Origin of the sequence: Elioraea sp. (assembly GCF_022842375.1) — a bacterium.
GTDB lineage: Bacteria > Pseudomonadota > Alphaproteobacteria > Acetobacterales > Acetobacteraceae > Elioraea_A.
The window spans coordinates 1-56,365 of sequence record NZ_JALHPR010000012.1; the positions used below are offsets into that span (position 1 = coordinate 1).

Genomic DNA, 56,365 nt, shown 5'->3' on the forward strand with positions numbered 1-56,365 from the left:
GCCGCCGCGAGGCCGCACCCGCCGCCGCGGCAGTTGCCGAGGCGGATCTCGGTGCCGCGCCCGTCGCCGTGCCCGTCGCCGCGGATTCGGTGTCAGAGGGTGCATCGGCACCTGCACCGGCACCTGCACCTGCACCTGCACCGGCACTGGCACCGGCACGCGCGCCCCGCCCACCGCGCCGCGCCCCCCAGCGCGCCGAGGTCGTGCCAGCCGAACCGCGTTCCGAACCGGCGCGTTCCGAACCGGCGCGTTCCGAACCGGCGCGAGGCGATCGCCGCCCGCGCCGCGAGCCGGCCGAGGAGAATGACCGCACCGTCGGGTTCGGCGAGTTCATGCCCGACTTCATGCGCCTGCCGCGGCGGGCAACCCGCGCCACCCTGTCGGAGACCGAGGACGCGGCAGCATAGCAGCGCTGCCGCTCCCGCCTCACCGTCCCCGCCCACCACCAGTTCCCAGGGCTCGTTCGAAGGAGACCGTCATGGCCGAATGGACAACCCATGCCCGTTTCGCGGGCCCGATCATCATGATCGGCTTCGGCTCGATCGGCCGCGGCACGCTGCCGCTGATCCTCCGCCACATCGATGCGCCGCGCGACCGGATGCTGATCATCGACCCCGATGACAGCGCGCGCGCGATCGCGGAGCAGGAGGGCATCGCCTTCCGCAAGCTCGCGCTCACCCGCGACAATCTCCGTTCCGAGCTCGAGCCGTTGCTGAAGGGTGGCGGGTTCCTGGTGAACCTCTCGGTCGAGGTGTCCTCGATCGCGCTGGTCGAGCTCTGCCGCGAGTGGGGCGCCCTCTACATCGACACCTGCATCGAGCCCTGGCCCGGCGGCTACACCGACCCCTCGCTCAGCATGAGCCAGCGGACCAACTACGCGCTGCGCGAGAGTGCGCGCGCGATCGCCCGGCCTGGCGCGAATGATCCCACGGCGCTGGTCGCGCATGGCGCGAACCCAGGCATGGTGAGCCACTTCGTCAAGCAGGCGCTGGTCAACCTCGCGGCCGATCTCGGGCAAGGCGGTGCAGCACCCGCGACGCGCGAAGGCTGGGCGGCGCTCGCGCACCGCCTCGGCGTGAAGGGCATCCATATCGCCGAGCGTGACACCCAGCGCGCGAACCGCCCGAAGGAGCAGGACGAGTTCGTCAACACCTGGTCGATCGAGGGGTTCCTGTCCGAGGGCATGCAGCCGGCGGAGCTCGGCTTCGGCACGCACGAGAAGGCGCTGCCGCCCGAGGGCCGGCGGCACGAGTTCGGCTGCGACGCCGCGATCTACCTCACCCGCCCCGGCTGTGCCACGCGTGTGCGCAGCTGGGTGCCGACGGCGGGGCCGCAGATCGGCTGGCTGATCACGCACAACGAGGCGATCTCGATCGCCGACTACCTGACGCTGCGCGAGAACGGCCAGGTCGTGTACCGGCCCACCTGCCACTACGCCTACCACCCGTCGGATGACACGGTGCTGTCGCTGCACGAGTTCGAGGGGCGTGCGTACGAACGCCAGAGCCGCATCCGCCTGATGAACGACGAGATCACAGACGGCATCGACGAGCTTGGCGTGCTGCTCTACGGCCACGCGAAGAACGCCTACTGGTTCGGCAGCCAGCTTTCGGTGGACGAGGCGCGCAGGCTTGCGCCGTACCAGAACGCGACGGGGCTGCAGGTGACCTCGGCCGTTCTCGCCGGCATGGTCTGGGCGATCGAGAACCCCCGCGCCGGGGTGGTGGACGCCGACGAAATCGACTGGCAGCGCTGCCTCGAGGTGCAGATGCCCTATCTCGGCCCGGTGGTGGGCGCCTACACCGACTGGACGCCGCTGACGGGCAGGCCGGGGCTGTTTGCGGAGGACATCGATGCCGAGGATTCGTGGCAGTTCCGGAATGTGATTGTGCGGTGAGACTGCCCGCGTCATTGCACGCGCGCAGGTAGCAACCACAGCGGCAAGACACGCAGCCGCAGGAAAATCGCCAGTTGATTCCGGCGTTAACGCTACATTAGGTTTCGTTCTCCCGTCCGAGGGTGAGCGCCCCCCAGGGCCGACGCGGCACGGGTCGACGGGGAACATTTCGTGGCACTGATCATCGGCACGCCGGATGATGACATCGTCCGCACTGCTGCGTTGGGCGGCAGCATCAACGGCCTGCCCGACGCGACCGATGACGGCGACGAGTTGAGGGGCGAGGCCGGCGACGATACCCTCGTCGCAGGTGCCAGCGACGACGTCGTCATCGGTGGCGACGGCAACGACACGCTGATCGGCAATGACGGCAGTGACACGCTGATCGGCGATGACTTCGACATCGCCCCCCTCTACGGACCCACGATCACCGGCGACGACGTGCTGGTCGGCGGCGGCGGCGATGATGTCCTGAGCGGCGGTCCCGGCGACGACATCCTGGACCCTGGCCCCGCATCCCCCTTCGGCGTGGACCTTGTGGCCGGAGGGCCGGGCACCGACACGCTCACCCTGCCTGGCGTCCCGTCGGACTACCTGTTCGACAACGCCATCGGTACGACGGTGACCGGCCCGGGCGGCGTGAACGCCTCGGTGTACGACGTCGAGCTGGTCGCATTCGGCGTGACGGGGGAGCAGTTTGCCAGCGGCGCCGTGCCGCTGACCGTTGCCGACTTCGCCGCGCTTTTCCACGGCTCTTCCGCCGATGGCGTCGGCCGCAAGCCGATCGCGCTCAGCGATACCGTAGGTGCGGCGCAGGGCACATTGCAGGTGCTCATCGACCTGCGCGACCTCCTGCGAAATGACTATGACCCGGACGGCGGCGCGCAGGACCTCACCGGCATCACGGTCACCTTCGACGCCGCTGCCGGCAATGCCACGGCGCTGCTCGATGCCGTGGCGATCAGCGATGCCGGCTTCGACCCCACGCTCTATTCCTTTGGGCTGCTGGTGGTCGATCTTGCCACCCCGCTGACCGGCGATGTCATGTTCCGCTACCGCACCGAGATGACGCTCTCGGGCACATCATTCACTGACCAGAGCAGTAAGGCGACCGTCACCATCTCCCCGGTCGCTGCGGTGGATGACCGAATCATCGGGTCATTCGGCGGCCAAACGTTCATCCCCTATGCCAGCCTGCTGGCCAATGACGGCGCTGGCGCGGTGTTCGCCGGTATCTCCAACGCGTATCTCTTCGGCGGCACCATCGTGGACGACCCGGGCCGCGGGGGCGTTGTGATCGACTTCCCGGCGTTCTACCGCGACTTCGCCTATTTCGAGTACGCGATCGCCGGCTCGCCTGACCGCGCGTCGGTCGAGGTCGAGCTCAGCAACAGCCCGCCCGTCACATCGGCGATCGCGCGCGTCGTCGCGCCGGGCAGCAGCTTCACGATCAGCTTCGACGAGATCAGGGGACATTTCGGCAATTTCGACTACGACAATGGGGGGCTTCCCGTCATCGTCGCGGTCAGCGGCCCCGCCAATCCGGGCGGCGTGACGTTCCAGACCTTCGCTGACAGGGTCGAGCTCGATTTCCCCGCAGGCTACGCCGGCGACTTCGTGCTCACCTACACGCTCGCCGACCAGCCCTTCGAAGCCCGCAGCCTGCCGAGCACGATCAGCTTCCTCACCGCGGCACCGCCCGCGCCGGTGGCGGTCAACGAAACGCTGAACTGGGGCATCAACAGCGACGGCAGGACCATCTTCGAGGGCGGCGTCCCCGGCTTCGGCGAGATCTACTCACGCGAATTGCTGGCCAATGACCTGGTGATGCCCGGCACCGTCGTCGTGGCGAGTTCCCCGCGGGATACCACCCCGCAGGTCGAAAACCTGGCAATTCGTTCGATCCAATTTGAGGGCGGGACCTCGCGCTCAGACACCCGCTTCGGCTTCGAATTCAAGGACAACTTCACCGGCTCCGACACCTACGCCTACATCGTGGTCGACCCGCTGGGGCGGACCGCGACCGGGCTCATCACGCTCAACGTCATCATCCCGCAGCCGGTGCTGGCGGATACCGTCATCACCATCCCGGTTGGTGCGACCAGCGTCACCGTCACCGCCGCGGAAATCCTCGGCGACGATACGTTCGCCGGCACCGGTGCGATCGCGCAGATCAACGCGAATGCGCTGATCCAGGTGGACGACAGCGGCGTTGACATCGGCAACGGCAGGACCAGGCTGGACGGCTTCACCTTCGATCTCGATCCGAACCGGACGTTGGACAGCTACCAGTTCAACGTCCTCGCCTTCGACACGACCGCGGCCGGCGGCAGCGCCAGCGGATGGCAGGTCGTGACCTTCCAGCAGGGAGGACCACCGCCGCCACCCCCACCGCAGCCGCTCTTCCGCCTGTCAGTGATCGAGAACGTCGAGCCCGAGGGTGGGCCCATCGCCTTCGCGATCACCCGTGTCAGCGGCGCCTCCAGCGCGGCGACGATCCAATACGCGGTCGGGCCGGGCACGACCAACCCGGCGACCGCTGACGATCTCCTTGGCGGCTTCGGCACCTTCACGATCGCCATTCCGGAGGGGCAGGATTTCGCCAGGTTCTCGCTGTTCGGTGCGCCGGATACGGTGTTCGAGCCTGACGAGACGATCTCTGTCTCCCTGGTCGCGGTGAACGTCGGCACGGTCGATCCGACGCCCGTCACCGCGATCATCTTCAATGATGACCTGCCGCCGCCCGTCTTCACGCTGCGGCTGGCCGAGAACGTGATGCCCGAGGGCACGGGCGCCGGGAATGGCGGCTTCATCGCCTTCAGGGTCCAGCGTGACCCGGCCAGCGATCTCGCCGCCGCCACCGTGCTTGTTGGCGTGACGGAAACCGGCGCAAACCCGATTGACGGCTATGACCTGGTCACGGCCTTCAACGGCATCCCGGTCACCTTCGCCGCGGGGCAGGTCTTCGCCGCGTTCTCCCTCGCGATCGTGCCCGATGCGGAGTTCGAGCCTGACGAGACACTCTCGGTCTTCCTCGCCGTGACCAGCCTCGGCACGGTCGATGCCACGCCCATCACGGCGATCATCTTCAATGACGACCTGCCGCCGCCTGCCTTCACCCTGCGGGTGACCGAGAATGTCGAGCTTGAGGGCGGGGGCATCGCCTTCGGGATCGAGCGTGTGAGCGGTGCCGCGGGTGCGGCGATGATCACCTACGCGGTCGGCCCCGGCACGGTCGGGACGCCCGCCTCGGCGGGCGACATGGCCGGCGGTTTCGGCACCTTCACGATCACCATCCCCGAGGGGGTGGATTTCGTCCCGTTCTCGCTGTCCTCCGTCGAGGATGCGCTGTTCGAGAACGACGAGACGATCTCGGTCGCGCTGGTCTCGGCGAGCTTCGGCACGGTCGACGCAACACCTGTCACCGCGATCATCTTCAATGACGACGTGTCCACCGCACCCGTGGCCAGCGACTTCACCATCAACCAGGTCGAGGACTTCCTGGGCCTGCTGTTCAGCCTGGCCTCCCTGACCACCGACCCGGATGACAACGTCACCGGCTGGTCGATCACCACCGTCGTCGGCGGCACCATCGGCGGCTTCGATCCGATCAGCGGCTTCGGCTCGTTCCTCCCCACCCCCGACTTCAACGGCGAGGCGCGGATCGACTGGACGGTGACCGACGCCGACGGACAGTCCGACAGTGCGACGTACATCATCGACATCGCACCGGTGAACGACGCGCCGGTGGCGCTGCCCGACAGCTTCAGCGTGCAGGAAGGCCGGGTGCTCAGCGTGGCTGGCCCCGGCGTACTCGGCAATGACAGCGATCCTGACGGCGAAGCGATCATCGCGGCGCAATTCGACGCGGTGAGTGTCGAAGGCGGGGCGGTCACGATGGTGACCGACGGCAGCTTCACCTACACCCCGCCCGCTGGCTTCTCGGGCACTGACACGTTCACCTATCGCATCTTCGACGGCGTCGCCTTCAGCGCACTCGCCACCGTGACGGTGGAGGTGGCCGAAGGCTCTCCCATTGCCGTCGCCGATGCGTTCTCGGTGCGGCCGAACCAGACCCTGGTGGTGAGTGGCCCAGGCCTGCTCGCGAATGACAGCGACCCGAACGGCGATGCGATCATTGCCGCGCAGTTCGATCCGGTCAGCGCCGCCGGCGGCACGGTCGCGATGGTGACCGATGGCAGCTTCACCTACACCCCGCCGGCCGACTTCGTCGGCACCGATACCTTCACTTACCGCATCTTCGACGGCGTGCTGTTCAGCGATCTCGCGACCGTCACGGTCGCGGTGGTCAACGCCGCACCCGTCGCCGTGGCCGACAGCTTCGGCGTGCAGGAAGGCCGCGTGCTCACGGTCGCCGGCCCCGGGCTTCTCGCCAACGACACCGACGCGGATGGCGATGCGATCATCGCCGCCCAGTTTGACCCCGTGAGCGCCGCCGGCGGCGTCGTCACGATGGTGACCGACGGCAGCTTCACTTACACCCCGCCCGCTGGCTTCTCGGGCACTGACACGTTCACCTGCCGCATCTTCGACGGTGTCGCTTTCAGCGAACTCGCCACCGTGACGGTGGAGGTGATCGAGGGCTCGCCGATCGCCATCGCCGACGTGTTCACTACCGCGGTGAACGAGACGCTCACGGTCGCCGGCCCAGGCCTGCTCGCGAATGACAGCGACCCGAACGGCGATGCGATCATCGCCGCGCAGTTCGATCCGGTCAGCGCCGCCGGCGGCACGGTCGCGATGGTGACCGATGGCAGCTTCACCTACACCCCGCCGGCCGACTTCGTCGGCACCGATACGTTCAGCTACCGCATCTTCGACGGCGTGCTGTTCAGCGATCTCGCCACCGTGACGGTCACCGTGGGCCCTCCCGCGAACACCGCACCCGTCGCCGGCGACCTTGCGCGGACGGAGACCGAGGATTTTCCCAGCCTGCTGTTCAGCCTCGCCAGCCTGACAGCCGATGCCGAGGACAACGTGGTGTCCTATGCGGTCACCAGCGTGGTCGGCGGTACCCTCGGTGGCTTCGACCCCGTCAGCGGCTTCGGCAGCTTCCTGCCGATGGCGGACTTCAACGGCGAGGCGCGGATCGCATGGACAGCGACCGACGCGGGGGGCCTGTCAGACAGCGGCGCCATCGTGGTCACCATCACGCCGGTCAACGACGCACCCACCGGCCTCTCCCTGTCGGCGGCATCGATCGCGGAGAACAGCGCGGTGGGAACCGTGATCGGCGCGCTGTCGGCGGCCGATGTCGATGGCGACGTGCTGGCCTTCAGCCTGGTCGGCACGCCAGGCCCCTTCGCCATCCTTGGCAACGAACTTCGCGTCAACGGCCCGATCGACTTCGAGGCGACGCCAACGCTGCCCGTGACCGTGCGCGTGAGCGATGGCCAGGGCGGCGTGCTGGACCGTGCCTTCACCATCACCGTGACGGACATGGTCGAGACAGGTCCCGTGCCGATCCCGCCCGGGTTCAGCTTCAGCAACGGCAGCCAGGGCCTGGGCCAGGGCCCGGCCGGCCCGGCCACCACGCAGGGCATCGCCACCAGCCTGGCCAACGGCGCCTTCCTGATCGAGGCGACGGGCGTCTGGAACAGCGTCAAGAACGCCTTCACCATGCTCGATGCCTGGAGCGCCGCGCTGGGGCAGACCATCACGGCGGCGAACTTCGTCGATGTGCGGCTCGACCTCGACAATGCCGGCACGACCGACCTGATCGTCACCGCAATCGGCGCCAAGCGCGGCGAGATCCTGACGGCTGGCGGGGACGACACGATCAGCGTCATCTTCCACAGCAACGAGGGCCTCTGGAACAACACGCTGCGTGTTGGCAGCGGCACCGGTGACGACGTGGTGACGGCGACCACGGTCGCACGCTCGACGCTGGACGAGGCGCTGCTGGCCGACAATGCGAGCCCCGCGAACGGGCCGTTGTGGAACCGGAATTACGACGGCCGGTTCTCGGTGCTGGATGTCGACCTCGGCGAGGGTGAGGACACCGTGATCGCGACCGATGTTCGGCTGGTGGCCGATGGTGGCGCGGGGAACGACGCCCTGGTCGGTGGCATCCGCAACGACAGCCTGACCGGCGGTGATGGCGATGACGTGCTGACGGGCGGTCTCGGCGCTGACCGCTTCCTGTTCGATTCCGACGATGGAACCGACATCATCACCGACTTCTCGACCATCCAGGGTGACAAGGTGGTGCTGGAGGGCGGCGGCGGGCCAGTGATCGCCGGGGCGAGCTTCACCTTCGGAACGACGACCGTGACGGCCGCCAACGGCCACTTCTGGACGGCGGCGGATTTCCTGCTGGCCTGAGGCGCGCCCCCCACCCTTGCTCATGGCCCCCTCGCGGCGATATCACACCGGAGGAACGGGAGACCCGCCATGAACGTCGTGCAGCCGATCAGCCAGGCAACGCCCACCAAGAAGCGCGGCTGGGGCAAGTTCACCTGGGATGACGCCCTCCTCCTCGAGGACCAGCTCTCCGAGGACGAGCGGATGATCCGCGACGCCGCGCACCAGTACTGCCAGGAGAAACTCTTCCCCCGCATCCTCGAGGCCAACCGCCATGAGCGGTTCGACCGCGAGATCATGAACGAGTTCGGCGAGATGGGCTTCCTCGGCGCCACGCTCGACAGCCATGGCTGCGCCGGGGTCTCCTACGTCGCCTACGGGCTCATCTCGCGCGAGGTCGAGCGGGTGGACAGCGGCTACCGCAGCGCCTTCTCCGTCCAGTCATCCCTCGTGATGTACCCGATCTACGCCTTCGGTTCCGAAGCGCAGAAGGACAAGTTCCTGCCGAAGCTGCGCACGGGCGAATGGGTCGGCTGCTTCGGCCTGACCGAGCCCGACGCCGGCTCCGACCCGGCCGGCATGCGCACGCGGGCCAAGGCTGTCGATGGCGGGTTCGTGCTGAACGGGTCGAAGACCTGGATCAGCAACTCGCCGATCGCGGACGTGTTCATCATCTGGGCGAAGGACGATGCGGGCGAGATCCGCGGCTACATCCTCGAGAAGGGCATGGCGGGCCTGACGGCGCCCAAGATCGAGGGCAAGTTCTCCTTAAGGGCCTCCGTCACCGGCATGATCATGATGCAGGACGTGTTCGTGCCGGCCGAGAACATGCTGCCGAACGTGAAGGGGCTGAAGGGCCCGTTCTCGTGCCTGAACAACGCCCGCTACGGCATCTCCTGGGGCGTGCTGGGTGCGGCGGAGTTCTGCTGGCACCAGGCACGGTCCTACACGCTGGAGCGGAAGATGTTCGGCCGGCCGCTCGCGGCAACGCAGCTGGTCCAGAAGAAGCTCGCCGACATGCAGACCGAGATCACCCTCGGCCTGCAGAGCGTGCTGCGCCTCGGCCGGCTGATGGACGAGGGGCGTGCGGCACCCGAGATGATCTCGCTGCTCAAGCGCAACAACTGTGGCAAGTCGCTCGACATCGCCCGGATGAGCCGCGACATGCATGGCGGCAACGGCATCGTCGACGAGTACCACGTGATCCGCCACGTGATGAACCTAGAGACGGTGAACACCTACGAAGGAACGCACGACATCCACGCGCTGATCCTCGGCCGCGCCCAGACCGGGATCGCCGCGTTCGGCGCGGCAGATTAGCGCGCCCCGGGGATTGCCGCGCGCGCCGCGGCGGAACAGCCGCCCCGCCGCCCAGCCCGCCGCCGCCGATGCCGTGACGCTCGCCCTCACGCGCCTCGGCGCTGGCGGTGACGGGATCGGCACGCTGCCGGACGGGCGCATGGCCTACGTCGCCGGCGCGCTGGCGGGCGAGACGGTGACGGCCATCCCAGGCATCCGCCGTGGCGATGGCGTCGCGGCCAGGCTGGTCACCGTCACCTCCCCCTCGCCCGATCGCGTCGCTCCGCCCTGCCCGCACGCGGCTGGATGCGGCGGCTGTTCGGTGCAGCACATGGGCGATGCCCTTTATGCCACCTGGAAACGCGGACTTGCCGAAGCCGCGCTGTCCCGCGCCGGCTACCCTGACGCAGCGGTCGGCCCCCTCGTTCGCAGCCCGCCCGGCACGCGGCGGCGGGCCGACCTGGCACTTCGCCGCGAGGGCGGGCGCGTCACCGTCGGGTTCCACGGCCGCGGATCGGGTGCCGTCGTGGACATCCCCGGCTGCCTGGTGCTGCACCCTGCCCTGCTCGCCGCCGCCGAGGCGCTGCGTGGCCTTGCCGCGCGCGTGCCGATGCTGTCGCGCGAAGGCTCCGCCATCCTCACCCTCGCACCTGAGGGCGTCGATCTCTGGCTGGTGACGGACCGTGAGCCCGATGGCCCAGCCCGCACCGCTCTCGCCGCCTTCGCGCGCGAGGCGGGGCTCTCGCGCCTCTCCTGGTCCCGCGCCGGCGAAACGGCGGAACCAATCGCCGTGCTGGCGCAGCCGACGATCCGCTTCGGTGCTGCCACCGTTCCGCTTCCCCCCGGCGCGTTCCTGCAGGCGACGGAGGCGGGCGAGGCGGCCATCGTCGCCGCCGTGATGGCAGCGCTCGCGGGGCTTCGCGACGGCGCCCGCGTGGCCGATCTCTATGCCGGCTGCGGCACGCTCACCTTCCCCCTCGCCGCCCGCTTTCGCATGCTGGCGGCGGAAGGTGATGCAGCGGCCGTCGCGGCGCTGGGGAAGGGGGCGAACGGCGCCGGCCTCTCCGGCCGCGTGGTGGCGGAGGCACGTGACCTCGTGATGCGGCCGCTCCAGCCTGCCGAACAGAAGGGCCTCGATGCCGTGGTGCTTGACCCGCCGCGCGAGGGCGCGGCGGCGCAGGTGGCCCTTCTCGCGGCCGGACCGGTGAAGCGCATCGTCTATGTATCGTGCAACCCCAATGCCTTGGCGCGCGATGCGAAGATCCTGCACGAGGCAGGCTTCGCGCTCGACAGTGCCGTGCCGGTCGACCAGTTCCTGTGGTCGGCGCATCTCGAATGCGTCGCCTCCTTCTCGCGCTGAGCCTGCTCGCCGGCTGCGGCGGCGAGGCGGGCCGGCTGCTCACCGACATCGAGGCAGGCCCCGGCCCGAGCGCGCTGAAGGCGGAGACGCCCCCGCCCGTGCTGCACACCGCCCACGTGCCAGGGACGGAGGCCGATCTCTGGGTGCCGGGCCAGGCGCCGCTCGCCCGCCTCGTGCTGCTGCCTGGCCTGTCCGAGGATGGGCGGCGCGATCCGCGCCTGGTGCCGCTCGCGCAAAGCCTCGCCCGGGCGCGGTTCCTGGTTCTCGTGCCCGATCTGCCGGCAGCACGGCGGCTTCGGGCGGATGCGTCCGATGCCGCGATCGTTGCCGCCGCGATCGATGCGCTGCCCGAGGGGCCAGGGCCTGCCGGGTTGGCCGCGATCAGCTACGCCGCGGGCCCTGCGCTGCTGGCCGCAGCCCGCCCAGAGGTCGGTGCGCGCCTCTCATTCGTCGCCACCCTCGGTGCCTACCAGGACACCGAGGCGGTCATCACCTGGCTTGCGACCAATGCCTACCGCCTGCCGGGAGAGGCCTGGCGGCAGGGCAGCGCGTCACCCGCCGCGCTCTGGGGCTTCCTGCTCGCGGTGGCGGCAACCCTGCCCGATGGCGGTGACCGCGCGCTGCTGGCCGCGATCGCCCGCGACCGCTTGACCGGGCGGGACCGCCCGTCACTCGCGGCACGGCTGAGCCCGCCAGGCCGCGCCGTGCTCACCCTCGCCGAGACGCGCGACCCGGACATGATCCAAAGCCGGATCAACGCTTTGCCCAACGACATGCAGGCGACGCTCGAAACCCTGACGCTCACCCCCGCCCGCCTCGCAGGCTTCCGCCCCTGCGCCATCCTCGTCCACGGCGAGGCCGATCCCGTGATCCCATGGAGCGAGAGCGCACGCCTTGCCGCGCTGTTGGGCGAGCGCGCGGTACTGCACGTGGTGCCTGGCCTCGACCATATCGACCCGCGCGGCCTCGACCTCCGTGGCCGCCTCGCGCTGCTCGAGGCCGGCCGCGACCTGCTCGCCGCCCGCGACGGCAACGACCCTTGCGTCAGGAGACCGCGTTCTGCACCCAGCGTGCCCAGGCGAGCACGGCGCGGTCATCGCCCATCCGGCCCACGATCTGGATACCCAAGGGCAGCCCCTTCGGCCCCGTCCCTGCCGGAACAGTCACGCAGGGCACGCGCAGCGTCGTCCAGATGTAGTTGAAGGCCGCATCGCCGGTCCAGCCGATGCCCTCGGGCGCCTCGCCGGGGCCCGAGGGCGTGACGAGGATGTCGAGCCCCTCCATCGCTGCTGGAAACGCCTCGATGCAGCCCTTTGCGACGGCGAGCGCCCCATCGAGCAGCTCGCCGGGCTCCTCCAGCAACGGCTCGAGCTTCTCGCGCAAGCCGGCAGATACGAGGTGGCGTTGCGTCGTGAGCTCCCAGCCGATCGAGCGGGCACTTTCCATGTTCATGATGACCGGATGCGCCTGTTCCAGCGCGGCGAAGCGATCGGGCAGCTCACGGTCGCTCACCTTCGCCCCCGCCTTGGCCAGCAAGCCAGCCACACGCTCCATCAGCGCCACCGTCTCGGGTGCCGCCGTCTTCCAGGACGGCGAACGGCAGAGGCCGATGCGCGGCGCGGCTTCCGTGCCGCGATCAGGGTCGCCGAGGTCACGGCCCGATAGCGTGCCCGCGAACAGTGCGACATCGGCAACCGAGCGCGCCATGCATCCCATGGTATCAAGGCTGTCGGCCATGATCTTCATGCCCATGCGGCTGATCGTGCCGTAGGTCGGCTTGTAGCCGACGACACCGCAATAGGCGGCCGGGCGGATGATGCTGCCCGCCGTCTGCGTGCCGAAGGCGAGTGGGGCGAACCCCGCCGCGACCGCCGCCGCCGAGCCCGAGGAGGATCCTCCAGGCGTGTGGGCGATGTTGGCGGGGTTGCGGGTCAGCCCGGGCTGGCGCGTGGCGAACTCGGTCGTCACCGTCTTGCCGATCACCACCGCCCCGCCCGCCTTCGCCCAGGCGACACAGGCGGCATCGCCCCGCGGCCGGAAGCCGGCCCAGATGGGGCTGCCATGGCCTGTCGGCTGGTCGGCGGTCTCGATCACGTCCTTCACCGCGACGGGAATGCCCCCCAGCGGCTTCGACGCATCGGCCAGGCGGGCATGGGCAAGGGCCTGGGGCGCGTCATGCCAGGCGAAGGCATGCACGTCGGGCTCGCGCTCGGCGATGCGGGCGAGGCAGCTTTCCATGAGCGCCACCGGAGTGAGCCTGCCCGCGGCGATCGCCGCGCGCGCTTCGGTTGCCGTCATCCGCCAGGCATCGGTCATCGCTGGGTCCCATCATGTTTCTGGTCAAGCTTCTGTGGGCGAGAGCCTGCTGTGCGCCGGCCTGCTCCGCAAGATGTGGCGAACCGATCGGCCACGGGCCATGCTGCGACCATGGATGATGGCTTTCACACCTCCGGACGCGGCAGCACGGCATCGGGCGCGCTGCGCTACGAGGTTCAGCTGCCGCCCGAGAGCCTTCCCGCCGTCTCCCGCCGCGACCTTCTCGCCGCCTGGGATGCCGCGCGCGAGAGGGCTTCGGCCGAGGCCTGGGGCGAGGCGCGCGCTGTGCTGTTCCAGCGCGGCGACGGCGGGGTGACCGAACTCCTGATTGCCGATGACGACGCCCGCTGCTGGGCTGCGGCCGTCGATGGCACGGTCGGGCTCGACAGCCTCTATGGGCTGGCGGTGTGCTTCCGGCTTCTGGCGCTGATCGACCTGATGGCGACGGCGGCCTGGGCGCGCGGCCTGTTCGCCATCACCGCCGATGGCACCGACATCCACCCTTCCCTGCTCGGTGCCGCGGCGCGGTTTCCGCTTGCGGCGGATGCGCGTTTCGATCATGCCGCGCTGAGGGCGACCATCGCCGCAGCACTCCCCCCACCTTCCACCCGGTGAACATCACGATGCGCCTCGCCGCCACGCTCGCCCTTCTCGCCCTCATCCCCGCCTGCGCCCAGCGGCAGGACAACCGGAGTGCTGCCGAGATCTCGTGCAGCCAGCAGGCAGAGAGCCTGGTGCTCGACCGCAACCGGTCCCAGAACGTGCGGCTCGACACGATGGGCTCCGGCGCGCGGACGATCATGGAGGAGACCAACACCACCGCCGGCTGGTCGCGCGACGCCGAGTTCGCCGAGCGCCAGCGGCTGACGCGCGAGTGCCTGCGCCGTGTCGACGAGGAGGCGGCGCAGCGACGCCCGCAACAGGGCAGCACCGCGGCGCCGGCGGCGGTGCCCCCGGCCACCGGCCCGCTGCGCCAGTAGCGGTCCGGGATCCATGCTGGGCCACCTCTCCTTCGGGGTGGCCGACCTTGCCCGTGCGATCGCCTTCTATGATGCCGCCCTCGCCCCGCTCGGCGCCGTCAGGGTGTGGACGTCGGAGACCGGCGCTGGCTACGGCCCGCCAGGCGGCAATGACCGCCTCGCGCTGAAGCGCCAGGAGGGGCCCGTGACGCCGCCAGGCCCAGGCTTCCACCTTGCCTTCGATGCGCCGGATCGTGCGGCGGTCGATGCCTTCCACCGCGCGGCGCTGGCCACCGGCGGGCGCTGCAACGGCCCGCCCGGCCTCCGCCCCCATTACGGCCCGACCTACTACGCCGCGTTCGTGATCGACCCTGACGGCCACAGGCTCGAGGCGGTGCACCAGCAAGCCACCTACCTGAGCCCGACGCCCATCGGTTCGAGCACGAATGCGTAGACCAGCATCACGGCGGCTGCCGCGGCAACCCAGAGGGCAGCCCAGCGCAGCATCGGCGTGCCTGACGCCCCGAGGCGCCGCGCGGCCGGCCAGAGCAGCACCAGCATCATCGCCCCCGCCACCAGCCCGAAGATCTGCCCAGCCTCCATCGCCAACCCCTCGCCTATTCGCCTAAGCTCACGTGATGGACCCGACACTCATCTTCCACGGCGCCGCCGGAACGGTCACGGGAAGCTGCCTCCGGATTCTCGCCAACGGTGCGGAGATCCTGATCGATTGTGGCCTGTTCCAGGGGCCGAAGACGATCAAGGCGCTGAACTGGCGCCCCTTCCCGTTCGAGGCGAAGCGGATCGACGCCGTCATCCTCACCCACGCCCATATCGACCATGCCGGGCTGATCCCCCGCCTCGCCCGCGAGGGATACAAGGGCCGCGTCCACGCCACGGCGGCGACGGCCGATCTCGCCGCCGTCATGCTGCCCGACAGCGGCTACATCCAGGAAACCGAGGTCGAGCGGCTGAATCGCCGCAACGCCGCGCGCGGCAAGCCGCCCGTCGCGCCGATCTACACCCGCGCCGATGCCGAGGCCTGCCTGTCGCTGTTCGCCCGACAGCCCTACGGGCGGTGGATCGATCTTCCCGGCGGGGTGCGCGCACGGTTCTGGAATGCCGGCCACCTGCTCGGCTCCGCCTCGGTCGAGCTCACCATCCCGCGCGAGGGTGGCGAGGCAGCGACCTTGCTGGTCTCGGGCGATCTCGGGCCAGGCGACAAGGCGTTCGTGGATGACGCCGAGGCGCCGCATGGAATCGACTGGCTGGTCGTCGAGAGCACCTACGGCAATCGCGAGCGTGACGACCCTTCCCCCGAGGAACGCCGCGCGCTGCTGGCCGCCGAGGTGCGGGCTGCGTTGGCGGCCGGTGGCAACCTCATCATGCCCGCCTTCGCGGTGGAGCGGACGCAGGAATTGCTGCACGACCTCGACGTGATGATGGAGCAGGGCAAGCTGCCCGCCAGCCCCGTGGTGATCGACAGCCCGCTCGCCACCCGGGCCACCGCCGCCTTCCGCAAGCACCTGAAGGAGCTGCCCGAGGAGACGGAGCCTGCCGAGAGCTTCCTCTCCGGCCCGAACATCCGCTTCACGCAGACGGTGGATGAGAGCAAGGCGCTGAACCGCATCGCCGGTGGGCTGATCATCCTGTCGGCGTCGGGCATGGCGGATGCGGGGCGCATCCGCCATCACCTTCTGAACAATCTCTGGCGTCCGCAATCGACCGTGCTGTTCACCGGCTACCAGGCGCCCGGAACGCTCGGGAGGCTGCTGGTCGACGGCGCGCGGGAGGTGACGATCATGGGCCAGGAGGTGGCGGTGCGCGCCCGGATCCGCACGCTCGACTGCTACTCGGGCCATGCCGACCGTCGCGACCTGCTCGCCTGGGTCGCCGCCCGCGCGCCGGTGCGGCAGGGGCTGTTCCTGGTGCACGGCGAGGATGAGGCGCGCACCGGGCTTGCCGCTGGGCTGAGCGGTTCGGTTGAGTTGCCGGAGATGGACGCTGCCTACGCGCTGCCGGCCATCGGGCCTGCCCGGCCGCGCGGTGCCACGCCGCGCCTGCCGCAGGCGGCGGCGCATGCGGTGCGTGACTGGCACAACGAGCGTGCGGCGCTGCTGCTCGAGCTTCGGCGGAAGCTCGAGGCAGCGCCCGACGATGCCGCCCGCGATGCGCTGCTGCACCGGGTGAAGGACGCGCTGGAGGGCTGAGCGGGGGCGCACGGGGGCACCCTCCCCCTGTCCCTCTCCCGCACGCGGGAGAGGGCCCCCTCCGCGACACTGTGCCCCACGGTTCCCTCTCCCCCTCAGGGGGAGAGGGTCAGGGTGAGGGGGACGCGCGAGGCCCATCCCCATCGCCCTCACCCTGTCCCTCTCCCGCATGCGGGAGAGGGAACGCCCAGCGACGCCTCGGCCAACGGACCCCCCTCCTCCCTTGCCGCGCACAGGCGCCAGGAGGATGCTGGCCCTCCGCCAATGCCCCTCTCCGCAACATCCGGCCTCGCCTCGCTCCGCCGCATCCTGCGGTCGCGGAACGGGCGCGTGTTCTTCGGCGGCTCGCTGCTGGCCTGGACCGGCCTCTGGATGCAGCGCATCGCCGTCGGCTGGCTGGCGTGGGACCTCTCGGGCTCCGCCTTCTGGCTCGGCGTCGTCGCCTTCGCCGATCTCTTCCCCGCCGTCATCGTCAGCCCCATCGCCGGCGCGGTGGCTGACCGGCAGGACAGGATCAGGCTCACCATCACGGTGCAGCTCATCGTCGTGGTGCAGGCAACGGCGCTCGCAGCCATGGTCGCTGCAGGCGAAGCGACGATCGCGCGGCTGATCGCGCTCGAACTCGTGCTCGGCGTCGCGCAATCCTTCGCCCAGCCGGCCAGGCAATCGCTGATGCCTGGCCTCGTGCCGCGGGAGGATCTCGCGGGTGCCGTGGCGCTGAACTCGCTCACCTTCAACGTCGCGCGCTTCACGGGGCCTGCCTGTGCGGGGCTGCTCATCGTCGAGACCTCGATCGCGGTGCCGATCGCGATCAACGCGCTGTGCTACCTGGTCGCCACCCTCAGCCTTCCCCTGCTCCGGGTCGCCGCCGCCGACAGGGTCGGCCACGCGCCATCGCGGTCGATCATCGCCGAGATGGTGGATGGGTTCCGCTATGTCGCGCGGCACCCGGGAATTGGGCGGATCATGCTGTTCGCGGGCGTGATCGGGGTGTTCGCACGCCCGATGCTGGAGCTGATGCCGGCGTTTGCCGACGGGCTCTTCCAGAAGGGGCCAGAGGGGCTGGCGATGATGACGTCCGTCACCGGCCTCGGCGCGCTGGTGGCGGGAACGCTGTTCGTCCTCCGCGGCGGCGTGCGCGGCCTCACCCTCGTCGCCCTCGTCGCCGGGCTGGCGATCGCGGCCGGGGGGCTGCTGATGGCAGCGACCGGCATCTTCGCCATAGGGCTCGTCGGTGCGGCGTTCTCGGCCGCGGCCCAGGTGATCCACGGCATCGCGGTGCAGACGCTGGCCCAGACGGCGTCGGATCGGGCGATGCGCGGGCGGGTGATGTCGATCTGGGGCCTGATCGTGCGCGCGTGCCCGGCGGTCGGCGCGCTGTCGCTCGGCGCGCTGGCCGAGGCGATCGGGCTCAGGCCCGCTGTTGCGCTGTTCACCGCGCTGTGCCTGCCTGCCTTCGCCTGGGGCATGCGGCGGCGGCGGCGGGTCGCTGCCGCCCTCGAACGGGGCCTTGGACCAAAACGGACGTGACAATGAAGGGGACTGCGTGATGCTCGATGCGGCGATCGTCGGAATGGGGCGCTGGGGGCGCGTGCTGGTCGACAGCGTGCAGGGGAAAAGCGAGGCGATCCGCTTCGTCGCGGGCTCGACCGGCACGCCGGAGAAGGCCGCCGCCTATGCCGCCGAGAGGGGCATCACGCTGCACCCGACATACGAGGCGGTGCTGGCCGATCCGCGGGTGAAGGCGGTGGTGCTTGCCTCGCCGCACTCGATGCACGCCGCCCAGGTGATCGCGGCCGCGAAGGCAGGCAAGCACGTGTTCGTGGAGAAGCCCTTCACGCTGACCCGCGCCGATGCCGAGGCGGCGGTTACCGCCACCATGGCGGCTGGGGTGATCATGGCGCTCGGCCACAACCGCCGTTTCCTGCCGGCGGCACAGAAGCTTCGGGCGATGATCGCGGGCGGGGAGCTCGGCACGCTGCTCCACATCGAGGGCAACATCTCGGGCCCAGGTGCCCTCGGCTACACCCCCGGCATGTGGCGGGCCGATCGCAACGAGAGCCCGGCCGGCGGCATGGCGGGCATGGGCATCCACATGGTCGACATGTTCCAGATGCTGTGCGGCGGCATGAGCGCGGTGACGGTCGTCTCCCACACCCGCGCGCTCACCAGCGGGCTCGACGACACGACCGCCATGCTGCTGCGCTTCCAGAACGGGATGACGGGAACGCTCACCACCCTCGCCGCCACGCCGAGGCTCTGGCGCATGCAGGTGTTCGGCACCGCGGCGTGGGTGGAGATGTGGGGGCAGGACAAGCTCGTGGTCGGCCGCGAGGGGGCCAAGCACGAGCACATCCGCTTCGAGCCCACCGATATCGAGCGGGCCGAGCTCGAGGCCTTCGCCGCCGCCGCCGCGGGCGGGCCTGCCTATCCGCTGAGCCTCGCCGAAGCGGTCCATTCGGCGGCGGTGTTCGAGGCGATCGCGCGCGGGGCGAACGAGCCGGCGCTCGGCTGGATCGCCGTGGGGTGACGGCGCTGTGATGGCGGAACTGCGCGCGGGACGCTATATCTGAGGGATGAGCACGCGCCGTTCCCTCCTCGCTCCCCTGTTCGCCACGGCCCTGCTGCCGATCGCCGTCCCTGCCCGCGCCTTCCGCGTGGAACAGGCCGACGGCGAGACGAACGCCCTGCTCGCCGCCCGCACCGAGGCCTGCACCGCCGGCACGCTGCACGAGGACCTGCGCCAGCGCCTCGCCGCAGCGATCGCCGAGGCGGATGAGGAGACAGCGATCACCATGCTCCGCGCCACACTCGGCCAGTGCCCCTATTGCGGCTGTGGCCTCGCGCAGCTCCTGCCGGGCGAGAACGCCCGCTTCTGATCAGCCACGCCTGCGGCCATCCAGGCTCCACGCCCCCGGGCCGGTGAACACCAGCAGCAGGAACACGAAGCAGTAGAGAATCGCCGCGTCGCCGCCATTCAGCAGCGGGTAGATGCTGCGCGGGGCGTGGAACATCCAGTACGCCACCGCCATCATGCCGCTGAGCACGAAGGCCGTCGGACGGGTGAAGAGGCCGACGAGGATCAGCAGGCCGCCGAAGACCTCGAGCATGCCGCCGATGCCGAACAGCGACAGCAGCGGCGGCAGGCCGGAGGCGGGTGGTGCAGGGAAGCCAAACAGCTTCTGCGTGCCATGGGCGATGAAGATGAGCGCGGTGACGATGCGGAGCATGGCCAGCGCCTGCGGCGTGTAGCGATCGAGTTTTTCCATGGGACGCATGTTCGTCGCGCGTCGGATTTCCGGCAACCCATCCCCCCGTTGCCGCTTCGATCACGACCGCGTATCCCCTGGCCCGCAACCATCCGCGCAACCACAGAACGGGAGAGACAGGATGAGCAGGATCGAGCGCATCAACCCAGGCAAGATCTATTCCGATGCCGTCGACTATCACGGCTTCGTCTTCCTTCGCGGCATGACCGCGAAGGACACGACCAAGGACATCAAGGGCCAGACCGCCGACATCCTGGCGCAGATCGACGCTGCCCTCGAGGAGCGTGGCACGGACAAGACGCGCATCCTCTCCGCCCAGATCTGGCTGTCGGACATCACGCTCCGTGATGCCATGAACGAGGTGTGGACGCCGTGGGTCGGGCCCGGCCAGGCACCCGCGCGGGCATGTGTCGAGTCGCGGCTGGCGACTCCGGCGATGCTGGTCGAGATCATGGTCGTCGCCTGCAAGTGACTTAACGATTCGTTAATAATCAGCGACTTGCGGGGCCCCGCGCGTGATCGCGCCGGGGCCCCGTTTCGTTACGATCGTGTGGTGTTTTGCGGCGTCGGGCGACTCGTCCGAAACATCCCGAAACACGACGTTATAGGATAGCGGTCCTGTTTGGAGCGTTTCTGCACAGCGGAAACAGATGAAACAATGCGGCAATACAGTGGCAGGGCGCGCGGCGGGTTGTCACACCGGCAGGGGCATGGTCACTCCCCACACGTCGGTAGTCAGTCGCCAGGAGCACTCCAGCCATGCGCGTCGATCGTTGCGGCCGTCTCCTTGCCGCCTTCGGGTTGGTTTCCCTGCTTTCCGCCGCCCCCATCGCGGCAGCGGACGCGAGCCAGCGTCAGATTTCCCGCCCGGCGGTGAAGCCTGCCGCCGCACGCCAGGTGGCCATCCCCTCCGGTGGGCTCCAGTGCGTTCCCTTCGCCCGGCAGATTTCCGGCATCGACATCACCGGCAATGCCCATACGTGGTGGCACCAGGCCGAAGGGCGCTACCAGCGCGCCGCACGGCCGGAGAACGGCGCAGTCCTCGTGTTCCGCTCCTCCGGCGGCATGCGGCTCGGCCATGTCTCGGTCGTCTCCTCCGTCATCTCCTCGCGCCACATCCTGGTCGACCATGCGAACTGGCCGGGCCCCGGCTTCCCCAAGGGGCGCGTCGCGCGCGGCGTCTCGATGGTCGACGTCTCCGACCGGAATGACTGGACCGCGGTGCGCGTGGAGATCCACGGCCACCGTGACGGGTTCGGCCGCATCTATCCGACGTTCGGCTTCGTGCTGCCGCGGACGGTGGACGGCAGCCAGCCGCCGCCACTTGCCCCGATCACCGAGGCCCGGGCGCGCCTTGACGAGCGCGCGGCACGTGCCGCCTCGCGGCCTGCCGGCTATGTCGGCCGCGGTGCCGAACTTGCCGACGCCGTCGCTGCCGAGACCGGCGACGCCCGCCCCATGGCGCCAGCGACGCAGGCTCAGCGTGCGCCGCAGGTTCGCGTCGCAATGGCCACGCCGCGCGACAGCCTCGTCGATGACGACATCCTCTTCGCCGCCCCGGACCGCTCGCTCCGCTGACAGTTCCCGCTGTCGCTCGCCTGGACCGTGATCCGCTGTGGGTGATCGCGGTCCAGCCCTCGCTTTTCCAGCAACTTCATCCACTTGCGGATCGCTTTGCGACTCACCCAAGCGGATATTGCCCTAATGCATCCTGTGGGGCGGGGGCGGCTCCTCGTCCCGCGCCATCGGCTCCTCGCCCACCGGGCCTGCCTGGTGCAGCACCATCCGCCACATCCCGCTTTCGAGCCTGAAAAGGTTGGTGCAGGCGAGCAGCGCACCGCCAACGCGCTCGTGGCAGATCACCATCGCCGTGTCGCCAAGCATCAGCGCCATCGCGCTCTCGAGCACCACGTCGGGCGCATCGGGGTTGCGCAGGATCGCCGTCCACGCCGCGATGATCTCGTCACGGTCGGTCAGTGGATTCCAGCCGGGGTGGATGCAGGCGACCGGGCTCTCGCGCGACCAGATCGCCTCCATCGCAGCCACGTCGCGGCCGGCGAAGGCATCGTAGAAGGCCTGATTCGCGGCCAGCACAAGGTCCTCTGCGAGCGCCGGCAGCGGCGGCGGGCGGCGCGCCATCGTTCCGGCCCCGCCTAGAATGACCCGCTGTTCTCGAGCACAACGCGCCCGACGATCCGCCCCTGCCTGAGCCGCGTCAGAACAGCGTCGGCGTGCGACAGCGGCTCTGTCGCCACGGGGATCGGCTTCAGCCTGCCGGCGCGCGCGAGGTCCATCAGCGCGCGCAGTTCCTTCGGGTTGCCGACATGCGAGCCGCGCACCACGAGCGCACGCATCACCGTCGTCGGCAGCGGCAGTGTCAGCTCACCGCCATAGAGACCGACGATGACATACGACCCGCCCTTGCGCAGGATCGCCACTCCCGCCTTGGCCGTTGGGCCGGCGCCGACGAGGTCGATCGCCGCGGCAACCGGTCCACCGGTCGCAGCGAGGATGCGCGCCGCCACCGCATCGGGCTCGCCCGAGCCATCCACAGCCTCGGACGCTCCTTCGGCGAGTGCCGCCGCGCGCTTGGCCTCCGCGACATCGACCGACACGATCCGCCGATGGCCCATCGCGCGCAGCACCGCGATCGCGGCAAGCCCGAGCCCGCCGGCGCCGAACAGCACGATCGGCTCATCGGCCGGCAGCGGCATCACCTTGTTGATCGCCGAATAGACGGTGATGCCCGAGCACGCATAGGTCGCAGCCAGCGCGGGCTCGACGCCCTCGCAGGAAATCAGGTGCCGCGGCTCGGGGGCGATCACGTGTGTCGCGTAGCCGCCGTGGCGGTGCACGCCGATCGCGCGCATCTTCGGGCAGTAATTGTCCTCCTCCGCCAGGCACGCCGGGCACGCGCCACAGCCGACCCAGGGGAACACGACATACTGCCCGCCGACGACGATGCCCTTGCCGTGCGCGCCGGGTCCGAGCTTCACGACGCGGCCGACGATCTCGTGGCCCATCGCCAGCGGCAGGGTGACGCCGCGATCGGCGAGCGACAGCGTCTTGCCGCCGCCGAGGTCGTACTTGCCTTCCCAGATGTGGATGTCGCTGTGGCAGACGCCGCAATGCGTCACCTCGAGCAGCACCTCGGTGCCCTCCGGCTCCGGCGTCGGCAGCGTGATTTCCTGCAGCGGCTTGCCGTTCTCGATCACAGCATAGGCGCGCATCGTTCCCTCCCTGGATGATCCGCCGATGGAAAGCCGCCCAAGCGCAGCGGTCAAGGGCACCACGCGCGACGGTCAAGCATGCTTCCGCCGCAACCGCTGCGCGTGGCAGTGTGCGGCGATGCAGGATCATCCGCTTCGCGCCGCCCTGAACGCCGAGCTTCACGCCCGGCCCCACCTCCGCATCACCGCCCCGGCAGCACTCAGCCACGTCGTCCTCGTCGCCGAGGAAGGCGGGGCGGAGGCTGACCGTGACGCCTTCGCCGCCTTCTGCCGTGCCCATGGCGCGGCCGATCCGCCGCCCGGGGCGCGGCACCACATCGTGCCGATCGCCGGCCGGGTGGTGCGCTGGGAACGGCACGGCGAGTTCCAGTCCTTCACCGTGCTGACCGACGCCGAGCCCGATGCAGGCCAGGAGAGCGACGAGGGCCAGCCGCCCGATCGCGCCTGGTCAGCCACCCACCCGGAGGCGGAGGCCTTCCTCGAGACCGTGCGGGGCCAGAGGCTCAGCGCGTTGCATCTGCGCATCCTTCCTGGTGCCGCCACGGTGCCGCCACCGGGCGCATTCGCCGGCGAAGTGGTGGGCGGTGCGCTCGGCCATGGCGACGCGATGGCGTTCACCGATTTCCGTGTCGCCGACGATGGCTTCGTCCGCATGGTGCTCTACGCCAACCGCCTGACGCCGGGCCGACTCGGCCGCATGGCGCAGCGGCTGATGGAGATCGAGCACTACAGGATGGCAGCCCTCCTCGGCCTGCCCATGGCGCGCGAGGCGACGCCGCGTCTTGCCGCGCTCGAGCGCAGCCTCGATGCGACCGTCGCCGCCACCGCCGCGCCTGCCCCCGATGATGCCAAGCTGCTCGACCAGCTCACCAAGCTCGCGGCCGAGGCCGAGGCGCTGGCGGCATCGAGCCGTTTCCGCTTCTCGGCAACCGATGCCTATGGCGCTCTCGTCGCCGCGCGCATCGAGGAGCTGAACGAGGACAGGCTCGAGAGCGTGCAGCGCATGGGCGTGTTCCTCGATCGCCGCTTCACGCCCGCCTTGCGCACCTGTGCCGCCGTCTCGCGCAGGAAGCGTGCGCTGACCGAGGGCATCGCGCGCGCCGGCGGCATGCTGCGCACGCGCGTCGAGGTCGGGCTCGAGGGGCAGAACCGCGACCTTCTCGCGGCGATGGACAAGCGTGCCGCGGCCCAGCTTCGGCTGAGCCAGGCGGTCGAGGGCCTCTCGACTTTCGCGATCGCCTACTATGCGGTGAGCCTGATGAAGATCGCGGTCGATGGGCTGCCGGCGCTCGGCCTGCCGGACGCGCCGAAATGGGCCTCGGTCATCGCGGTGCCGGCGATCGCCGCGGCAATCTGGTTCGGCGTGAGGAAGCTCCGCCGGAGCCTCGCGGGAAGCGACGCGGCCTGACCGCTCGCTCCCGGGCCTGACCGCTTTCGGGCCTGACCGCTTTCGGGCCTGACCGCTTTCGGGCCTGACCGCTCCCCCGGGCGCTGGCATGTGCCCGAGGGAGCGTCATCGATCAGGCGGCGCGGACGTCGCCCAGGAAGCGATCGACCTCGCGCCTGAGCATCGCTGCCTGGTCGGACAGTTCGCCCGCGGCGCCGAGCATCTGGTGGGCCGCAGCACCGGTCTCGGCGGAGGCTTCCGTCACGCCCCCGATGTTCGACGCAACGTCCTGCGTGCCGCGTGCCGCCTCCTGCACGTTGCGCGCGATCTCCTGCGTCGCCGCCCCCTGCTCCTCGACGGCCGATGCGATGGAGGAGGCGATGCCGCTCATCTCGGTGATCGTCTCGCCGATCGAGCGGATGGCAGCGACACTCGCGGCCGTCACGGCCTGCATCTCGCCCACCTTCGCGCCGATCTCCTCGGTGGCCTTCGCCGTCTGGGCGGCGAGGTTCTTCACCTCGGACGCCACCACCGCGAAGCCCTTGCCGGCCTCGCCCGCACGCGCCGCCTCGATCGTGGCGTTGAGTGCCAGCAGGTTGGTCTGGCCCGCGATGTCGCCGATCAGGCGCACGACATCGCCGATCTGGCTCGCAGCAGCCGAGAGGCCCTGCATCTTCGCGTCGGTGTCGCGGGCCTGCTCGACGGCGCGGTTGGCGATGCCGCTCGACGTGCCGACCTGGCGGCTAATCTCGCCGACGCTCGCGGCAAGCTCCTCCGTTGCCGCCGCAACCGTCTGCACGTTGGTCGAGGCCTGCTCGGTCGCGGCGCTGACCGTCGTCGCCTGGCGCGAGGTAAGCTCTGCGGTGGCCGTGAGGCTCTTGGCGGAGCCCTGCATCTCGGTCGCCGCGGAGGAGACCGCCTGCACGACGCCGCCGATCGCTGCCTCGAAATCGTCGGCGAGCTTCTTCATCGCCGCCTTCTTCTCGGCTTCGGCGCGGACAGCGGCGGCCTTGGCCTCCTCCTCCATTCGCTTCACGGCGATGGCGTTGTCCTTGAACACCTGCACCGCCTTGGCCATCGCGCCGATCTCGTCGGTGTTGTCGCGGGCGGGGATCTCGGTCTCGAGCTTGCCGGAGGCGAGGGCCGTCATGGCACCCGTCATGGCAGTGACCGGGCCAGCGACGCCGCGGCCGATGCCCCAGGCGAGAAGGAGGCCGAGCGCGATCGCGCCGGCGCCGAGCATGATCATCAGCTGCGTGGTGCTCGTGATCATATCGTCGACCGAAGCGTTGATCGCAGACACCGCCGCGCGCTGCGCCCCGGCCAGGGCAGTGAACCCCTGCTCCACCCGGTCGGCGAGGCCTGTCCCGACAACGGTGATGAGGCGCGTCATCTCCGCCTGCGCGGCCATGCCGTTGCGATGGGCTGCGGCGTAGCGCTCGACGACAGGCAGCAGGCTGCGCAGCGCGGCGAGGTCGGCCTCATTTGTCGTGGAAGCAATGACGGCCTGGATATCCTTCCGGAGGTCCTGGATCCTGGTGTTCAGCTCCGCGAGTTGGGCAGCGTCCGGCTGCTCCAACAGGCGGCTGGCCGTGATCCGCACCAGGCCGACCTCTTCCTGCGCGACGCCGGCGAGCGCCGCGACCTGGTAGTCGCCGCGCGCAATCGCACGCTCGGACACGCCGGCGACCGTCTGGCGCATCTCGCGGCCAATGCTCTGCATGGCCTCCGCCGCCACCGTGAACGCCGCGCGGGCGGTAGCGGCCGCATTGGCGTTGCGCTCGTATTCCCTGAGAAGGTCCTGGGTCTGGCGGGCCATGGCGGCACGCTCGGGGCTCTCGAACCGCGGGATGATCGCTGCGATATGCTTCTGCTGCTCGACGAAGGAAGCGGCAACGATGGCGCGGTTCTGTTCGCCGCCCTGATCGACAAAGCGGGCGACGAGACGGCGCCCATCGGCGAACTCGGTCGCGAGCTCGCCCAGCGCGAGGGCATTGATGTTGATCCTGGCAGCCGTATCGACGGATTTGTCGATCGCGCGGAACTGGACGACGGCGAGCGTCGAGAGACCGCCGAGCAGCGCGAGCACGGCAGCAAACCCGCCGAACACCCGCGTGGAAACCTTCAGCCGACCATTCAGGCGGCCAATCGTGGAAAACATCGAAACAGTCTCCTCGTGAGGGCTCGGTTCTCGCCTGTACACAGTGGACAGGCGGAGGTTGCCAAACCCTTTCCCGAGGGGCGTTGTTCTTGCCGTCGTCAATTCCAGGAACGCGGGGCTGCGTTGCACCGGCTCCTGGGCGGTGGGCCTCGCGCGGTCAGCCCGGGGGCGGCGTTGCCACCCGGGCCTTGGCTGAGGTGAGGCTCCGCTTCAGGTCGGATTCGAGCCCGACCAGCGTCGTCTCGGCGGCGCGGCGGCGGGCGCGGCCCTCGTCGGCGATGCGCAGCGTGTCCTCGATCGTCCCGACGAGCTGGTCGTTCGCGCGCTTCACCGCCTCGATGTCGAACACGCCACGCTCGACCTGCGTGCGGATCTCGGCGTTGGACATGCGCAGCGCATCGGCATTGGCCGTCAGCAGCTCGTTGGAGAGGTCGGTCGCCGCCTTCAGGTCGCCGCCGGCCTCGCGGGCGCGGGCGATCGTCACGGCCAGGGTGAGCTGCTGTTTCCAGAGCGGAACGGTATTGACGATGGTGGACGTGATCTTGGAGACGAGCGCCTTGTCATTCTCCTGCACCACGCGGATGGCGGGCAGCGCCTGCATGGCCACCTGGCGGGTGAGCTTCAGGTCATGCACGCGCCGCTCGAGCTCGTCGCGCCGGCTGCGCAGGTCGCGGAGCGCCTGTGCCGCCAGCATGTCGCCACTCGTCGCCGCCTGTTCGCGCGCGGGGATCGCCACTGTGTCGAGCTGGCCGAGCGCGCGGTCGCCGGCGGCGATATGGTCGGCGAGGTCATGGAACCAGCCGAGCGTGCCGTCATAGAGGCGGTCGAGGTTCACGATGTCGCGGCGCAGCGTGTCCTTGTGCTTCTCGAGCGTGATGATGCTGTCCTCGATCTGCTTCTGCACCGTCTCGTACCGCTGCAACACCTTGACCACCGGCTTGGCGCGGCCGAGCAGGCGATCGAACAGGCTGCGCTCCTCCCCCGCATCGCCCGCGTCGAACCCACGCAGCACCGCGACCATCTCGTTCAGCGGCGCTGCCGCGGCACCCGCATCCTTGTTGCGCACGCCATCGAGCATCTCGTCGGCGACCTTCGTCACCCGCGCCTGGGAGGAGACGCCGAAGGCGAGGATGGCATCGCTGTCGGCCTCCGCCACCGTGGCAGCGAGCGCGGTGATGCGCGCCTCGCGCTCCGGCGTCATGGCGGGCAGCGTCTCCGCGGGCGGCGGCGTCATCACGATGTCGGCCTTGGTCTCTGTCGTCGTTGTCGTCTCGGTCATCGCGGCACCTTTTCCCCGGATTGTACTGTCGACGTTCGTTCTGTCGCGTCGACCATGCCTTCCTCGCGAAGCCGCTGCTGCAGCACCGCGATGTCGACGTCGAGCGCGCGCACGTCGCTCTCCTTCAGGCTGGCGAGCTGCTGCGCGAAGGACTGTTCGAGGTCGGCAAGCAGCGTGCGGAAATTCTGCTCCAGCACGGGTGAGGCGAGGCCGCGATGCGTCTCGACGTAGCGGTTCGCCACACCTTCCGCCCCTTCGAGGGTGATGGCGAGGAAGCGTCGCGCGCGGCGAAGGTCGTTCGGGTCGCCCTCGGCCTCGGCAACGATGCGGCGGCCGAGTGCTGCGATGCGCGCGATGGCTTCCGCGAAATCGCGCTGCGGCACGACGGCGGCGGCTGCCTCGAGGCGCGTGATGCGGGCCTTGGCTTCGGCGATGACGGCCGCATCGCCCTCGAGCGGCTTCTCGGGCTCCTTCGGCGCGGGCGGCACGGGGTCGGGCCCGTAGAGGAGCCTCACGCCGGCGGCGGCGCCAAGGCCGAACAGCCCGGCGACGATGAGGGGCGAGCCGGCGGCAAGATAGGCCGCAAGCGCGGTGCCCGCGCCCACCATGACCGCAAACCTGCTGCGGAAGCGTCGAGGCGCCGGCCTGCCCTCGGCTTCCGCCGCGAAGCCGCGGCGGGCGGCGATGGTACCGGCAACGATCACCGCCCACGCTCCCCCAGCACCGACCAGGACGTTGAGGTTGCCGGTGGCGAGGCCGGTGATGGCGGCGCCGATCAGCGGAGCGGAGAGCACGAACAGCGACCAGCCGCGCTGGCCATGGCGAAACCGCCGGGCACGCTCCCACAAATCGTCGCTGGGGGGGGAAATCACGAGAAGCCTCCCTGCACCATCCGCACCAGCGGAGACACCACGCCCCAGATGGCTGCGACGAAGCCCAGGACAGACGCGAGCCCGAGCGTGGCGGCGAGCAGGATGGCGCCGGCGATGCGGTTCAGCATCGGCGGCGATGGCGGCAGGCCTGGCGGGGGCTGGTCGCCGGGCGTCGCCGGCAGCGGTGCGGGCGGCATCGCGGGGCCCTGCTGGCGCCAGGGGTCGCGGCGCGGCCACCAGGGTGACGGGGGGCGTGCCTGTCGCGGCGTTTGCTGATCGGTCCTCATTGCCATGCAGCATATAGGAAACGGCGACCCGCTTCGCAGCATCTGCGTGACGGAGTAGCGTCCGGTGCAGAACAGCACGGGGAGGCGGCGGGATGAGCGCGACGGCCAAAGGTCAGACGGGGCGGCAAGGTCGGAAGGCCATCATCACCTGCGCGGTGACAGGCTCGATCCACACCCCCTCGATGTCGCCCCACCTGCCGCTGACGCCGGACCAGATCGCGGCGGATGCGATCGCCGCGGCCGAGGCCGGTGCGGCCATCCTCCACCTCCACGCCCGTGACCCGAAGGACGGGCGGCCGACGCCGGACCCTGCCGTGTTCATGGGCTTCCTGCCGCGCATCAAGCAGGCGACCGATGCGGTGGTGAACATCACCACCGGCGGCGGCCAGGGCATGAGCGTGGCCGACCGGCTTGCCGCCCCGCTCGCCGCGAGCCCCGAGATGTGCAGCCTCAACATGGGCTCGATGAATTTCGGGCTGTTCCCGATGCTCGCTCGCTACAAGGAGTTCGAGCACGCGTGGGAGCGGGCGCATCTTGAGAACAGCCGAGACTTCATTTTCAGAAATACATTCAAGGACATCGAGGAGATACTTCGCACATTGGGCGAAGGTCACGGCACGCGCTTCGAGTTCGAGTGCTACGATGTCGGGCACCTCTACACGCTGGCTCATTTCCTCGATCGCAAGCTCGTCACCCCGCCGCTGTTCGTACAGACGATCTTCGGCATCCTGGGCGGCATCGGCGCGCATGCCGAGGACATGCAGCACATGAAGCGCACGGCCGATCGGCTGTTCGGCGATCAGTATCAGTGGTCGGTGCTGGCGGCAGGCGCGCGGCAGATGCCGCTCGTCACCGCAGCGGCAATCCAGGGCGGCAACGTGCGCGTCGGGCTCGAGGACAGCCTCTGGCTTGGCCCGGGAGAGCTCGCGAAAAGCAACGCCGACCAGGTGGGCAAGATCGCCCGCATCCTGCGTGAGCTCGGCATCGGCATCGCCACGCCGGCCGAAGCGCGCGAGATGCTCGCGTTGAAGGGCGGCGACAGGGTCACGTTCTGAGCGGGGCTGTCGCGAAAGCCGGGCGAATGCGGTAGTCTGCGCGCGGAGGTTGCACGCAGACGATGGCTTTCGCCCAACCCATCAGCGGTGCGCGCGTTGCCGAGGCGGGGCTCGCCCGGCCCCTGGCCGCGCTCGCGATGCTGGGTGGCGGCGTCCGGCTGCTGCTCTGGGTGCCCGTGGCGATGGGTGCGGGCAGCGTCGCCTATTTCGCCCTCGGCGCCGAGCCTGCGCGCTGGATCGGCGGGACGGTGGCGCTTGCCGCCCTTGCCGGGGCGCTCCTCTGCCGCGCCCTGCCGCTGCCGCGGCTGCTGCTCGCCATCCTCTGCGCCGCGGGCGTCGGCTTCGGCGCTGCACAGCTCCGCACCGCCACTCTCCCGCCGCTCGCCGAGGTGCCGACGCGCGCCGTGATCGTGACCGCGACGGTGAAGGAGGTCGAGGCACTGCCCGAGGGACGCCGCGTCCGTCTCGGCGGCGCAACGATCGGTGACGCCGCGTTCGGCCGCGACATCCGGGTGAGGCTGCGTGACGGCGATGCCAGCGTGCTTGGGCCTGGCGATCGCATCCAGCTTCGCGCCCTGCTGCGCGCCCCTGCCCCGCCCGCCGTTCCTGGTGGGTTCGACTTCCAGCGCTTCGCATATTTCGATGGCCTCGGCGCCGTTGGCACCGCCCTTGGCCCCGTCACGGTGCTGGCACAGGGGGCCGAGAGCGGGGCGTCACTCTGGCTGGCCGGCGTGCGGCAGGTCGTGCTCGCGCGCGTCGGTGCTGCCGTTGCGGGCGCCGATGGGGCCGTGGCCGCAGCCCTGCTGACCGGCGCGCGTGCCGCCATCCCGACCGCCGATCTCGCCGCGATGCGCGATTCAGGGCTCGCACACCTGCTGTCGGTGTCGGGGCTGCATGTGGCGATCGTGGCCGGCGTGGTGTTCGGAACGGTGCGGCTGCTGCTCGCGGTCACGGGCCTTGCCCTGATCGTGCACGCCAAGAAGGTCGCGGCCGTCGCGGGCATCATCGCGGCGTTCGGCTACATGCTGCTGACCGGCAGCGAGGTGCCGATGCAGCGCGCGGTGGCGATGGCGGCCCTGTTCGCGCTCGCCGTGCTGCTCGACCGCCACGGCATCGGCATGCGCGCTCTCGCACTCGCCGCGATCGTGGTGCTCGCGTTCCAGCCCGAAGCGGTGCTCGGTCCCTCGTTCCAGATGAGCTTCGGGGCGGTGCTCGCTCTGATCGCCGCCTACGAGTTCGGCAAGCCGTGGCTCGACAGGGTGCGCGCGGCCAAGGGCCTGCCCGCACGGCTTGCGGCGGGGCTTCTCCTGCTCTGCTTCACCTCGCTCGTCGCGTCCGCAGCCACCGCGCCGTTCGCGGCCTGGCATTTCCAGCGCGTGCAGATCTACGGGATCGCTGCCAACGCGCTCGCCGTGCCGTTGACCTCCATCGTGGTGATGCCGGCGGGGCTTCTCGGGCTGCTGCTGATGCCGCTCGGGCTCGAGGGGCTGGCGCTCGTGCCGATGGGCTGGGCGGTCGGCGCGATCCTGTGGGCCGCGCGCACGGTCGCATCATGGCCAGGTGCCGCGCCGCTCACCCCCGCCATGCCGGCCTGGGGCATCCTCGCCGTCGCTGGCGGGCTGCTCACGCTGTCGCTCTGCCGCGGCCGGGCGGCGGTGCTCGGCATCGTCCCGCTCGTGCTTGGCCTCGCCAGCCCCTGGGTCGTCGCGCAGCCCGACCTGATCATGAACCCGACGGCACGGATCATCGCAATGCGCACCGACACCGGCTACGCGGCGCAGGCCGTTTCGGGGGCGAGCCGGATCGAGCGCGAGATGATCGCCGCCCGCCTCGCCGTCCCGGCACTCGACACGCTGGCGGAGGGAACGCGCGGCAACCTCACCTGCACGGCGCAATCCTGCACCCTGCGCGGGCCTGCCGGGCAGGCGATCCTGCTGCTTCGCCCAGGTCCGCACGAGGCGCGCTGCGACGATGCCACCCTCGTCGTCGCGGCGGAACCGCTGCGCGGCCGCTGCCGGCCCTCTCCGATGATCGACCGGTTCAGCGTCTGGCGCGAGGGCGCGCACGCGGCCTGGTTCACCGCCGATGGCGGCGTGCGTGTCGTGTCGGACCGGGCGTTGCGCGGCGATCGTCCCTGGGTGGCGCCGGCGCCGCTGCCGAGTGCCGGCCGCCCCTCGCGGCTGCCCGAGGCGCGCACGCTCGACCTGCCGGCGGAGGAGTAGCGGATCGGATCACGGTCCAGCCATGCGTTGGCGAGCATGTCACCCGCTTACGGATCGCTTGGCGAGGAAACGTAGGCGGATATTGCTCTAGCCGCAGCCGTCCGGCAGCGGCGGGGCGCGGCCTTGCGCGTTCGCGACGCCGACGAGCTGGAAGAACGGCCCGACGAAGCTTCCCGCCATGTCGAGCCCGTGCGCGACGGTGAGCAGGCGCTGCCGCAGGCTCTGCGCTGACCAGCCGCCAGGCTCGCGCACGCGCCGCCGCGTCTCGCGGATCCAGGCATGCACGAGATCGGGCGACCAGCCGGTCAGCGTCTCGACGACGATGCCCTGCCCGCCCGTGCGCTCGTCCGTGGTCGCGCCGAGCGGGGGGCCGGAGACGGTGACGATGAAGAGCCCGTCGTCGCGCACGCCTGCAGCGCCAAGGAGAAGCCGCGCGCGGTCATGATCGTACACATCGGCGAAGGCGCGTGGGGCGGCGGCGGCGGCGAGAGGCTCGCGCACCGGCAGGATCAGCAGGTTCACATCGGGCGTCGCCGCCACCTCGGCCGGCCGCGCCACGGGGCCCGGCGCCTCCGACAGTGAGACATCGAGCGCAAACCGCCACGCGCACACGGCGGCCGCGAGGGTCGGGCGAGGAACGGAGACGATGTCGGTGGCGAGGATGTAGGTGCGCAGCCGCGCCGCACCATCGGCCCGTTCGGTGGGTGGCAGCTGCACCGGCACGGTGCCACGCGCCTGGGCTTGCGCAGCGGCCGGGCTGCTGCCGCGCATGGCGATGCCGCGGAGCCGGAACGATCCAGCAATGGCGGCGAGGATGCTGTCGGCCTCCGCGTCGTGCCGCCCGGCGGCCGTGGTTTGCGGCGGGGACGGCGCTGGGGCAGGGGCAGGCGCCGGTGCCGCCTCGTCTGCCAGCGGAGGCGCCGTGCAGGCAACCAGTGCGAGGAGCCCGAGCAGCGCGACGGTGCGTCGCATTACCCGTGTCGCCGAAGGCGCAGATACGCGGCCTGGACCAGCCACACGAGCGCGAGCCAGAAGAGTGCCAGGATCAGCAGCCGCATGGGCGAGACGAGCAGCGGATTGGGTGTCAGCACGAGGCTGAAGCAGAGTGCGGTGAGGGCCGTAAGCGCGACCGCTGCAATCACCCGCTGGTCAGCGGCGAACTTGCCGAGCGATGCGAGAACGTCGTTGATCACCCCGATCCCCTCCACGTCCGCAACGCATAGCATGGCGTGCGCGTGGTGGACCATGGGCGGGAACGATCGTCGATTGCATCGCGTGCCGTTCCTCACACGCTGTCAGCCGGGCGCCCATCATGGCGCCCGGCAATGGCAGGATCAGCGCTTGGTGCCTGACGTGTCAGCCCTTCGGGTCGAGATGGGTGATGGCGAGGTCGCGGTAGGGAAGCCGCATCCCCTCGAGATGCGTGTGCGCGGTGCGCAGCACCACGCCCGTATCGGAATCGATCCAGTAGCGCGCGGTGGCGCGGAAACCGGTCGGCCCATGCAGGCGCATCTGCCGCACCAGCATGATCGTGCGCCGCGGACCGGACGCGAGGGTGAGCATTTCCTCCCCGCCCCGCTCCCAGGTCTCGACCCAGCTGTCGGTGACGACGTGTTCGCGGATGGTCACCACCGTGCCGGGGCCGCCGGCAAGCAGCCGCGTCAGCGCCGAGCGCGCCTCGTCGAGGTCAGGCCCGATGGGGGCCCAGAAGCCGAACAGCAGGCGGCGGGTGTTCTCGCCCATGCGCACGAGGCAGAGCCCGTCCTCGACGGGATCCTCGCCGGTGAAGACGAGGCGCATGCCATCCTCGCGGACGGCGACAGTACCGGGTGATGGGCAGGGATCGCGTTCGGCCTTGGCCGGAACCGCTAGGGCTTGTGTTGCGAGCAGCAACAGCCCGAAAATGAGGCAGTCTCGCAGGCGACGGGGCATCGGTTCTCTCCTACTGCCAGAGACGCCCCTCCCGAATGGCCACCTTGTCGTGGCCGATGCATCCTGCATGCCACGTGTGAATCTTGTGTGACTACCGTACGTCCGTCTGTCGGCGACGCATGTGCGCCCGCGCACGTCACGGATTGACGGTGTGGGTGGTGGCGAGGCTCCACCTGCGCCCTCACCCAACCCTCTCACCCCGCCGGGGGAGAGGGCTGTCGCTGTTCAACCGACGAAGCCCGAACTTGTTTCAAGCGCGCGAACTGCGCGCCGTGCGCCCTGGCGCGAGCCAAGCCCGCTGAGCGGGCGTCCGGCCCCTGAGAGCAAGAAAAACCGCTAGCGCGCCACGCGCGCGAGCGGAAATCCACGAAGGTCGCGCTGGGCGGTGCGGAATACGGCGTCCTGGGCATGGCCCTTCTCGCGGGCGAGAACACCGACGCGGCGCGAGACATACTCGCCCAGCGCAAGCGCCGAGACGACGCCGCGCTCGTCACGCCCCGCCCTGCCCGTCAACGCCTCGCGCACGGCAACGGCGAACACGCCGTTCTGGTCGTCATAGCTGTCGAGTGCCTCCTGGAGCGAGGTCGATGCCGTCAGCAGGTAGCGGCCCGTCTCGTTGCCGACGGAGGCGAGCGCATCCACCGCCACCTGGCCGGCATAGCAGGTGTCCATCAGCAGGAACCCGTTGCGGGCGCGGATGCGTGAGAGGGCGCCGACAAGCACCTCGTCCGACAGCCCCTGGCGGCGCAGCGCATCCCACGACGACGCGTCCGTCACATCCTGCGGCAGGAACAGGAAACGCTCGTCGGGTTCCGTCTTCACGCCGTGGCCGGCGAGGTAGAGCAGGAACGTGTCCTGCGGACCGATCTCGCGCGAGAGGCGTTCGAGCGCGGCGAGGATGCCCTCCTTCGTCGCTGCCTCGTCGGTCAGCACTGTCACCTCGGTCGCAGCGAACAGGCCGACGGCACCGTCGCGCAGTGTCTCCGCCACCGTGGTCGCATCCGCCGCGGCGTAGCGGAGCGCGAGTTCGGGGATGCGATAGCGATCGACGCCGACCGCCATGACGAAGAGGCGGGAGGCGGCATCCGCCATCCCCAGCGCCTCGAGCCGAAGCGCGGGGGTTTCGGCGAACAGCCTGCCGGCGGCATCCCACGCCCTGACCTGGAGCGCGTTGGCCCCGGCATCGAGTGCGATGTCGATGCCGATCTCCGCCATCCCGGCAGGATCGACCCGCCCGACATTGCGGCCATTGAGGAACACATCGACAGACCCGAGGCCGAGGCCGCGATCCTCGAGCTTGAGACCGAGGCGCACGCGGGTCGCGCCGATCGGCAGGGGCGCCTCGGCGTTGTGGGCGCGGCAGTCGCCGGTGATGTCGGGGATGCAGAGGCCGGCGAGCGTGACGCGCGGCTGCCTCGCGATCACGGCCCTGATGTCACCGAGCTCGGCGAGCCTGCGCGAGGCGGCGGCGGCATCACCGCCGAGCCTGGCGCGCACCACGGCGGGGGCATAGAGGGCGCGATAGGCCTGGGCAAAGGAGGCCCAGTCAGGCTGTTCCGCCCGCCCTCGGTTGAGGTGGACGCCGACGAGGTCCTGCCCGCCGCCCTCGCCATGGTCGAAGAAGCCTTCGGGCGTGAACAGCGCCCAGCGCGCGCCGTCGGCGTGGACGAACAGGGCCCCGCGCTCGGCGAGCGGTGTCGCGCCGCCGAGATCGAACCAGCGCAGCGTTCCGTCACCCAGCATGGCGACGGCGGCATCCACGCCGGTAGCGACGGCGAGCGCCCAGACCGCGCCGCTCGTCGCCACTGCGGCGATCTCACGCCCCTGGCGGTTGAAGAGCCTGAGGCCGGTGTCGGTGCCGAGCAGCACGCGGTCGCCAGCGATGGCGGCACTGCGGGCGATCTCGCCACGACCGAGTGCAAGGCGTTGATTGTTCAGCTTCGGCGCGGTGCCGTCGCGCCACTCCGTCACGGCAAGCCCGCCGGACGAGAGCACGGCGAGTGCCACCGCCTGGCCACTCCCGGGCCCAAGTGTACGGGTAGAGATGTCGAAGCGGAGCCGCCCCGACGCTCCCGGCCACTCGACCGTCTGGGCATCGGCCGACACGGCTAGCGCCCCGCGGGCGATGCGCGGGTCCGATGCCGCCGGCCGTGGCGCGCGGGCAACGACCCCGTCGGGGCCGAGCAGGCCCCAGCCCGGGTCGGCGGCGGCATAGGCGAGCCCGCCCGTCGGCAGCGGCAGGAGATGGGTGATCGAATCGCGCGCGGCGGTGATGTCGCGCGCGGGGCCCAGACCGAAATCGGCCCAGCGGCGGATCACGCCAGCCTGCAAGCCGCTGGCCTGCTGGCCGAAGCCGGCGGCGTGCAGCTGCACCCCGCCGCGGCGGTCCGACGACCAGGCGACGGCCGGCAGGGCGGCCGCTGGAACGCCCGAGACATCCGGGGTGAACACGCGGCGGAGGCCGGCGGAGGCCAGGATGTCGACCGCCGCGACATTCTCGTAGCCGACCGCGACGAGAGCGCCATCCGGCGACAGCGCAAGGCCATAGGGGCGCGCCCTCTCACGCGGTGTGAGCTCGGCCGTTTTCCGGCCATCGGCGTCGTAGGCGCGGACCATGCCGTCAGCCGAAGCGGTGAAGAACCGCCCGTCGCCAGCGAACACCACCGTGCGTGCGGGGCCGCGATAGGCGCTGTCCTCCGCCACGAGGCGGCCGTTGCGCGCGTCCCACAGCTTTACGCCGGCCTGTCCGCCAAGGGCAGCGGCGAGCCTGCTGCCATCCGCCGAGACGGCGATATGGTTGATCGGGGCCGGCAGGCCGCTGAGCCGGCCAAGCATGCGCTGTGTTGCCGTGTCAAAGAGATAGATCGAAAAACTACGATCCCACGCGAAGCCCGTGATACCCCCCGCATAGGCCCTGCGGCCATCGGGTGAGAGGGCGACGGCGAAGAGCTCTCCCTCCGCCTCGGGCCCGATCGGAGCACGAAGAACCCCACGTGACTCGCCCGAGGGGAGAGCCCAGAGGCGGACGGTCTTGTCGTCGGATGCCGTGGCGAGCAACGTTCCGGCCGCATCGGTGGCCAGCCGCGTGACGGGGGCTGCGTGCCCTCCCGCCTCGATGCGGATGAACGGCGTATCGGGCGGCGCGGCCGGTTGTGCCGCGATCGGCGTGGCCAGCCCGACGGCGGCGAGCAGCCACGCCGCGGCAAGCCGCATCGGCGTCAGGACGTCAGTTCGAAGCCACCGGCCGAGGCCCGCTCCGCCACCTGGACGCTCTGGTTGAAGTTGTCGCGCTTGGCCACGTTGGTCGCAGCCAGCGTGCGCACGTCGTCGCCCGATGCGGTGGCGGAAGACGGCGTGACGACGCGGGCATTGCCGACGCGCAGCGTATCGGCCGGCGCATAGCCGCGCATGCCCGACGGCGTCTCGATCAGGGCGAACCCGTCGCGCCCGCCGGTGACAGTCACCGTATCGCGGGGCGCGAGGCTCGCGATCTCGGGCGCTGCCGGGTCGGGGCGAAGGCGGACGGGGGCGGCGCGGGTGGCGACGGCCTGGCGCGAGGCAGGTGCTGCCGCCTTCTGCGCGGCGATCTGGTCCTTGGTACCGGGGGAGAGGTTGTCGGCGGCGACCTCGAACTCGGCCCCACGTGTCTCGAGGCGGGCGTTGATCTGGCGGGCATTGGCGATGTCGCGGTCGGCCCAGCCCCTGATCTGGGTCATGCGGGCCTGGCCCTGGTCGGGGGTGATGCGGCGGTCGGCCACGTCGGTGCGCACGGCCTTGGCCTGGGCGAAGCGGCAATCCATCAGCGCGTTGAAGGCCTGCTGGGTGCGGTCGATTTCGGCGTTTTCGCGGCCGATGTCGCCCTGCACGCGCCCGGCGAGGACGGCCTGGTCGCGGCTCTGCTGGTTCAGCGCGACCCAGTAGCCGGTCGCAGCCCCCGCGATCGCGCCGGTGGCAGCGCCGATCGCCGCCCCGCGCGCGCTGCCGGAGAGGAGGCCACCGAGGAGCGCGCCGCCGGCCGCGCCGATGAAGGCGCCCTTCATGATGTCCTCGGCGAAGAAATTGCCGGTGCTGTCGAGCGCGACCACGTAGGGGCGGCACTGGTCGGACGGGTCGGCCGCGCCGATGCGCTGCTCCTGGGTCGTCACGCAGCCGCCGAGCAGGCCGGCCATGGCGATGAGCGAGACGCCCTGGCGGAGCCGTGTGGCGCGGAAGAACTGCATCGCTGGCTTTCCTCTTCGTGGCAGGCCTCACCGGGCCGGGTGCCGGCGGGGTGCGGATCGATCTGGGCCCGGATCATATGACCAAATCCGACATCGTCACAGCCCCGGCACGGCCTTGACGCATTCATGGCATCCTCGCGCGCTACGCCTGTGTGGCCCGCATCACGCTGCCCGAAGGGGCATTGCCAAGCCACGCGGCGTGGCGATATTGCGGAGTGCGAGGGGAATCCCTTGAGGAATGGAGAGGAGACGACATGTCGCGTTTCGTGGTTCCGTTGCTGGCCGCCGCCGCGCTGCTGGCCCCGGCCGTTCCGGCCGTGGCGCAGGATGCCGCCGCTGGCCAGCGCGTGTTCGCCCAGTGCCGTGCCTGCCATACGCCTGACCAGGGCGGCCGCAATGGCGTCGGCCCCAACATCTGGGGCATCGTCGGGCAGCCTGCCGGCAAGCGCGAGGGCTTCCGCTACTCCGCCAACATGCAGGAACTCGCCGCCGGCGGGCTCACCTGGACCAAGGAGAACCTCGACAAGTACCTGAACAACCCCAAGGACCTGGTGCCCCGCGGCTCGATGGCGTTTGCGGGCGTGCGCAATCCCGAGCAGCGCGCGAATCTGATCGCCTATCTCGAGACGCTGAAGTAGCCATCCCGGCGTCCTGGGCCTTCCCGAACGGGGATCATGCGCAAGCATGGTCCCCGTTCTGTCATTCGGCCCCCCCTTCCCTGCGCATGGCCGCTTCGCTAGCGTCGCGCCGCGGTCGGTCCCTGCCCGCGCAATGCAACCACGGAGACAGACATGTCATCGCCGACCTACGCAGACGGTGTGACCGACATCAGCATCGTCGGCGCGACGGCGCGGATCCGCTTCCATGTGCTCGAGGCCGACACGGTGGAGCCGAAGAACCCGCCCAAGCCCGTGCACTCCTTCACCGTGGCGATGCCGGTCGAGAGCCTCGCACAGCTCTCCGAGAGCCTGCCCAAGCTCGTGCAGCAGCTGCTCGACAGCGGGCGGCTGAAGAAGCGCTCCTCCACCAAGGCGAATTGAGCCTCGCCGCTACCGCTGGCGCGGGTCCAGCGCGTCGCGGAGCCCGTCGCCGACCAGGTTGAACGCCAGCACCACGACGAAGATCGACAGGCCGGGAAAGATCGCCATCCACGGCGCCTGTTCCATGAAGCGCTGCGCGGTGTTCAGCATGCTGCCCCAGGAGGGGGCGGGCGGTTGCTGGCCGAGCCCGAGGAACGACAGCGACGCCTCGGCGATGATGGCGGAGGCGATGGCGAGCGTTGCCTGCACCAGCAGCGGGGGGACGATGTTGGGCAGGATGTGGCGCACGGCGACCCGCCAGCGCGGGTTGCCCAGCCCCCGCGCCGCCTCGACGTAATCCTCCACCTTCGCGGCCATCGTGGCCCCGCGCGCGAGGCGGATGAAGATCGGCGTCGCCGAGATGCCGATCGCGATCATCGCGTTCTCGAGCGAGGGGCCGAGGAAGGCCGCGAGCGCGATGGCGAGGATGAGGAACGGGCAGGCGAGCATCGCATCGGTGAAGCGCGAGATCAGCGCATCGACGCGCCCGCCGAGAAAGCCCGCGGTGAGCCCGATCGGTACGCCGGCCGCCAGTGCGATGGCCACCGAGATCACACCCGCCAGGAGGCTTGCCCTCGCCCCCCAGATGACGCGGGAGAGGATGTCGCGCCCGTTCTCGTCGGTGCCGAACCAGAATGCGGCCGAGGGTGGTTTCCGGATGGCGGCCCAGTTGGTGCGGGTCGGGTCATAGGGCGCGATCAGCGGGGCTGCGATCGCGATCGCGAAGAAGAGCAGGACGACGACGAGCCCCGCCATCGCCACGCGGTGGCGCAGCAGGCGCCGCCAAGCCCGCCGCGCCGGGCTCTCGCCCCGCGCGGGTGCCGCCGTTGCGGTGATCACGGCCCCATCAGGCATGCCGGAGCCTCGGGTTGATCAGCACGTAGAGGACATCCGCCACCAGGTTCAGCAGGATGTAGAGCGCTGCCGTGACGAGAACCACGCCCTGCACCACGGGATAGTCGCGGTTGAACACCGCATCGACGATCAGCTTGCCGAAGCCGGGGATGGTGAAGACCTGCTCGGTCAACACGGCCCCTGACAGCAGCGTGCCGAGTTCCAACGCCCCCAGTGTGACGACGGGCACGAGCGCGTTGCGCAGCGCGTGCTTCAGGATCACCACCTTCTCGGCAAGCCCCTTGGCGCGGGCAGTGCGCACATAGTCCTGCCCCATCGCCTGGAGCATCGCCGAGCGCATGTGGCGCATGAACACCGCAGCGATGCCCGAGCCGAGGACGAAGGCCGGCATGATGGTGGTGGCGAGGCTCTGCCGCCAATCCTCCGTCAGCGGCACGTAGCCCGATGGCGGCAGCCAGCCGAGATGCACCGAGAAGAACAGGATCATCATGATGCCGAGCCAGAAATTCGGCAGCGACAGCCCGGCAAGCCCGACCGCGTTCGCCCCCCAGTCGACCGGCGTATCCTTCCTGATGGCAGAGATGATGCCGAGCGGGATGCCTATGACGAGCGCGATGACGAAGGCCATCAGGCCAAGCTGCAACGTCACGGGAAGCTTCTGCGCGATGACGCCCGCGATCGGCTCGCGGATGCGCCAGGAGAAGCCGAGGTCGCCCTGCACCACGCCCCAGAGCCAGATGCCGTATTGCACGACGATCGGCTTGTCGAGATTGAGCTCGGCGCGGATCTGCGCGAGCACGAGCGGATCGCCCCGCTCCTCGCCGGCAAGGATCAGGGCCGGATCCCCGGGCATCAATTGCTGAAGCCCGAAGATCAGCACCGAGACGAACAGCAGGGTGGGGATGGTCTGCCCCACCCTGCGTGCGAGGAACGGAAGCATCCGCCCTCAGTTCGCGAGCCGGAGGCCCTGGACGCGGATCAGCCCGTCCGGGACGTTCACGAAGCCGGTCAGCCGCGCGGTGTGCGCCACGATGTTCTTGCGGTGCCAGAGATAGAGGCGCGAGCGGTCCTCCACCACGGCGAGCTTGTACATCTGCTCATAGATCGCCACGCGCTTGGCGGGGTCGGTCTCCACGCGCGCGGCGTCGAGCAGGCGATCAACCTCGGCATTCGCGTACTTGCCGTCATTCTGCGGCCCGCGGCTGTGCACGAACGTCCAGAGATTGCCGTCAGGGTCGGTGCGGCCAGACCAGGCGAGCAGGTAGGCCTCGAAATCCCCGCGCGTCGCGGCCTGGAGCGAGGAGGCGAACTCCATGGCGTTGAGCGTGATCTCGAAGCCGGCTTCGGCCGCCATCGCCTGGATCACCTCGCCGACCTGGCGAAGCTCCGGGTTGTTCGGCACCGTCAGCATCACCCTGACCGGCGTGGCGACGCCCGCCTCGCGGATCAGCGCCCGCGCGCGGGCAACGTCCCGCGTCGGCGGGGTGAGTGACTTCACGTGGAAGGGCGAGGTTGGCGGAACCGCCTGCCAGGTCGGGGTGAACATGCCGTTGTAGACGACCTGGTTGATCGTTGCGCGATCGATGGCGAGGTCGAGCGCCTGGCGCACCTTCGCGTGCTGGCCGAGCGGCGTCTGCCCCCGCGGCCCGTTGCCGATGTTGATGGTGATGCCCTGGTAGCCGAGCTCGTCCGACATCGAGAGGCGGAGGCGGTTGTTGCGCTGCACGGCGGCGACGTCGTTCGTGCCGATCGTCTGCACGAGCTCGAGCGAGCCTGCCTGGAGGTTGGCAAGCCGCACGGTGTCATCGGGGATCGGCTGGTAGACGATGCGCTGGAGGTGGATGTTCTGCGCATCCCAGTAGTCGGCGAAACGCTCGACCACGATGCGGTCCTGCGCGACACGCTCGACGAAGCGGAAGGGCCCGGCGCAGACGGGCCGCGTGCCGAACTGCGCGCCCGCGGCCTCGGCCGCCTTGGGGCTGACGATCATGCCGGCACGGTCGGTCAATTGCGACAGGAAGGGAGCGAAGGGTACCTTCAGCGTTACCCGCACAGTGGTGGGGTTCACCACCTCGACCTTCTCCATCGCGTTGATCTCGCCGCGGCGGAAGCTGCCCTGCATGGTGAGGTGCCGGTTCAGCGAGTAGCGGACAGCCTCCGCGTCCATCACCTCGCCGTCATGGAACTTCACGCCCTCGCGGATCGTGATGGCGAGCGTCGTCGGGCTCTCCCACCGATACCCCGTGGCAAGCTGGGGAACGATGTTGAGGTCCTTGTCGATGTCGAACAGCTTGTCGCAGAGCGAGGCGAACACGATGCGCCCGACGAAGGTGCGCGCGAGCGTCGGGTCCATGATGTCGGGGTCCTCGCGGAGCCCGATGCGAAGCGTCTGCGCCGAGGCGGGCGCGGCTGCCACGGCCGCGGCAAGCAGCGCGGCTGCTGCCAAAAGCGTGCGTCTGAACGTCATCGTGAACCTCCCATCGTCTGACCAGTCACTGAGGGTGTCGTTCCGCCGCCGAACCAGGCGGCGAGCCGGGCAAGCCGCGCACGGCCCGGACCATGCGCTGCATCGTGGATGTCGGCAGCCGGCAGGCTCTGCCAATGGTGGCAGGCGACGCTGTGGCCATCGCCGGCCAGCGTCAACACGGGGTCCTCGGCGCGGCAGCGATCGGTCGCGAAGGCGCAGCGCGTGTGGAAGCGGCAGCCGGATGGCGGGTTGCGCGGGGATGGCGGATCGCCGGTCACCAGGGCTGCCGAACGCGTGGCCTCCGGCTCCGGCCGCGGCACGGCGGCGAGCAGCGCGCGCGTATAGGGATGCTTCGGCGCGCCGAACACGGAACGTTTCGGCCCCGTCTCGACGATGCGGCCGAGATACATCACCGCGACCCGATCCGCGATATGACGCACGACGGCCAGGTCATGCGCGATCAGCAGGAACCCCAAGCCGAAGCGGCCGAGCAGGTCAGCCAGCAGGTTGATCACCTGCGCCTGGATCGAGACATCGAGCGCCGAGACGGGCTCATCGCCCACGATCAGCTTCGGCTCGCAGGCGAGCGCGCGCGCGATGCCGATGCGCTGGCGCTGCCCGCCCGAGAATTCGTGCGGATAGCGCTGTGCCTGCTCTGGCCTGAGCCCCACCGTCGCGAGAAGCTCCGCCACGCGCTCATCGACCGCCGCACCCTCGCGCAGCCTGTGCAGCCTGATCGGCTCGGCCAGGATCTGGCCTACCGTCATGCGCGGGTTCAGCGAGGCGAAGGGGTCCTGGAAGATCAGCTGCATGTGCCGGCGCGCGGCGCGCAGGCTCGGCTCGTCCATCGCCGTGAGGTCGGCACCATCGAACATGATGCGGCCGGCATCGGGCTCGATCAGCCTGAGCGCCAGCCGCGCGGCGGTCGACTTGCCGCAGCCGCTTTCGCCGACGAGCGCCAGCGTCTCTCCCGCCGCCACGGCAAGGTCAATGCCGTCGACGGCGCGCACCGCACCGGAGCGCCGGCCGAGCAATCCGCCGGTGACGGGGAAATGTTTCACGAGGCCGGTCGCGTGGAGAAGCTGGGTCATGCGGCGTCAGCGAAGCGATCGAGCGGGGCCTGGATGCAGGCAGCGCGATGCCCCTCTCCCATCTCGGCAAGTGCCGGCACCGTCTCGGTGCAGCGCGGGATCACGAAGGGGCAGCGCGGGGCGAAGCGGCAGCCTCGCGGCCAGGCCGCAGGGCTCGGCACCGCGCCCTCGATCGTCGCCAGCCGGGCGCGATCCTCGTCGAGGCGGGGGATCGCCCCCATCAGCCCGACGGTATATGGATGTTGCGGTTCCGAAAAGAGCGTGCGCACGGGAGCGGTTTCCGCCGCGCGGCCGGCGTACATCACGAGCACCTCGTCAGCCATCTCGGCAACGACGCCGAGGTCGTGCGTGATGAGGATGATCGCCGTTCCCGTCTCCGCCGCCATCTCGCGCATGAGGTCGAGGATCTGCGCCTGGATCGTCACGTCGAGCGCGGTCGTCGGCTCGTCGGCGATCAGCAGCTTCGGCCGGCAGGCCATCGCCATCGCGATCATCACGCGCTGGCGCATGCCGCCCGACAGCCGGTGCGGATACTCAGCCGCGCGCGCCCGCGCATCGGGGATGCGCACGCGCGCGAGCATCGCCACCGCCTCCTCCACCGCATCCTTCTCCGAGATCGCACGATGTTCGCGGATCGCCTCGGCGATCTGGTCGCCCACCGTGAAGGCAGGGTTCAGGCTCGTCATCGGCTCCTGGAAGATCATCGCGATCTCCCCGCCGCGCAGCCTGCGCATCGAGGCCTCGTCGAGGCCGAGCAGGTCGGCCCCCTCGAACCGCACGTGGCCCTGGATGCGCGCGTTCGGCGGCAACAGACGCATGAGCGCGAGAGAGGTGACAGACTTGCCGCAGCCGCTTTCACCGACGATGGCGAGCGTGCGGCCGGGCTCGAGCGAAAAGGAGAGATCCTCGACGACCTGGATCGGCCCCTGGTCGGTACGGAAGCCGATGCCGAGGCCCTCGACCGTGAGAAGGGGCGCGCTCATGAGCCTGGAACATCGTCATCGGGCGTTCCGTCCGCCGCGATCGCTGCGTTGATCACCGCGCGGTCGAACGTGCCGGGGTGGCCGGACCCGGCGAGGAAGCGGCGGTAGACGGCGAAGCGCGCGAGGGAGCGGCGATGAAGCCGTCGCAGTTCCGGCAACGGGTCGGCGTGATCGTCGACGCGGAGGTCGAGATCGGCGTAGGGATCGGACGACGCGACCTTCAGCGCGGCACTCTGCTTGCCGCGCGCATCCCCGCCGGCCGCCTCGCCAGCATCGAGGGCGCGCAGCAGCCGCTCGGCCATCGGCAGTCCCTCGGCGGCGGCGGCCTCGTAGGCGCGGGCCGTGGCGAGGATTACCCCCTCGCCCGCAAGCATGTTGCCGGCCACCGAACAGTCACGCCCCTGCGTATGGCCTGCCCAGGCAACGCACTCCCCCCCCGTGTGCTGGCCGATGCGGCCTTCTGCATCCAGGATGTGCAGTTGCCGGAACGCGCGGCCGGCATCAGCCGAAGTCAGCGCGGCCACCACCTCGGGCGCCGCCGCCCCCTGGCGCAGCGCGGCGAGGCCCTCGGCCGCATACATCGGGTTCATCAGCGCCTGGGTGGACAGCGCAGCCACCCCGCCCTCGACATGCGGGCAGAGGGCGCCGACGGCGAAGAAACGCGTGGCCACCGCCACACCAAGCGTGCCGCTCAGAGGATCGCGCGCCAGGATCGACCAGGTCATCATTCCCCCGGATCAGCCGTGTTCAGCGTCGTACTGTCATCATGCCGTCATGCGCGGCAGGCGCCAACCGAAGCACGGGGCGTGCCAAAGGGGAAGCGCACTGCATCCACCCGCCCCGCTTGCGCGTATGGCATCCGGGCGTGGCTCGACAAACCGCGCCGCTTCCGCAGAGTTCCGGGGCCATCCGGGGGGATCGATGCACCGCCCGACCGCGCCGGACGACCGGACCCGTGGCCATCCGTGGCGTCGAGGGTCGCGTGGTGGGCATCGACTGCACACGATCAACCTCGACAGTGGCGCGATCACCACGCTGGGTACGATCGGCAGCCTGCCCGGCGAGGTGATCGACATCACTGCGATACGCTGAGCATCGCGATAGGCTGAGTGCGGGCAGGAGGCCTCTGACCGCGGCGATGGCCCGCGCCCCTCCCCCAACCCCGGGGGCACGGGCCCCCACCTTCGCCGCGTGCGGGGTGGTGCTTACCGGCACCACCCCGCTTTTGCCTCACCGATAGAACATCGTCGGCAGGTACAGCACGAAGCCAGGCCAGTAGGTGACGATCGCGAGCGAGAGGAACAGCGGGATCAGGAACGGCATCACCGCCTTCGTCACGTATTCGAAACTGCGATCGGCGATCCGCGCGAGGATGTAGAGCACCATCCCGACAGGCGGCGTCAGCAGGCCGATGACGAGATTGAGCGTCATGATGATGCCGAAATGCACCGGATCGACGCCGACCTTGGTGATGAGCGGCAGCAGCACCGGCACGAGGATGGTGATCGCCGCGATCGTCTCCATGAAGCAGCCGACGACGAGCAGCACCAGGTTCACGAGCAGCAGCACCATCGCGCGGTTCTCGGTGATCGAGAGAACCGCCTCCGCCACCTGCTCGCTCACCCGCGTCGTCGTCACGAGCCAGCCGAAGATCGAGGCGCCGGCCACGATCACGAGAACGATCGCGGTCGTCTCGATCGTCTCCATCGACACGCGCACGAGGTGGTTCCAGCCGAGCGAGCGGTAGACGACGAGGCCGAGGATCAGCGCGTAGGCGGTCGCGGCGATCGCGGCCTCGGTCGGGGTGAAGATGCCCGACTTCATGCCGCCGATCAGGATCACCGGCGTCATCAGCGGCAGGATCGCCCGCCAGGTGGCACGCGCGAGCCGCATCCAGCCGAAATGCGCATCGCGCGGATAGCCTTTCACCCGCGCCTCGATCGCGACCCACGCGAACAGGATCACTGCGATGAGCAGGCCCGGCAGGATGCCGGCGGAGAAGAGCTGCCCGATCGAGGTGTTCGCCATCACGCCGTAGATCACGAGCGGCAACGAGGGCGGGATGATCGGCCCGATGACGGAGGAGGCGGCGGTGATGCCGATGGCAAAGTCATCGGGGTACTTGTTGTCGCGCATCGCCTTGATCTCGATCGTGCCGAGGCCGCCGGCATCGGCCACCGCCGTTCCCGACATGCCGGCGAAGATGACCGAGGCGAAGACGTTCACATGCCCGAGCCCCCCGCGGGCCCAGCCGATCGAGGCGATCGCGAAGTTGAAGATGCGGTCGGTGATGCCCGCGCTGTTCATCAGGTTGCCGGTCATGATGAAGAACGGCACGGCGAGCAGCGGGAAACTGTCGATCCCGTTCACCATCCGGTGCACGACGACGAGCAGCGGCAGATCACCCTGCAGCCACACATAGAGCATCGAGGAGCCGCCGAGGGCGACGACGATCGGCACGCCGAGCAGCAGCGACCCGACGAAGGCGACGAAGAGGAGCGTCGTCACAGCCGTGCGCCCTCTGACGGGTCGGCCACACGTTCAGGCTCGCCCTCGCGGAAGCGGATCCAACTTGCCTGGGCGAGGCGGAACGCCGTCATGACCATGCCGGCGAGAACGCCCCAGTAGACCCAGCCGAGCGGGAAATCGATCACGACCATCGGCTGGTACATCATTGCCTCGGCGATGCTCCAGCAGAGCCAGGCAGCGATGGCGAAGAAGCCGACGGTGATGACCCCGAGCATCAGCCGCGCCCAGCGGCGGGGTCCGCGCGGCAGCATGTTCAGCACGAGCTCGAGCGCGATGTGCGTTCCCCTCCGAGCGGCGAGCGCGGCACCGATGAACGCGGTGACCATCAGCAGGTAGCGCGCGATCTCCTCGGTCCAGGCGATGCTGTCGTTCAGGACATAGCGGCTGAAGAACTGCGTGAACACGACCGCCGCAAGCGCCCAGAACAGAGCGAAGGCAAGCCAGTCCTCCACCCGCCAGTCACCGGGCGGCTCGTTCAGCTCCGCCTCCTCCTGCGCGTGGATCAGCGCCTCGTAGCCGGGCACCTTCTCGTCGTCGCCCATGTCGCGTCGTACGCTCCCCTCGCCTTCCGTCATTCACGCCTGCCCCTATACTCGCGCCCAACCAGGCGGGAGAGCCAGCCACCATGCCACGCATCGCACGCGTCGAGATCACCCAGATCGACCTCGCACCCAAGACGCCACGATCCGACGCGATCCAGGCTTTCGTGACGCAGGAGACGCCGTTCATCCGCATCACCACCGAGGATGGCGCGACGGGGACGGGCTACTCCTACACGATCGGCACGGGTGGATCGTCGATCATCGCGCTGCTGCGTGATCATCTCGCTCCGCGCCTGATCGGCGCGGAGGCCGACATGATCGAGGCGATCTGGTCCGACCTGTTCTGGACGACGCATTCGCTGGCCGTCGGCCCCCTCACGGCGCTCGCGATCGCCGCGATCGACACGGCATTGTGGGACCTGCGCGGCAAGCGGCTGGCCACGCCGCTGCACATGCTTGCCGGCGGCGCGAAAAGCCGCATCCCCGTCTATGACACCGAGAGCGGGTGGCTGCATGTCGAGGCCACACGGCTGGTCGATGACGCGCAAGCCGCCGCTGCAAAGGGGTTCCGCGGCGTGAAGGTGAAGGTGGGCAAGCCCACCGGGCGCGAGGACATCGCGCGGCTTGCCGCCGTGCGCGCGGCGATCGGGCCGGACGTGTCGCTGATGACGGATGCGAACCAGGGCTTCACCGTGGCCGAGGCGATCCGCCGTGCCGGGCTGTTCGAGGCGGCAGGCCTCGACCTCGCCTGGTTCGAGGAGCCGCTGCCGGCGGAGGATGTCGCGGGCCACGTGCGGCTCGCCGCCGCGACCACCATGCCCATCGCGGTGGGCGAGAGCCTCTATCACCCCGCCCAGTTCCGCGACTACCTGGCGCGGAACGCCTGCGGCATCGTGCAGGTGGATGTCGCGCGCATCGGCGGCATCACGCCGTGGCTGAAGGTCGCGCACATGGCGGAGGCGTTCAACGTTGCGGTCTGCCCGCACTACCTGATGGAGCTTCACCTGCCGCTCGTCTGCGCCGTGCCGAACAGCGCCTGGCTCGAGCATATCCCGCAGCTCGACGACATCACCGAGGCCGGCATCACGATCACCGACGGCCACGCCCACGCCTCCGACGCGCCCGGCAACGGCATCGCCTGGGACGAGTCGGCGATCGCGCGGCTGCAACGCTTCACGCCGATCGTGGTCGCCTGACAGCAGGCGTCCGCCGTGATCAGGCCGCTCACCGGGGATGACCGCGACGCGGTCGCCGCCCTCTGGCACGCGCTCTACGCCGATCATGCGCGCCGCGAGAGCCCGGTCGCCGGCTTCAGGCCCGATCCGCCGCGGCTCGTGGCGTCGATCACGGCGTGGCTTGGCCGGATCCTCGCCGGCGACGAGGGCTTCGCGCTGGTCGCTGCCAGCGATGGAAAGGTGGCGGGCTTCGTCGCGGGCTTCGTGCGTGACCAGGCCTGGCTCGACCCGCCGGCGATCGGCGTGATCGGCGCGCTCATGGTGGCACCCACCCACCGGCGGCAGGGGCTCGCCCGCGCCCTGGTGCGTGCGGCGGAACAGCGCTTCGCCGCGGACGGCATCGGTGTGGTCGAAGCCGCGATCGGCGAGGCCAACCGCGGCGCACGGCGCTTCTGGAAGGCGGAAGGCTACGGCACCGTGCGCCACGTTGTGGCACGAGGCCCGCGCGCCTAGGTTGCATGCCTGCGTGCCGCGCCCGTATCGTTCTGCCATCATAGCGACGGCACGCGTCGCGGCAGCGGAGGGGCGGAGCTTATGGATCCTGGGTTCGGCACGGGGCTTCCCCGCGTGCAGGGGTTTACGTTCACCGAGGGGGCGAAGATCACGAACAGCGAAAGGTTCGACCCCACGAACGCGCCGAATGGGCGGCAATGGCAGGCGATGCTCGCCAAGCTGCGCGAGAGCGGCGACGCGACAGCCAACACCACCGACAGCGGCAAGAACCATCCCTGCCAGACCGAGGACTACCGATGCGACCACCAGGGCGGCGTGACCGGCACCGACCTCATCAACACCCAGGTGCAGGTCGGCGGCGTGAAACGCTACACCCGGAAGGACTACAAGAACGGAAAGGAGAGCACCTCCGTCACGGTCGTGCACATCGACAGCGACTGCTACGCCAACCCGATGGTGAAGGAGGCGCTCGCCCAGGCGCATGACTACAGCTTCCGCACGACCAAGGTGGTGGTGGTGAAGCTGGCCGAGGGAGCGGCGAAAGTGACGACGACGAGCAAGGCGGTGTCACGCTCCTTCACATGCCGCAAATGCGGCAAGAAGTACGAAGCAGAGGACGAGATCGCGCTGTCCAACAAGGTGCGCGACAAGCAGGGCCTGAACAGCTACCCCGCCTCCTGCGGCAATTCCGGCTGTTCGCTCGTCCGCGACTGGTAGGCGGGACGCGGGCGAGGCCTTCGCCCGCGTCCCTCCCCTGCCGCCTCAGTTCGTGCGTGCGCCGAGCGCCTGGAACCGGTCATACTGCTGCCGCGTCCAGCCGGCACCGGCCTGCGCGTCGTTGTGCAGCGGCTGTGCCACGGCGCGGAAGGCCGCGACGTCAGGCACCGTCACCGTCCGACCCTGCGCACGGAACCAATCCGGCAGCGTCGCCTCCGACGTGCGGATCGCGAAGGTCGCGCGCGCGGCGGCCTCCTTCCACACCTCCTCGAACACGGCCTTGTCGGCAGCACTCAGGCGACGCCACAGGCTGGCCGACGCGACGGTGACGAGCTGATCGACGATGTGGCCGGTGAGGCTGATGTGGCTCTGCACCTCGAAGAACTTCTTGGCCTGGATGGTCGGCAGCGGGTTCTCCTGCCCGTCCACCGTGCCGTTCTGGAGGGCGAGATACACCTCGGCAAAGGCGATCGGCGTCGCGTTCGCACCGACCGAGCGCGTGAACATCAGGAACAGCGGCGCCTGCGGCACGCGCAGCTTCATCCCGCGCATGTCCTCGGGCTTCATGATCGGGCGGTTCGACGTGACATGCCGCGCCCCGTAGTAGGTGAGGCCGAGAATCTGGTGCTGCGTCGCGCGCTGGTAGCCCTGGGCGAACTCCTTGAAGAGATCGCTGTCGCGATAGGCGAGCCAGTGATCGAAGTCACGGAAGACGAAGGGCGCGTTGGAGATCGCGATCGGGCGATAGCGGCTGCCGGCGAAGGCCGTGCCGGTATAGATCATGTCGATCGTGCCGAGGGTGAGCGCCTCGTTGATCGCAGGCTCGTTGCCGAGCGCCGAGGCCGGGAACACCTCGATGCGGAAGCGACCGTTGGTGCGCCTGGCGATCTCCTCGGCCGCCCAGAGCGCCTCGGTGTGGTAGGGCTCGTTGCTCTCATAGACATGCGCGAAGCGAAGCCGCGTCTGCGCCTCCGCCGGCATGGCGACGGCGAGCGACGTCGCCGCGAGAGCGGTTCCGAGAATGAAACGACGAAGCATGGGTGATCTCCTCTGCGGCCCCGATGGGTTTAGATCAGGCGGTCAATGATGCAGGCGTGCCACCGGGAGCGACGCCCCCGGTGGCGGTGCCACTCAGTTGCTGCGGGCGCCGAGAGCCTGGAGCCGGTCATACTGCTCCTTCGTCCAGCCGGCGCCGGCCTGGGCATCGTTGTGCAGCGGCACGGCCGCGGCGCGGAAGGCGGCACGGTCGGGGCGCACCACCGTCCTGCCCTGCTGTTCGAACCAGCCGGGCAGCGTCTCCTCGGCCGTGCGGATGGCGAAGGTCGCGCGGTTGGCGGCCTCGCGCCACACCTCCTCGAACACCGCCCTGTCGGCAGCCGAGAGGCGACGCCACAGGCTGCCCGACGCGATCGTCACCAGGCTCTCGCTGATGTGGCCGGTGAGGCTGATGTGGCTCTGCACCTCGAAGAACTTCTTGGCCTGGATGGTCGGCAGCGGGTTCTCCTGCCCGTCCACAGTGCCGTTCTGGAGGGCGAGGTACACTTCGGCAAAGGCGATCGGCGTCGCGTTCGCGCCGACCGAGCGGGCGAACATCAGATAGAGCGGGGCCTGCGGCACGCGCAGCTTCATCCCGCGCATGTCCTCGGGCCGGTTGACCGGCTTGTTCGCCGTCACGTGCCGCGCGCCATAGTAGGTGAGTGCGAGGATGCGATGGCCCGTCGCGCGGTCATAGCCGGCCGCGAGTTCCTTGAAGAGGTCCGACTGGCGGTAGGCGAGCCAGTGGTCGAAGTCGCGGAAGATGAAAGGCGCGTTCGAGATGGCGATCGGGCGGAACCGGCTCCCGGCGAAGGCGGCACCGGTATAGATCATGTCGATCGTGCCGAGGGTGAGCGCCTCGTTGATCGCAGGCTCGTTGCCGAGTGCGGAGGCTGCGAACACCTCCATCCGGTAGCGGTTGCTGGTGCGCTTGTTGATCTCCTCGGCCGCCCACAGCGCCTCGGTGTGGTACGGCTCGTTCGTCTCGTAGACATGCGCGAAGCGAAGCCGCGTCTGCGCGTCGGCCGGCAGGGCGGCCCCAACGGCGAAAGCCGCAAGCGCGGCGCCGATGATGAAGCGATGCATTCCTCGGGTCCTCCTCCCCTACGGCCGGTTTACCGGACCGTTCTGATGTATCAGTGTGCGCAAGAAGCGGCATCGTGTGCAAGCTCTCTTGGAGCCCGATGGCCAAAGGGCCCGGGTGCCTGCACACTCGCCGCAAGAAAAGGGAGCGACGAGCATGACCAGCCCAGCCAGCAGGACAAGCCCAACCCTGGCGATACGCCTTCACGCGGACGATGGCGTTGTGATCGCGCGGACCGACCTCCTCGCCGGCACCTCGGTTCCCGGAGAGAACGTGGTGGCCGCCAGCCGCATTCCGCCTGGCCACAAGATCGCCACGCGCGCGCACGCCGCGGGCGAGCCGGTGCGGCGCTACGGCCAGATCATCGGCGTGGCGACCAGGGCGATCGCGCCCGGCGAGCACGTGCACAGCCACAATCTCGGCATGGGTGAGCATGGCAAGGACTACGCCTTCACGCAGGAGGCACGCCCGACAGCCTTCGCCGCCGCACCGGCGACCTTCCAGGGCATCCTCCGCGCCGATGGGCGCGTGGCGACGCGCAACTACATCGGCGTGCTGACGACGGTGAACTGTTCCGCCACCGTCGCGCAGTACGTGGCCGATGCGTTCCGCCGCAACCCCTTCACCGGGCATGACCCGCTTGCCGATTTCCCGAACGTCGATGGCGTTGTCGCGCTGACCCACAAGACCGGCTGCGGCATGAGCGATGATGAACCCTTGCGCATCCTCCGCCGCACGCTGGCGGGCTATGCCAAGCACCCGAACTTCGCCGCCATCATCGTGCTGGGCCTGGGTTGCGAGGTGAACCAGATCCCTGGCCTGATGGAGCAGGAGGGCCTCGACGGCAAGCCGCGCGTCCGCGCGATGACGATCCAGGCGACCGGCGGCACGCCGAAAACCGTGGCGAAAGCGGTCGAGTTCGTGCGCGAGATGCTGCCCGATGCGAATGCCGCCGGCGTGCGCACGACGGTCCCGGCAAGCCATCTCTGCATCGCGCTGCAATGCGGCGGGTCCGACGGCTATTCGGGCATCAGCGCCAACCCAGCCCTTGGGGCAGCGTCGGACCTCGTGGTGCGGAACGGCGGCACGGTGATCCTGTCGGAAACGCCAGAGACCTATGGCGCCGAACATCTCCTCACCCGCCGCGCGGTGACCGAGCCCGTGGGGCGCAAGCTCGTCTCGCTGATGGAATGGTGGGAGGAGTACACGCGGAGGAACGGCGGCGAGCTCGACGACAACCCCTCCCCCGGCAACAAGGCCGGCGGTCTGACCACCATCCTCGAGAAGTCTCTCGGCGCGATGGCCAAGGCGGGAACGACAAACCTCGTCGAGGTGTACCGCTACGCCGAGCCGGTGACGGCCAAGGGCTTCGTGTTCATGGACACGCCAGGCTACGACCCCGTCGCGGCGACCGGCCAAGTGGCGGGTGGTGCCAACCTCGTCTGCTTCACCACGGGGCGCGGCAGCGTGTACGGCTGCAAGCCGTCGCCCTCGATCAAGCTCGCCACCAACACGCCGATGTTCCTCCGTATGGAGGATGACATGGACATCAACTGCGGCACGGTGATCGACGGCGACGAGACGGTCGCCGAGTGCGGCGAGCGCATCTTCCGCCACATGCTCGCGATCGCCTCAGGCGAGCAGACCAAGAGCGAGCAGTGGGGCTTCGGGGCCGAGGAGTTCGCGCCCTGGATGCAGGGTGCGACGATGTAATATCCGGAGCGCAAAGGCTCGACCTTTGCGCGGAAGGCATGCGCGCGGGGTTGGCGGGCGGCCGCGCGCGAAAGAACTGGCAAGCGGGGCGCCGGGGTGTTCCCCGGCGCCCACGCGTCTCAGCCGGCCTGGACCGTCTTCGCCACCTGCTCGCCCAATCCCTCGATCCACACGCGCATGGTCTGCCCGGCGCGGAGGAAGATCGGCTCTGGCTTCTTGCCCGCGCCCACACCGGGCGGCGTGCCGGTGGCGATGATGTCGCCCGGGTTCAGGCTGATGAAGTGCGAGACGTAGGAGACGAGCTTCGTCACCGGGAAGATCATCGTCCTGGTCGTGCCGTCCTGCATCGCCTGGCCATCGACATCGACGCCGAGGCGGAGGTTCTGCGGGTCGGCCACCTCGTCCTTCGTCACGAGCCAGGGGCCGACGGGGCCGAACGTGTCATGCCCCTTGCCCTTGTCCCAGGTCAGGCCGCGCTCGAGCTGGAACTCGCGCTCGGACACATCATTCACCACGCAGTAGCCGGCGACATGCGCCATCGCATCCGCCTCGCTCACGTATTTCGCGCGCGTGCCGATGACGATGCCGAGCTCGACCTCCCAATCGGTCTTCTTCGAGAATTTGGGGATCTCCACGTCATCGTTCGGGCCCTGCAATGCCGACAGCGCCTTCACGAACACCACCGGCTCCTTCGGGAGCGCCATGCCGGCCTCGGCCGCATGGTCGGCGTAGTTCAGCCCGATGCAGATGAAGTTGCGCGTGCCGGTGAAGGGAACGCCAAGCCGTGGCGTGCCGGGCACCATGGGCAGCGCCTCGACATTCGCCGCCGCGAGCCGTGCGAGGCCCATCGGCGAGAGCAGGTCGGGCGTGATGTCGCCCACCACGCCGGAGAGGTCACGCAGGCCCCCCGTGGCATCGAGCATCCCCGGCTTCTCGAGCCCGACAGGCCCCCAGCGCAGAAGCTTCATCGCGATCGTTCCTTCTTCGGACTGTTGGTCAAAGGGTCCAGCCGCCGTCGATCACGATCGACTGGCCGGTGACGAAGCCGCTCTCGTCGGAGCCGAGATAGACGGCGAGTGAAGCGATCTCCTCGGCCGTGCCGAGGCGGCCCATCGCCTGGCGGGCGATGAAGGCGGCGCGAGAGGCCTCGACGCTGCCGGCCTGCGCGGCGTTGGCAGCAATCCGGTCCTGCAGCGAGGGCGTCTCGACCGTGCCGGGGCAGATGGCGTTGGCGCGGATGCGCTGCTTCACGTAGTCGGACGCGATGGACCGAACCATGCCGATCAGCGCGGCCTTGGTCACGCCATAGACAAAGCGGTTCGGCGCGCCCTTGATCGATGAGGCAGCGGAGCTCATCACGATGATGCTGCCGCCGCGCCCCGCCTTGACCATCGCGGGCAGCAGCGCCTGCGTCATGCGGAACGCGCTCTTCACGTTCAGCGCGAAGGCGAAATCCCACTCCTCCTCGGTGCAGGTTTCGATCGTGTTCTGGTGCACGAAGCCCGCGCAGTTGAAGAGGATGTCGACGGCCCCGGCCGCTTCCGCCGCCGCCGCGATGGCGCGGGCGTCGAGAACGTCGAGCCGCGCGGTGGTGATGCCGGGAACGCCGGCAAGCTCGCCGAGGCGTGCCTCGTTCACGTCCGTCGCCGTGACGGTCGCCCCCTCGGCGGCGAAGGCGAGCGCGGTGGCCCGTCCGATGCCCTGGGCCGCTGCCGTGACGAAGGCGCGCTTGCCCTGAAGCCGTCCTGCCATGCCATCCCTCCCCTCGTTGCGCCGCGCACCCTGCCGCGCGGCGGAACGCACGGCAAGAGGGGGCAGTTCAGTGCAACGGGGCGGTGCCGATCAGGCGCTGGCGCAGGCGCGACGACAGGAGGTCGATCGCAGCGACCGTCAGCAGGATCAGGATGATGATGAAGGCGACCTCGTCCCACGCCCTGATACGGATGCGCTCGGCGACCTGCAGCCCGATGCCGCCAGCGCCGACGATGCCGAGGATCGCGGCCGAGCGCGTGTTGCTCTCGAAATAGTAGAGCGCCTGGGCAAGCATCACCGGCAGGACTTGCGGCAGGATGCCGAAGCGCATCACGAGAACACCGCGCGCGCCGGCCGAGGCAACACCCTCCGCCTGGCGCTTCTCGGCATTCTCGATCGCCTCGGCGTAGAGCTTGGCCAGAACCGCGATGTCGGCGGTGAAAATGGCCAGCACCCCCGCAAGCGGCCCAAGCCCCACCGCGCGGACATAAACGAGCGCCCAGATCAGCTGGTCGACGCCACGGAACCCGTCGAACACACGGCGGAGGGAG

The 56,365-nt window shown here is 69.8% G+C and carries 50 protein-coding genes and 1 pseudogene (1 of these 51 cut by a window edge); 24 read left to right on the forward strand and 27 right to left on the reverse strand.

The window, feature by feature from the left end:
• From Q0C38_RS11800 to Q0C38_RS11820, 5 genes and pseudogenes are all read left to right on the forward strand, one after another.
• Positions 1-407: pseudogene (locus tag Q0C38_RS11800) on the forward strand (hypothetical protein); the annotation flags it as partial.
• A 71-nt stretch (positions 408-478) separates the two neighbouring features.
• Positions 479-1,897 (forward strand): homospermidine synthase, encoded by a 1,419-nt coding sequence (locus Q0C38_RS11805; protein ID WP_291297295.1) that lies wholly within the window; start codon positions 479-481, stop codon positions 1,895-1,897.
• 171 nt (positions 1,898-2,068) lie between these two features.
• Positions 2,069-8,242, forward strand: coding sequence for an Ig-like domain-containing protein (locus Q0C38_RS11810; RefSeq protein ID WP_291297296.1), 6,174 nt, complete (start codon positions 2,069-2,071; stop codon positions 8,240-8,242).
• Between the two features lie 69 nt (positions 8,243-8,311).
• Positions 8,312-9,541, forward strand: a complete 1,230-nt coding sequence (locus Q0C38_RS11815; RefSeq protein ID WP_291297297.1) for an acyl-CoA dehydrogenase — start codon at positions 8,312-8,314, stop codon at positions 9,539-9,541.
• A gap of 13 nt (positions 9,542-9,554) precedes the next feature.
• Positions 9,555-10,880 (forward strand): class I SAM-dependent RNA methyltransferase, encoded by a 1,326-nt coding sequence (locus tag Q0C38_RS11820; RefSeq protein ID WP_291297298.1) that lies wholly within the window; start codon positions 9,555-9,557, stop codon positions 10,878-10,880.
• A gap of 1,044 nt (positions 10,881-11,924) precedes the next feature.
• Here Q0C38_RS11820 and Q0C38_RS11825 read toward each other — a convergent pair.
• Positions 11,925-13,196, reverse strand: a complete 1,272-nt coding sequence (locus Q0C38_RS11825; RefSeq protein ID WP_291297299.1) for an amidase — start codon at positions 13,194-13,196, stop codon at positions 11,925-11,927.
• A gap of 111 nt (positions 13,197-13,307) precedes the next feature.
• Here Q0C38_RS11825 and Q0C38_RS11830 point away from each other — a divergent pair, with 111 nt between their 5' ends.
• The 3 genes from Q0C38_RS11830 to Q0C38_RS11840 are packed head-to-tail and all read left to right on the forward strand — an operon-like array spanning position 13,308 to position 14,609.
• Complete coding sequence (locus tag Q0C38_RS11830) at positions 13,308-13,811, forward strand: hypothetical protein (RefSeq protein WP_291297300.1); 504 nt, start codon at positions 13,308-13,310, stop codon at positions 13,809-13,811.
• Positions 13,808-14,176: a hypothetical protein gene (locus Q0C38_RS11835; RefSeq protein WP_291297301.1), complete on the forward strand. Its 369-nt coding sequence runs from the start codon at positions 13,808-13,810 to the stop codon at positions 14,174-14,176. The genes Q0C38_RS11830 and Q0C38_RS11835 overlap by 4 nt, the downstream gene beginning before the upstream one ends.
• A 13-nt stretch (positions 14,177-14,189) precedes the next feature.
• Complete coding sequence (locus Q0C38_RS11840; protein ID WP_291297302.1) at positions 14,190-14,609, forward strand: VOC family protein; 420 nt, start codon at positions 14,190-14,192, stop codon at positions 14,607-14,609.
• Here Q0C38_RS11840 and Q0C38_RS11845 read toward each other — a convergent pair.
• Complete coding sequence (locus tag Q0C38_RS11845) at positions 14,567-14,758, reverse strand: hypothetical protein (RefSeq protein ID WP_291297303.1); 192 nt, start codon at positions 14,756-14,758, stop codon at positions 14,567-14,569. The genes Q0C38_RS11840 and Q0C38_RS11845 overlap by 43 nt on opposite strands.
• A 35-nt stretch (positions 14,759-14,793) precedes the next feature.
• Here Q0C38_RS11845 and Q0C38_RS11850 point away from each other — a divergent pair, with 35 nt between their 5' ends.
• The 4 genes from Q0C38_RS11850 (at position 14,794) to Q0C38_RS11865 (ending at position 19,244) form a co-directional block, all read left to right on the forward strand.
• On the forward strand, positions 14,794-16,365 hold the full coding sequence (locus Q0C38_RS11850; protein ID WP_291297304.1) for an MBL fold metallo-hydrolase RNA specificity domain-containing protein: 1,572 nt from the start codon (positions 14,794-14,796) through the stop codon (positions 16,363-16,365).
• Positions 16,366-16,629: 264 nt separating this feature from the next.
• The gene (locus tag Q0C38_RS11855) at positions 16,630-17,895 is read left to right on the forward strand and encodes an MFS transporter (protein WP_291297305.1); all 1,266 of its coding nucleotides are present in this window, start codon (positions 16,630-16,632) and stop codon (positions 17,893-17,895) included.
• 19 nt (positions 17,896-17,914) lie between these two features.
• Positions 17,915-18,895 (forward strand): Gfo/Idh/MocA family protein, encoded by a 981-nt coding sequence (locus Q0C38_RS11860; protein WP_291297306.1) that lies wholly within the window; start codon positions 17,915-17,917, stop codon positions 18,893-18,895.
• Between the two features lie 46 nt (positions 18,896-18,941).
• Positions 18,942-19,244: a hypothetical protein gene (locus tag Q0C38_RS11865; protein ID WP_291297307.1), complete on the forward strand. Its 303-nt coding sequence runs from the start codon at positions 18,942-18,944 to the stop codon at positions 19,242-19,244.
• Here the strand turns inward: Q0C38_RS11865 and Q0C38_RS11870 are convergent, their stop codons facing one another.
• Entirely contained in the window at positions 19,245-19,634 is a 390-nt protein-coding gene (locus Q0C38_RS11870) for a DoxX family protein (RefSeq protein ID WP_291297308.1), read from the reverse strand. It abuts the gene before it with no gap.
• A 121-nt stretch (positions 19,635-19,755) separates the two neighbouring features.
• Between Q0C38_RS11870 and Q0C38_RS11875 the strand changes: the two genes are divergently transcribed.
• Complete coding sequence (locus tag Q0C38_RS11875) at positions 19,756-20,106, forward strand: RidA family protein (RefSeq protein WP_291297309.1); 351 nt, start codon at positions 19,756-19,758, stop codon at positions 20,104-20,106.
• A gap of 287 nt (positions 20,107-20,393) precedes the next feature.
• Entirely contained in the window at positions 20,394-21,212 is an 819-nt protein-coding gene (locus tag Q0C38_RS11880) for a CHAP domain-containing protein (RefSeq protein ID WP_291297310.1), read from the forward strand.
• Between the two features lie 123 nt (positions 21,213-21,335).
• On the opposite strand, the gene Q0C38_RS11885 is transcribed toward Q0C38_RS11880, so the two are convergent.
• Both Q0C38_RS11885 and Q0C38_RS11890 read right to left on the reverse strand, forming a co-directional pair.
• Positions 21,336-21,773, reverse strand: coding sequence for a nuclear transport factor 2 family protein (locus tag Q0C38_RS11885; protein WP_291297311.1), 438 nt, complete (start codon positions 21,771-21,773; stop codon positions 21,336-21,338).
• 14 nt (positions 21,774-21,787) lie between these two features.
• Complete coding sequence (locus Q0C38_RS11890; RefSeq protein WP_291297312.1) at positions 21,788-22,864, reverse strand: alcohol dehydrogenase; 1,077 nt, start codon at positions 22,862-22,864, stop codon at positions 21,788-21,790.
• A 118-nt stretch (positions 22,865-22,982) separates the two neighbouring features.
• On the opposite strand from Q0C38_RS11890, the gene Q0C38_RS11895 reads away from it, so the two are divergent.
• Positions 22,983-24,272, forward strand: coding sequence for a DUF3422 family protein (locus tag Q0C38_RS11895; protein ID WP_291297313.1), 1,290 nt, complete (start codon positions 22,983-22,985; stop codon positions 24,270-24,272).
• A gap of 112 nt (positions 24,273-24,384) precedes the next feature.
• Here the strand turns inward: Q0C38_RS11895 and Q0C38_RS11900 are convergent, their stop codons facing one another.
• From Q0C38_RS11900 to Q0C38_RS11915, 4 genes are all read right to left on the reverse strand, one after another.
• Positions 24,385-26,412, reverse strand: a complete 2,028-nt coding sequence (locus Q0C38_RS11900) for a methyl-accepting chemotaxis protein (protein ID WP_291297314.1) — start codon at positions 26,410-26,412, stop codon at positions 24,385-24,387.
• A 157-nt stretch (positions 26,413-26,569) separates the two neighbouring features.
• Positions 26,570-27,691, reverse strand: a complete 1,122-nt coding sequence (locus Q0C38_RS11905) for a toxic anion resistance protein (RefSeq protein ID WP_291297315.1) — start codon at positions 27,689-27,691, stop codon at positions 26,570-26,572.
• Positions 27,688-28,563: a 5-bromo-4-chloroindolyl phosphate hydrolysis family protein gene (locus Q0C38_RS11910; protein ID WP_291297316.1), complete on the reverse strand. Its 876-nt coding sequence runs from the start codon at positions 28,561-28,563 to the stop codon at positions 27,688-27,690. The genes Q0C38_RS11905 and Q0C38_RS11910 overlap by 4 nt, the downstream gene beginning before the upstream one ends.
• The gene (locus Q0C38_RS11915; protein WP_291297317.1) at positions 28,560-28,760 is read right to left on the reverse strand and encodes a hypothetical protein; all 201 of its coding nucleotides are present in this window, start codon (positions 28,758-28,760) and stop codon (positions 28,560-28,562) included. The genes Q0C38_RS11910 and Q0C38_RS11915 overlap by 4 nt, the downstream gene beginning before the upstream one ends.
• Before the next feature lie 182 nt (positions 28,761-28,942).
• Here Q0C38_RS11915 and Q0C38_RS11920 point away from each other — a divergent pair, with 182 nt between their 5' ends.
• A complete protein-coding gene (locus Q0C38_RS11920; protein WP_291297318.1) occupies positions 28,943-29,905 on the forward strand; it encodes a 3-keto-5-aminohexanoate cleavage protein in 963 nt (320 codons plus the stop codon).
• 62 nt (positions 29,906-29,967) lie between these two features.
• The gene (locus Q0C38_RS11925; protein ID WP_291297319.1) at positions 29,968-32,127 is read left to right on the forward strand and encodes a ComEC/Rec2 family competence protein; all 2,160 of its coding nucleotides are present in this window, start codon (positions 29,968-29,970) and stop codon (positions 32,125-32,127) included.
• A gap of 87 nt (positions 32,128-32,214) precedes the next feature.
• On the opposite strand, the gene Q0C38_RS11930 is transcribed toward Q0C38_RS11925, so the two are convergent.
• The 5 genes from Q0C38_RS11930 to Q0C38_RS11950 form a co-directional block, all read right to left on the reverse strand.
• Complete coding sequence (locus Q0C38_RS11930; RefSeq protein WP_291297320.1) at positions 32,215-33,099, reverse strand: hypothetical protein; 885 nt, start codon at positions 33,097-33,099, stop codon at positions 32,215-32,217.
• A complete protein-coding gene (locus Q0C38_RS11935) occupies positions 33,099-33,335 on the reverse strand; it encodes a hypothetical protein (protein ID WP_291297321.1) in 237 nt (78 codons plus the stop codon). Before Q0C38_RS11935 ends, Q0C38_RS11930 begins: the two co-directional genes overlap by 1 nt.
• Positions 33,336-33,483: 148 nt before the next feature.
• Positions 33,484-34,059: a hypothetical protein gene (locus tag Q0C38_RS11940; protein ID WP_291297322.1), complete on the reverse strand. Its 576-nt coding sequence runs from the start codon at positions 34,057-34,059 to the stop codon at positions 33,484-33,486.
• 336 nt (positions 34,060-34,395) lie between these two features.
• Positions 34,396-37,272 carry a caspase family protein gene (locus Q0C38_RS11945; RefSeq protein WP_291297323.1) on the reverse strand — a complete coding sequence of 959 codons (2,877 nt, stop codon included), beginning with the start codon at positions 37,270-37,272 and terminating at the stop codon, positions 34,396-34,398.
• Positions 37,273-37,277: 5 nt separating this feature from the next.
• A complete protein-coding gene (locus Q0C38_RS11950) occupies positions 37,278-38,279 on the reverse strand; it encodes an SH3 domain-containing protein (RefSeq protein ID WP_291297324.1) in 1,002 nt (333 codons plus the stop codon).
• 254 nt (positions 38,280-38,533) lie between these two features.
• Between Q0C38_RS11950 and Q0C38_RS11955 the strand changes: the two genes are divergently transcribed.
• Both Q0C38_RS11955 and Q0C38_RS11960 read left to right on the forward strand, forming a co-directional pair.
• Positions 38,534-38,917, forward strand: a complete 384-nt coding sequence (locus Q0C38_RS11955; RefSeq protein ID WP_291297325.1) for a cytochrome c family protein — start codon at positions 38,534-38,536, stop codon at positions 38,915-38,917.
• A 153-nt stretch (positions 38,918-39,070) separates the two neighbouring features.
• Positions 39,071-39,319 (forward strand): hypothetical protein, encoded by a 249-nt coding sequence (locus tag Q0C38_RS11960; protein ID WP_291297326.1) that lies wholly within the window; start codon positions 39,071-39,073, stop codon positions 39,317-39,319.
• Between the two features lie 9 nt (positions 39,320-39,328).
• Here the strand turns inward: Q0C38_RS11960 and Q0C38_RS11965 are convergent, their stop codons facing one another.
• The 6 genes from Q0C38_RS11965 to Q0C38_RS11990 are packed head-to-tail and all read right to left on the reverse strand — an operon-like array spanning position 39,329 to position 45,479.
• Positions 39,329-40,213, reverse strand: coding sequence for an ABC transporter permease (locus Q0C38_RS11965; RefSeq protein ID WP_291297327.1), 885 nt, complete (start codon positions 40,211-40,213; stop codon positions 39,329-39,331).
• Entirely contained in the window at positions 40,206-41,153 is a 948-nt protein-coding gene (locus tag Q0C38_RS11970) for an ABC transporter permease (RefSeq protein ID WP_291297328.1), read from the reverse strand. The genes Q0C38_RS11965 and Q0C38_RS11970 overlap by 8 nt, the downstream gene beginning before the upstream one ends.
• Before the next feature lie 6 nt (positions 41,154-41,159).
• Entirely contained in the window at positions 41,160-42,680 is a 1,521-nt protein-coding gene (locus tag Q0C38_RS11975; protein ID WP_291297329.1) for an ABC transporter substrate-binding protein, read from the reverse strand.
• Positions 42,677-43,771, reverse strand: a complete 1,095-nt coding sequence (locus Q0C38_RS11980; protein WP_291297330.1) for an ABC transporter ATP-binding protein — start codon at positions 43,769-43,771, stop codon at positions 42,677-42,679. The genes Q0C38_RS11975 and Q0C38_RS11980 overlap by 4 nt, the downstream gene beginning before the upstream one ends.
• Complete coding sequence (locus tag Q0C38_RS11985) at positions 43,768-44,754, reverse strand: ABC transporter ATP-binding protein (protein WP_291297331.1); 987 nt, start codon at positions 44,752-44,754, stop codon at positions 43,768-43,770. Before Q0C38_RS11985 ends, Q0C38_RS11980 begins: the two co-directional genes overlap by 4 nt.
• Complete coding sequence (locus Q0C38_RS11990; protein ID WP_291297332.1) at positions 44,751-45,479, reverse strand: DUF1028 domain-containing protein; 729 nt, start codon at positions 45,477-45,479, stop codon at positions 44,751-44,753. Before Q0C38_RS11990 ends, Q0C38_RS11985 begins: the two co-directional genes overlap by 4 nt.
• A 196-nt stretch (positions 45,480-45,675) precedes the next feature.
• Between Q0C38_RS11990 and Q0C38_RS11995 the strand changes: the two genes are divergently transcribed.
• Complete coding sequence (locus tag Q0C38_RS11995; RefSeq protein WP_291297333.1) at positions 45,676-45,846, forward strand: hypothetical protein; 171 nt, start codon at positions 45,676-45,678, stop codon at positions 45,844-45,846.
• 138 nt (positions 45,847-45,984) lie between these two features.
• Here Q0C38_RS11995 and Q0C38_RS12000 read toward each other — a convergent pair whose 3' ends face one another.
• Positions 45,985-47,262, reverse strand: coding sequence for a TRAP transporter large permease (locus Q0C38_RS12000; RefSeq protein WP_291297334.1), 1,278 nt, complete (start codon positions 47,260-47,262; stop codon positions 45,985-45,987).
• The gene (locus Q0C38_RS12005; protein WP_291297335.1) at positions 47,259-47,825 is read right to left on the reverse strand and encodes a TRAP transporter small permease; all 567 of its coding nucleotides are present in this window, start codon (positions 47,823-47,825) and stop codon (positions 47,259-47,261) included. The genes Q0C38_RS12000 and Q0C38_RS12005 overlap by 4 nt, the downstream gene beginning before the upstream one ends.
• Positions 47,826-47,908: 83 nt before the next feature.
• Between Q0C38_RS12005 and Q0C38_RS12010 the strand changes: the two genes are divergently transcribed.
• The 3 genes from Q0C38_RS12010 (at position 47,909) to Q0C38_RS12020 (ending at position 50,230) form a co-directional block, all read left to right on the forward strand.
• Positions 47,909-49,021, forward strand: a complete 1,113-nt coding sequence (locus tag Q0C38_RS12010; protein WP_291297336.1) for a mandelate racemase/muconate lactonizing enzyme family protein — start codon at positions 47,909-47,911, stop codon at positions 49,019-49,021.
• A 15-nt stretch (positions 49,022-49,036) separates the two neighbouring features.
• Positions 49,037-49,513, forward strand: coding sequence for a GNAT family N-acetyltransferase (locus Q0C38_RS12015; protein WP_291297337.1), 477 nt, complete (start codon positions 49,037-49,039; stop codon positions 49,511-49,513).
• A gap of 81 nt (positions 49,514-49,594) precedes the next feature.
• A complete protein-coding gene (locus tag Q0C38_RS12020; RefSeq protein ID WP_291297338.1) occupies positions 49,595-50,230 on the forward strand; it encodes a hypothetical protein in 636 nt (211 codons plus the stop codon).
• A 45-nt stretch (positions 50,231-50,275) separates the two neighbouring features.
• On the opposite strand, the gene Q0C38_RS12025 is transcribed toward Q0C38_RS12020, so the two are convergent.
• The gene (locus tag Q0C38_RS12025) at positions 50,276-51,268 is read right to left on the reverse strand and encodes a sialic acid TRAP transporter substrate-binding protein SiaP (RefSeq protein ID WP_291297339.1); all 993 of its coding nucleotides are present in this window, start codon (positions 51,266-51,268) and stop codon (positions 50,276-50,278) included.
• Positions 51,269-51,361: 93 nt separating this feature from the next.
• Positions 51,362-52,351, reverse strand: coding sequence for a sialic acid TRAP transporter substrate-binding protein SiaP (locus Q0C38_RS12030; protein ID WP_291297340.1), 990 nt, complete (start codon positions 52,349-52,351; stop codon positions 51,362-51,364).
• 154 nt (positions 52,352-52,505) lie between these two features.
• Here Q0C38_RS12030 and Q0C38_RS12035 point away from each other — a divergent pair, with 154 nt between their 5' ends.
• Entirely contained in the window at positions 52,506-54,062 is a 1,557-nt protein-coding gene (locus Q0C38_RS12035) for a UxaA family hydrolase (RefSeq protein WP_291297341.1), read from the forward strand.
• 119 nt (positions 54,063-54,181) lie between these two features.
• On the opposite strand, the gene Q0C38_RS12040 is transcribed toward Q0C38_RS12035, so the two are convergent.
• From Q0C38_RS12040 to phnE, 3 genes are all read right to left on the reverse strand, one after another.
• Positions 54,182-55,030 (reverse strand): fumarylacetoacetate hydrolase family protein, encoded by an 849-nt coding sequence (locus Q0C38_RS12040; protein WP_291297342.1) that lies wholly within the window; start codon positions 55,028-55,030, stop codon positions 54,182-54,184.
• Between the two features lie 28 nt (positions 55,031-55,058).
• Positions 55,059-55,814, reverse strand: a complete 756-nt coding sequence (locus Q0C38_RS12045) for an SDR family oxidoreductase (protein ID WP_291297343.1) — start codon at positions 55,812-55,814, stop codon at positions 55,059-55,061.
• Positions 55,815-55,881: 67 nt separating this feature from the next.
• Positions 55,882-56,365, reverse strand: the 3' portion of a protein-coding gene (phnE, locus tag Q0C38_RS12050) for a phosphonate ABC transporter, permease protein PhnE (RefSeq protein WP_291297344.1). It continues 377 nt past the right edge of the window; the window shows 484 of its 861 coding nt (coding positions 378-861); its start codon lies beyond the right edge, outside the window; it ends in the stop codon at positions 55,882-55,884.

Bases quoted from the DNA above. Each gene is read 5' to 3' on its own strand.
- Q0C38_RS11855 (WP_291297305.1), top strand. From the start codon at position 16,630: ATGCCCCTCTCCGCAACATCCGGCCTCGCCTCGCTCCGCCGCATCCTG.
- Q0C38_RS11990 (WP_291297332.1), bottom strand. From the start codon at position 45,479: ATGACCTGGTCGATCCTGGCGCGCGATCCTCTGAGCGGCACGCTTGGT.
- Q0C38_RS11940 (WP_291297322.1), bottom strand. From the start codon at position 34,059: ATGCCCCGTCGCCTGCGAGACTGCCTCATTTTCGGGCTGTTGCTGCTC.
- Q0C38_RS11815 (WP_291297297.1), top strand. From the start codon at position 8,312: ATGAACGTCGTGCAGCCGATCAGCCAGGCAACGCCCACCAAGAAGCGC.
- Q0C38_RS11920 (WP_291297318.1), top strand. From the start codon at position 28,943: ATGAGCGCGACGGCCAAAGGTCAGACGGGGCGGCAAGGTCGGAAGGCC.
- Q0C38_RS11950 (WP_291297324.1), bottom strand. From the start codon at position 38,279: ATGCAGTTCTTCCGCGCCACACGGCTCCGCCAGGGCGTCTCGCTCATC.
- Q0C38_RS12030 (WP_291297340.1), bottom strand. From the start codon at position 52,351: ATGCATCGCTTCATCATCGGCGCCGCGCTTGCGGCTTTCGCCGTTGGG.
- Q0C38_RS11985 (WP_291297331.1), bottom strand. From the start codon at position 44,754: ATGAGCGCGCCCCTTCTCACGGTCGAGGGCCTCGGCATCGGCTTCCGT.
- Q0C38_RS12035 (WP_291297341.1), top strand. From the start codon at position 52,506: ATGACCAGCCCAGCCAGCAGGACAAGCCCAACCCTGGCGATACGCCTT.
- Q0C38_RS11850 (WP_291297304.1), top strand. From the start codon at position 14,794: ATGGACCCGACACTCATCTTCCACGGCGCCGCCGGAACGGTCACGGGA.
- Q0C38_RS12025 (WP_291297339.1), bottom strand. From the start codon at position 51,268: ATGCTTCGTCGTTTCATTCTCGGAACCGCTCTCGCGGCGACGTCGCTC.
- Q0C38_RS11900 (WP_291297314.1), bottom strand. From the start codon at position 26,412: ATGTTTTCCACGATTGGCCGCCTGAATGGTCGGCTGAAGGTTTCCACG.
- Q0C38_RS11830 (WP_291297300.1), top strand. From the start codon at position 13,308: ATGGATGATGGCTTTCACACCTCCGGACGCGGCAGCACGGCATCGGGC.
- Q0C38_RS11925 (WP_291297319.1), top strand. From the start codon at position 29,968: ATGGCTTTCGCCCAACCCATCAGCGGTGCGCGCGTTGCCGAGGCGGGG.
- Q0C38_RS11865 (WP_291297307.1), top strand. From the start codon at position 18,942: ATGAGCACGCGCCGTTCCCTCCTCGCTCCCCTGTTCGCCACGGCCCTG.
- Q0C38_RS11970 (WP_291297328.1), bottom strand. From the start codon at position 41,153: ATGCTTCCGTTCCTCGCACGCAGGGTGGGGCAGACCATCCCCACCCTG.
- Q0C38_RS11895 (WP_291297313.1), top strand. From the start codon at position 22,983: ATGCAGGATCATCCGCTTCGCGCCGCCCTGAACGCCGAGCTTCACGCC.
- Q0C38_RS11905 (WP_291297315.1), bottom strand. From the start codon at position 27,691: ATGACCGAGACGACAACGACGACAGAGACCAAGGCCGACATCGTGATG.
- Q0C38_RS12045 (WP_291297343.1), bottom strand. From the start codon at position 55,814: ATGGCAGGACGGCTTCAGGGCAAGCGCGCCTTCGTCACGGCAGCGGCC.
- Q0C38_RS11880 (WP_291297310.1), top strand. From the start codon at position 20,394: ATGCGCGTCGATCGTTGCGGCCGTCTCCTTGCCGCCTTCGGGTTGGTT.
- Q0C38_RS11860 (WP_291297306.1), top strand. From the start codon at position 17,915: ATGCTCGATGCGGCGATCGTCGGAATGGGGCGCTGGGGGCGCGTGCTG.
- Q0C38_RS11960 (WP_291297326.1), top strand. From the start codon at position 39,071: ATGTCATCGCCGACCTACGCAGACGGTGTGACCGACATCAGCATCGTC.
- Q0C38_RS11975 (WP_291297329.1), bottom strand. From the start codon at position 42,680: ATGACGTTCAGACGCACGCTTTTGGCAGCAGCCGCGCTGCTTGCCGCG.
- Q0C38_RS11825 (WP_291297299.1), bottom strand. From the start codon at position 13,196: ATGACCGATGCCTGGCGGATGACGGCAACCGAAGCGCGCGCGGCGATC.
- Q0C38_RS11915 (WP_291297317.1), bottom strand. From the start codon at position 28,760: ATGCCGCCCGCACCGCTGCCGGCGACGCCCGGCGACCAGCCCCCGCCA.
- Q0C38_RS11890 (WP_291297312.1), bottom strand. From the start codon at position 22,864: ATGCGCGCCTATGCTGTGATCGAGAACGGCAAGCCGCTGCAGGAAATC.
- Q0C38_RS11930 (WP_291297320.1), bottom strand. From the start codon at position 33,099: ATGCGACGCACCGTCGCGCTGCTCGGGCTCCTCGCACTGGTTGCCTGC.
- Q0C38_RS12005 (WP_291297335.1), bottom strand. From the start codon at position 47,825: ATGGGCGACGACGAGAAGGTGCCCGGCTACGAGGCGCTGATCCACGCG.
- Q0C38_RS11870 (WP_291297308.1), bottom strand. From the start codon at position 19,634: ATGGAAAAACTCGATCGCTACACGCCGCAGGCGCTGGCCATGCTCCGC.
- Q0C38_RS12020 (WP_291297338.1), top strand. From the start codon at position 49,595: ATGGATCCTGGGTTCGGCACGGGGCTTCCCCGCGTGCAGGGGTTTACG.
- Q0C38_RS11885 (WP_291297311.1), bottom strand. From the start codon at position 21,773: ATGGCGCGCCGCCCGCCGCCGCTGCCGGCGCTCGCAGAGGACCTTGTG.
- Q0C38_RS11965 (WP_291297327.1), bottom strand. From the start codon at position 40,213: ATGCCTGATGGGGCCGTGATCACCGCAACGGCGGCACCCGCGCGGGGC.
- Q0C38_RS11845 (WP_291297303.1), bottom strand. From the start codon at position 14,758: ATGGAGGCTGGGCAGATCTTCGGGCTGGTGGCGGGGGCGATGATGCTG.
- Q0C38_RS11840 (WP_291297302.1), top strand. From the start codon at position 14,190: ATGCTGGGCCACCTCTCCTTCGGGGTGGCCGACCTTGCCCGTGCGATC.
- Q0C38_RS11945 (WP_291297323.1), bottom strand. From the start codon at position 37,272: ATGCGGCTTGCCGCGGCGTGGCTGCTCGCCGCCGTCGGGCTGGCCACG.
- Q0C38_RS11955 (WP_291297325.1), top strand. From the start codon at position 38,534: ATGTCGCGTTTCGTGGTTCCGTTGCTGGCCGCCGCCGCGCTGCTGGCC.
- Q0C38_RS11805 (WP_291297295.1), top strand. From the start codon at position 479: ATGGCCGAATGGACAACCCATGCCCGTTTCGCGGGCCCGATCATCATG.
- Q0C38_RS11995 (WP_291297333.1), top strand. From the start codon at position 45,676: ATGCACCGCCCGACCGCGCCGGACGACCGGACCCGTGGCCATCCGTGG.
- Q0C38_RS12010 (WP_291297336.1), top strand. From the start codon at position 47,909: ATGCCACGCATCGCACGCGTCGAGATCACCCAGATCGACCTCGCACCC.
- Q0C38_RS11875 (WP_291297309.1), top strand. From the start codon at position 19,756: ATGAGCAGGATCGAGCGCATCAACCCAGGCAAGATCTATTCCGATGCC.
- Q0C38_RS12040 (WP_291297342.1), bottom strand. From the start codon at position 55,030: ATGAAGCTTCTGCGCTGGGGGCCTGTCGGGCTCGAGAAGCCGGGGATG.
- Q0C38_RS11980 (WP_291297330.1), bottom strand. From the start codon at position 43,771: ATGACCCAGCTTCTCCACGCGACCGGCCTCGTGAAACATTTCCCCGTC.